Origin of the sequence: Streptomyces sp. NPDC101151 (assembly GCF_044768335.1) — a bacterium.
Classification (GTDB): Bacteria; Actinomycetota; Actinomycetes; order Streptomycetales; family Streptomycetaceae; genus Streptomyces.
In genome coordinates this window covers 1-56379 of sequence record NZ_JBIWPP010000041.1, presented here as the reverse complement: position 1 = coordinate 56379, position 56379 = coordinate 1, and the positions used below count along the sequence as shown (strand labels likewise).

Annotated in this window: 47 protein-coding genes, 1 tRNA gene and 6 pseudogenes; 24 read left to right on the top strand and 30 right to left on the bottom strand. The window is 69.2% G+C overall.

Annotated features, from left to right (window positions below; all coding sequences use genetic code 11):
* Positions 1 to 93: 93 nt before the first annotated feature.
* A complete protein-coding gene (locus tag ACIRU3_RS40500; protein WP_404067865.1) occupies positions 94 to 591 on the top strand; it encodes a MarR family winged helix-turn-helix transcriptional regulator in 498 nt (165 codons plus the stop codon).
* A 441-nt stretch (positions 592 to 1032) separates the two neighbouring features.
* Here ACIRU3_RS40500 and ACIRU3_RS40495 read toward each other — a convergent pair whose 3' ends face one another.
* Complete coding sequence (locus ACIRU3_RS40495; RefSeq protein ID WP_404067862.1) at positions 1033 to 1914, bottom strand: NAD(P)H-binding protein; 882 nt, start codon at positions 1912 to 1914, stop codon at positions 1033 to 1035.
* 44 nt (positions 1915 to 1958) lie between these two features.
* Here ACIRU3_RS40495 and ACIRU3_RS40490 point away from each other — a divergent pair, with 44 nt between their 5' ends.
* Positions 1959 to 2333 (top strand): MerR family transcriptional regulator, encoded by a 375-nt coding sequence (locus ACIRU3_RS40490; RefSeq protein ID WP_404067859.1) that lies wholly within the window; start codon positions 1959 to 1961, stop codon positions 2331 to 2333.
* 261 nt (positions 2334 to 2594) lie between these two features.
* Here the strand turns inward: ACIRU3_RS40490 and ACIRU3_RS40485 are convergent, their stop codons facing one another.
* The 3 genes from ACIRU3_RS40485 to ACIRU3_RS40475 form a co-directional block, all read right to left on the bottom strand.
* Positions 2595 to 3413, bottom strand: a complete 819-nt coding sequence (locus ACIRU3_RS40485) for a tyrosinase family protein (protein WP_404067857.1) — start codon at positions 3411 to 3413, stop codon at positions 2595 to 2597.
* 44 nt (positions 3414 to 3457) lie between these two features.
* Positions 3458 to 3889: a tyrosinase family oxidase copper chaperone gene (locus ACIRU3_RS40480; protein ID WP_404067906.1), complete on the bottom strand. Its 432-nt coding sequence runs from the start codon at positions 3887 to 3889 to the stop codon at positions 3458 to 3460.
* An 840-nt stretch (positions 3890 to 4729) separates the two neighbouring features.
* Positions 4730 to 4981: a hypothetical protein gene (locus tag ACIRU3_RS40475; protein WP_404067854.1), complete on the bottom strand. Its 252-nt coding sequence runs from the start codon at positions 4979 to 4981 to the stop codon at positions 4730 to 4732.
* Positions 4982 to 5422: 441 nt separating this feature from the next.
* On the opposite strand from ACIRU3_RS40475, the gene ACIRU3_RS40470 reads away from it, so the two are divergent.
* The gene (locus ACIRU3_RS40470) at positions 5423 to 5866 is read left to right on the top strand and encodes a hypothetical protein (protein ID WP_404067851.1); all 444 of its coding nucleotides are present in this window, start codon (positions 5423 to 5425) and stop codon (positions 5864 to 5866) included.
* Between the two features lie 113 nt (positions 5867 to 5979).
* Positions 5980 to 6432: a hypothetical protein gene (locus ACIRU3_RS40465; protein WP_404067848.1), complete on the top strand. Its 453-nt coding sequence runs from the start codon at positions 5980 to 5982 to the stop codon at positions 6430 to 6432.
* A 741-nt stretch (positions 6433 to 7173) separates the two neighbouring features.
* Here ACIRU3_RS40465 and ACIRU3_RS40460 read toward each other — a convergent pair.
* From ACIRU3_RS40460 to ACIRU3_RS40450, 3 genes are all read right to left on the bottom strand, one after another.
* Positions 7174 to 8754 carry a cation acetate symporter gene (locus ACIRU3_RS40460; RefSeq protein WP_404067845.1) on the bottom strand — a complete coding sequence of 527 codons (1581 nt, stop codon included), beginning with the start codon at positions 8752 to 8754 and terminating at the stop codon, positions 7174 to 7176.
* Positions 8751 to 9119 carry a DUF485 domain-containing protein gene (locus ACIRU3_RS40455; RefSeq protein WP_404067904.1) on the bottom strand — a complete coding sequence of 123 codons (369 nt, stop codon included), beginning with the start codon at positions 9117 to 9119 and terminating at the stop codon, positions 8751 to 8753. Before ACIRU3_RS40455 ends, ACIRU3_RS40460 begins: the two co-directional genes overlap by 4 nt.
* A gap of 988 nt (positions 9120 to 10107) precedes the next feature.
* Positions 10108 to 11034, bottom strand: coding sequence for a DUF5937 family protein (locus tag ACIRU3_RS40450; protein ID WP_404067902.1), 927 nt, complete (start codon positions 11032 to 11034; stop codon positions 10108 to 10110).
* 133 nt (positions 11035 to 11167) lie between these two features.
* Between ACIRU3_RS40450 and ACIRU3_RS40445 the strand changes: the two genes are divergently transcribed.
* The 3 genes from ACIRU3_RS40445 to ACIRU3_RS40435 all read left to right on the top strand — a co-directional run bounded on the left by ACIRU3_RS40445 (position 11168) and on the right by ACIRU3_RS40435 (position 15278).
* Positions 11168 to 12082: an aldo/keto reductase gene (locus ACIRU3_RS40445; RefSeq protein WP_404067842.1), complete on the top strand. Its 915-nt coding sequence runs from the start codon at positions 11168 to 11170 to the stop codon at positions 12080 to 12082.
* A gap of 155 nt (positions 12083 to 12237) precedes the next feature.
* The gene (locus ACIRU3_RS40440) at positions 12238 to 13191 is read left to right on the top strand and encodes a LysR family transcriptional regulator (protein WP_404067839.1); all 954 of its coding nucleotides are present in this window, start codon (positions 12238 to 12240) and stop codon (positions 13189 to 13191) included.
* 149 nt (positions 13192 to 13340) lie between these two features.
* Positions 13341 to 15278, top strand: a complete 1938-nt coding sequence (locus ACIRU3_RS40435; RefSeq protein WP_404067836.1) for a collagenase — start codon at positions 13341 to 13343, stop codon at positions 15276 to 15278.
* A 197-nt stretch (positions 15279 to 15475) separates the two neighbouring features.
* On the opposite strand, the gene ACIRU3_RS40430 is transcribed toward ACIRU3_RS40435, so the two are convergent.
* The 4 genes from ACIRU3_RS40430 to ACIRU3_RS40415 all read right to left on the bottom strand — a co-directional run bounded on the left by ACIRU3_RS40430 (position 15476) and on the right by ACIRU3_RS40415 (position 18866).
* Positions 15476 to 15772 carry a hypothetical protein gene (locus ACIRU3_RS40430; protein ID WP_404067834.1) on the bottom strand — a complete coding sequence of 99 codons (297 nt, stop codon included), beginning with the start codon at positions 15770 to 15772 and terminating at the stop codon, positions 15476 to 15478.
* A gap of 33 nt (positions 15773 to 15805) precedes the next feature.
* On the bottom strand, positions 15806 to 16447 hold the full coding sequence (locus ACIRU3_RS40425) for a hypothetical protein (protein WP_404067832.1): 642 nt from the start codon (positions 16445 to 16447) through the stop codon (positions 15806 to 15808).
* A gap of 228 nt (positions 16448 to 16675) precedes the next feature.
* Entirely contained in the window at positions 16676 to 16816 is a 141-nt protein-coding gene (locus tag ACIRU3_RS40420) for a hypothetical protein (RefSeq protein ID WP_404067829.1), read from the bottom strand.
* A gap of 595 nt (positions 16817 to 17411) precedes the next feature.
* Entirely contained in the window at positions 17412 to 18866 is a 1455-nt protein-coding gene (locus ACIRU3_RS40415; RefSeq protein WP_404067826.1) for a glyceraldehyde-3-phosphate dehydrogenase, read from the bottom strand.
* 233 nt (positions 18867 to 19099) lie between these two features.
* Between ACIRU3_RS40415 and ACIRU3_RS40410 the strand changes: the two genes are divergently transcribed.
* The 7 genes and pseudogenes from ACIRU3_RS40410 to ACIRU3_RS40380 all read left to right on the top strand — a co-directional run.
* Positions 19100 to 20242, top strand: coding sequence for a hypothetical protein (locus ACIRU3_RS40410; protein WP_404067825.1), 1143 nt, complete (start codon positions 19100 to 19102; stop codon positions 20240 to 20242).
* Between the two features lie 99 nt (positions 20243 to 20341).
* The gene (locus ACIRU3_RS40405) at positions 20342 to 21034 is read left to right on the top strand and encodes an alpha/beta fold hydrolase (RefSeq protein ID WP_404067822.1); all 693 of its coding nucleotides are present in this window, start codon (positions 20342 to 20344) and stop codon (positions 21032 to 21034) included.
* 248 nt (positions 21035 to 21282) lie between these two features.
* Positions 21283 to 21603, top strand: a complete 321-nt coding sequence (locus ACIRU3_RS40400) for a hypothetical protein (RefSeq protein ID WP_404067820.1) — start codon at positions 21283 to 21285, stop codon at positions 21601 to 21603.
* Positions 21604 to 21741: 138 nt separating this feature from the next.
* Positions 21742 to 22572 carry a PP2C family protein-serine/threonine phosphatase gene (locus ACIRU3_RS40395; protein WP_404067817.1) on the top strand — a complete coding sequence of 277 codons (831 nt, stop codon included), beginning with the start codon at positions 21742 to 21744 and terminating at the stop codon, positions 22570 to 22572.
* A 107-nt stretch (positions 22573 to 22679) separates the two neighbouring features.
* Positions 22680 to 23693, top strand: a complete 1014-nt coding sequence (locus ACIRU3_RS40390) for an MASE1 domain-containing protein (RefSeq protein ID WP_404067815.1) — start codon at positions 22680 to 22682, stop codon at positions 23691 to 23693.
* A 588-nt stretch (positions 23694 to 24281) separates the two neighbouring features.
* Positions 24282 to 25736: an L-seryl-tRNA(Sec) selenium transferase gene (gene selA / locus ACIRU3_RS40385; RefSeq protein WP_404067813.1), complete on the top strand. Its 1455-nt coding sequence runs from the start codon at positions 24282 to 24284 to the stop codon at positions 25734 to 25736.
* A 7-nt stretch (positions 25737 to 25743) separates the two neighbouring features.
* Positions 25744 to 27435 (top strand): annotated as a pseudogene (locus tag ACIRU3_RS40380) (GTP-binding protein); the annotation flags it as partial.
* 83 nt (positions 27436 to 27518) lie between these two features.
* On the opposite strand, the gene ACIRU3_RS40375 reads toward ACIRU3_RS40380, so the two are convergent.
* Positions 27519 to 27611 (bottom strand) — tRNA-Sec (locus ACIRU3_RS40375).
* Between the two features lie 34 nt (positions 27612 to 27645).
* Here ACIRU3_RS40375 and selD point away from each other — a divergent pair.
* Entirely contained in the window at positions 27646 to 28659 is a 1014-nt protein-coding gene (gene selD / locus ACIRU3_RS40370) for a selenide, water dikinase SelD (protein WP_404067810.1), read from the top strand.
* Between the two features lie 6 nt (positions 28660 to 28665).
* On the opposite strand, the gene fdh is transcribed toward selD, so the two are convergent.
* The 4 genes from fdh to ACIRU3_RS40350 all read right to left on the bottom strand — a co-directional run bounded on the left by fdh (position 28666) and on the right by ACIRU3_RS40350 (position 34441).
* The gene (gene fdh / locus ACIRU3_RS40365) at positions 28666 to 31926 is read right to left on the bottom strand and encodes a formate dehydrogenase (RefSeq protein WP_404067807.1); all 3261 of its coding nucleotides are present in this window, start codon (positions 31924 to 31926) and stop codon (positions 28666 to 28668) included.
* A 72-nt stretch (positions 31927 to 31998) separates the two neighbouring features.
* Complete coding sequence (gene nrfD, locus ACIRU3_RS40360; RefSeq protein ID WP_404067804.1) at positions 31999 to 33021, bottom strand: NrfD/PsrC family molybdoenzyme membrane anchor subunit; 1023 nt, start codon at positions 33019 to 33021, stop codon at positions 31999 to 32001.
* Positions 33018 to 34064 (bottom strand): 4Fe-4S dicluster domain-containing protein, encoded by a 1047-nt coding sequence (locus ACIRU3_RS40355; RefSeq protein WP_404067801.1) that lies wholly within the window; start codon positions 34062 to 34064, stop codon positions 33018 to 33020. Before ACIRU3_RS40355 ends, nrfD begins: the two co-directional genes overlap by 4 nt.
* 203 nt (positions 34065 to 34267) lie before the next feature.
* Positions 34268 to 34441 carry a CsbD family protein gene (locus tag ACIRU3_RS40350; protein WP_404067799.1) on the bottom strand — a complete coding sequence of 58 codons (174 nt, stop codon included), beginning with the start codon at positions 34439 to 34441 and terminating at the stop codon, positions 34268 to 34270.
* 114 nt (positions 34442 to 34555) lie between these two features.
* Here ACIRU3_RS40350 and ACIRU3_RS40345 point away from each other — a divergent pair, with 114 nt between their 5' ends.
* Both ACIRU3_RS40345 and ACIRU3_RS40340 read left to right on the top strand, forming a co-directional pair.
* Positions 34556 to 34999 carry a MarR family winged helix-turn-helix transcriptional regulator gene (locus ACIRU3_RS40345; protein ID WP_404067795.1) on the top strand — a complete coding sequence of 148 codons (444 nt, stop codon included), beginning with the start codon at positions 34556 to 34558 and terminating at the stop codon, positions 34997 to 34999.
* Positions 35000 to 35154: 155 nt separating this feature from the next.
* Positions 35155 to 36792 (top strand): MFS transporter, encoded by a 1638-nt coding sequence (locus ACIRU3_RS40340; protein WP_404067899.1) that lies wholly within the window; start codon positions 35155 to 35157, stop codon positions 36790 to 36792.
* On the opposite strand, the pseudogene sph reads toward ACIRU3_RS40340, so the two are convergent.
* From sph to ACIRU3_RS40300, 8 genes and pseudogenes are all read right to left on the bottom strand, one after another.
* A pseudogene (sph, locus tag ACIRU3_RS40335) lies at positions 36765 to 37613 on the bottom strand (sphingomyelin phosphodiesterase); the annotation flags it as partial. The gene ACIRU3_RS40340 and the pseudogene sph sit on opposite strands and share 28 nt — an antisense overlap.
* 242 nt (positions 37614 to 37855) lie before the next feature.
* Positions 37856 to 38113, bottom strand: a complete 258-nt coding sequence (locus ACIRU3_RS40330) for a hypothetical protein (protein WP_404067792.1) — start codon at positions 38111 to 38113, stop codon at positions 37856 to 37858.
* 303 nt (positions 38114 to 38416) lie between these two features.
* Complete coding sequence (locus ACIRU3_RS40325) at positions 38417 to 39265, bottom strand: helix-turn-helix domain-containing protein (protein ID WP_404067789.1); 849 nt, start codon at positions 39263 to 39265, stop codon at positions 38417 to 38419.
* A gap of 15 nt (positions 39266 to 39280) precedes the next feature.
* Positions 39281 to 39805, bottom strand: coding sequence for a DUF6879 family protein (locus ACIRU3_RS40320; RefSeq protein WP_404067786.1), 525 nt, complete (start codon positions 39803 to 39805; stop codon positions 39281 to 39283).
* On the bottom strand, positions 39777 to 40019 hold the full coding sequence (locus ACIRU3_RS40315; RefSeq protein ID WP_404067783.1) for a hypothetical protein: 243 nt from the start codon (positions 40017 to 40019) through the stop codon (positions 39777 to 39779). Before ACIRU3_RS40315 ends, ACIRU3_RS40320 begins: the two co-directional genes overlap by 29 nt.
* A 347-nt stretch (positions 40020 to 40366) precedes the next feature.
* Positions 40367 to 42880 (bottom strand): transglycosylase SLT domain-containing protein, encoded by a 2514-nt coding sequence (locus ACIRU3_RS40310; protein WP_404067781.1) that lies wholly within the window; start codon positions 42878 to 42880, stop codon positions 40367 to 40369.
* 33 nt (positions 42881 to 42913) lie between these two features.
* Positions 42914 to 43501: a hypothetical protein gene (locus tag ACIRU3_RS40305; protein WP_404067779.1), complete on the bottom strand. Its 588-nt coding sequence runs from the start codon at positions 43499 to 43501 to the stop codon at positions 42914 to 42916.
* Positions 43502 to 43908: 407 nt separating this feature from the next.
* Positions 43909 to 44415, bottom strand: coding sequence for a hypothetical protein (locus tag ACIRU3_RS40300; protein WP_404067776.1), 507 nt, complete (start codon positions 44413 to 44415; stop codon positions 43909 to 43911).
* Between the two features lie 496 nt (positions 44416 to 44911).
* Between ACIRU3_RS40300 and ACIRU3_RS40295 the strand changes: the two genes are divergently transcribed.
* Together ACIRU3_RS40295 and ACIRU3_RS40290 are read left to right on the top strand one after the other, a co-directional pair.
* On the top strand, positions 44912 to 45568 hold the full coding sequence (locus tag ACIRU3_RS40295; RefSeq protein WP_404067774.1) for a pirin family protein: 657 nt from the start codon (positions 44912 to 44914) through the stop codon (positions 45566 to 45568).
* A gap of 186 nt (positions 45569 to 45754) precedes the next feature.
* Positions 45755 to 45960 (top strand): annotated as a pseudogene (locus ACIRU3_RS40290) (IS630 family transposase); the annotation flags it as partial.
* 87 nt (positions 45961 to 46047) lie between these two features.
* On the opposite strand, the gene ACIRU3_RS40285 reads toward ACIRU3_RS40290, so the two are convergent.
* Positions 46048 to 47304: a YcaO-like family protein gene (locus ACIRU3_RS40285; protein WP_404067771.1), complete on the bottom strand. Its 1257-nt coding sequence runs from the start codon at positions 47302 to 47304 to the stop codon at positions 46048 to 46050.
* Positions 47305 to 47812: 508 nt separating this feature from the next.
* Positions 47813 to 49012 (bottom strand): RNA-guided endonuclease InsQ/TnpB family protein, encoded by a 1200-nt coding sequence (locus tag ACIRU3_RS40280; protein WP_404067769.1) that lies wholly within the window; start codon positions 49010 to 49012, stop codon positions 47813 to 47815.
* A gap of 872 nt (positions 49013 to 49884) precedes the next feature.
* Here ACIRU3_RS40280 and ACIRU3_RS40275 point away from each other — a divergent pair.
* The 5 genes and pseudogenes from ACIRU3_RS40275 (at position 49885) to ACIRU3_RS40255 (ending at position 53809) form a co-directional block, all read left to right on the top strand.
* Entirely contained in the window at positions 49885 to 50358 is a 474-nt protein-coding gene (locus ACIRU3_RS40275; RefSeq protein ID WP_404067766.1) for a GNAT family N-acetyltransferase, read from the top strand.
* 82 nt (positions 50359 to 50440) lie between these two features.
* Positions 50441 to 51220: pseudogene (locus ACIRU3_RS40270) on the top strand (IS256 family transposase); the annotation flags it as partial.
* Between the two features lie 106 nt (positions 51221 to 51326).
* Positions 51327 to 51692 (top strand): annotated as a pseudogene (locus ACIRU3_RS40265) (ISAzo13 family transposase); the annotation flags it as partial.
* A gap of 194 nt (positions 51693 to 51886) precedes the next feature.
* Positions 51887 to 52882, top strand: a complete 996-nt coding sequence (locus ACIRU3_RS40260) for a zinc-binding dehydrogenase (RefSeq protein ID WP_404067897.1) — start codon at positions 51887 to 51889, stop codon at positions 52880 to 52882.
* 249 nt (positions 52883 to 53131) lie between these two features.
* Positions 53132 to 53809, top strand: a complete 678-nt coding sequence (locus ACIRU3_RS40255; protein WP_404067894.1) for an MBL fold metallo-hydrolase — start codon at positions 53132 to 53134, stop codon at positions 53807 to 53809.
* On the opposite strand, the pseudogene ACIRU3_RS40250 reads toward ACIRU3_RS40255, so the two are convergent.
* The 4 genes and pseudogenes from ACIRU3_RS40250 to mgrA form a co-directional block, all read right to left on the bottom strand.
* Positions 53697 to 54020 (bottom strand): annotated as a pseudogene (locus ACIRU3_RS40250) (cation:proton antiporter); the annotation flags it as partial. The gene ACIRU3_RS40255 and the pseudogene ACIRU3_RS40250 sit on opposite strands and share 113 nt — an antisense overlap.
* Before the next feature lie 5 nt (positions 54021 to 54025).
* Positions 54026 to 54511: a TrkA C-terminal domain-containing protein gene (locus ACIRU3_RS40245; RefSeq protein ID WP_404067764.1), complete on the bottom strand. Its 486-nt coding sequence runs from the start codon at positions 54509 to 54511 to the stop codon at positions 54026 to 54028.
* A 109-nt stretch (positions 54512 to 54620) separates the two neighbouring features.
* On the bottom strand, positions 54621 to 54806 hold the full coding sequence (locus tag ACIRU3_RS40240; protein WP_404067758.1) for a hypothetical protein: 186 nt from the start codon (positions 54804 to 54806) through the stop codon (positions 54621 to 54623).
* Positions 54807 to 54907: 101 nt separating this feature from the next.
* Entirely contained in the window at positions 54908 to 55951 is a 1044-nt protein-coding gene (gene mgrA / locus ACIRU3_RS40235) for an L-glyceraldehyde 3-phosphate reductase (protein WP_404067756.1), read from the bottom strand.
* Between the last annotated feature and the right edge of the window lie 428 nt (positions 55952 to 56379).

The window sequence follows — 56379 nt, the reverse complement described above, 5'->3', positions numbered from 1 at the left end:
TCTGGAAGGTGGACGGTCAGATGCGGCATAGTGGACCTCATTCCCTTTGAACCCAAAGGCTTTGAGCTTAAAGATAACTGGAAGGGGTCGCCGATGTCCACGGAATCGGACGGTCCAGCCGTCGACGAGGCCGTCCGCACCCTGCTGTTGCTCATGCCACGGCTCGTCGGCCGCGCCAAGCGCCTGCCCATCCCTCCGGCGCTCCAGGGCCTGGACCTGGCACCGCGACATCTCGCGCTCCTGGCCCACCTGGAGTACGACGGTCCCACGAGCGTCAACGAGCTGGCCGCCCGGCTGGAGGTGGCCCCGACGACCGTCAGCCTCATGGTCAGCGAGCTGTCACGGCCGGGCGTCCTGCAGCGCACTGCCGATCCCGCCGACCGTCGCCGCCGCATCATCGCCATCGCCCCCGCCTACACCGCACCGATCGGCGAATGGCTTTCCGGCAGCGCCTCTGCCTGGGAATGCGTCATGCGCCGTCTCGACCCGGCGGAACGCGCCACGGTCATCACCGCCCTGCACGCCTACGAGGCCGCCTTGGAGCAGGCGGGCCACCAGCATCGGAACGCAAAGCCGCGCCAGAGGCCCTGACGAAGGCGTCGAAGGTGCCGGTGAGTGGTCGGACACGCGGCGAGGCCAAGGAAATGCCTCGTGCAAGTCGTCGCGTTGCTCCCAGCGGATCCGCAGGCGACGGAGGCCGCGCAGCCAGGCGATCGTTCTCTCTGCCACCCAGCGGAAGATGCCCGGACCAGAGCCGTGTTGCTGGTCCCGCTCGACGATGAGCGATGACCGGACGAATGCCCCGAGCCCACAGCAGGCGCCGGTACTTGTCGTGGTCGTAGCCGCGGTCCGCGAGCAAGCATCCGGCCGATGCCCGGGCCGGCCGACCGCACCGGCAACAGAGGGGACTTGCCGGGCCGCGGCAGCAGCTGGGTGACGTCGTAGCGGTTGTCGTCGGTCAACGTCATCCGACGCCCATGCAGGTCATCGAGCACCTCCGTAATTGTCGGGCGGAGCGTGCCGCAGTTTTCGTCAGCTGAACTCGGCCGCGTGGTCGATGGCCCACCTCGCGAAGGTGCCGGCCGGTCGGCCCGTAAGGCGCTCAACGTGATCGGTGGTGCAGTGTGACTGCGGCCGCCACACCGAGGCAGCGATCAGTGCTTCCACCAGCGGCTCGGGACGACCGTCTGCGAGCATTCGTGATCGCGCGAGGTCAGCGGGAAGCGCCTGGAAGCGCAGACGGCGTCGGAGAGCAGCACCGAGGTGAGCGACCTGGTCGGCGCGACTGAGCACCTCGGGACCCGTCAACACGTACAAGTTCTTGTCCAGTTGGTCGGGATGGGCGAGCAGCACAGCTACGGCCGCCTCGGCGACGTCGCGCTCGTCGACGACGGCTGTGCGCGCCACGTCCGGGCCTGACACCACGTCGCCCGCCCGCAACTGTGCTGCCCAGCCACGGGAGTTGGAAGCCAGTGTGTCGCTACGCAGCACCAGGGGCCGCAGACCGGCATCGTGGAGCAGGGCTTCCATGTCCGCGTGCACCTGAACGATGGGATCACTCTGGCGGGCGGCTTCGTCGTCCATGGCGGCCGTGGACAGGTAGACGACACGGGGCGCCGCAGCGACGAGTTCCGCAACCACGGTGTGGGCAGGGGCGGAGTCGAGCAGTGGCCAGATGAGAAAGACAGCGTCGATGCCCACGAGGGCCTCGCGGACAACAGTGGGGTCCGTGAGGTCGCCGGCCACCGACTCGGCTCCGGGGCGCGGACCTGTCTGATGGCGCACGAGGCTTCGCACACGCGCGCCGTGTGCTCGGAGACGGGTGACGACCTCACGGCCGAGGTTGCCGGCCGCGCCGGTGACCAGGATCGATGAACGGTGACGGGCGTCCGCGGAGCGAGTGGTATCAGGCATGATCGAGACGCTAAGGGTTCAGGTCGACATGAAGGCAAGGGCGTGTGGTGAAGACGATCGGGGAAGTAGCCGCAGAACTCGGAATCGAAGCTCACGTGCTGCGGCACTGGGAAGATGTTGGGGCACTCACCGTTCGTCGCGATGGGAACGGCTACCGCGTCTACGACGACAATGCTCTGGAGCAGGCCCGTACCGTGCTGAAGCTGCGGCGAGTCGGGCTCTCGTTGTCCGAGATCACCGCCGCCATGTCGCCGACGAAGTCGGCGGCACAGGCGGTCGTGAGGGCGAAGATCGCGGCACTCGAAAGTGACGTCGTTCAGAAACAGCAGGCAATTACCTTCCTGCAACACACCGTTGAGTGCCGGCATCGATATCTCGACGACTGTCCGGACTGTGCGACTTTCGTCCGTGAAACCTGAGCCGCCCTTCGGCTGGGCAGCCCGAGCGGCTGGATCCTGCCGGCCATCGGTGCCTACTGCTCACGGGTGGTCGAACCCCTGCGCGCGGCAGCCCTGGCTCCGGCATAGGCGATGCCGCTGGGAGTGCTGAAGGGAACGACCGCCTGGTCAGTCGCCGCTGCTGCGGGGCGCCTCGGTCGGTTGCCACCCTTCGGGAGTCGCAGGGAGCTTGCTGAACTCAGCAAGAAGGGGGGAGTCGCACGATGGCCCACCCCTTGGCAGTCAGCGGTAGGTGTAGAACTTCGTGTGGTCGAGCATGTCCTGGGGCGTCACGTCGTTCCACGGCTTCATCGTGTCACGCAGGCCTATGACACCCTCAGGCGCGGTGACGGGGACGTAGCCGGAAGAGGGGTGCTCGGCCTGCCAGTCTGCCCAGAGTTTGTCAATGAAGCAGTGGTGGAGCCAGAAGACGGGGTCATTCGGTGAGGCGCCGCTGAGCATCTGGCCGCCGACCCAGACGTGAACCCGGTTGTGGAGGTTGGGGCCCTGCCAACCCTCGAGATAGTTGCGGAAGCTTTCAGACTCGCTGTTCCACGGAGGGGCGTCATAGGTCGACATGGCCAGGACGGTGTCCACCTCCTGGCGGGTGGGCAGCGCACGAACGTTGGCGCCGAGGCCGCGTCGTAAGAAGGTCCGACCGTCGACACGCACGTTCACCGGCCAGCCGCCTTGCGTGAAGGCGAATGGTCCGGAGGTCACCTGGTCGTCACCGCTGCGGCCGTTGCCGCCGAGGAAATTGTCCGACCACAGTGAGCTGTTGGGCGATCGGTCCTGGGTCCAGTCCCAGTAGGGCAGGTTGACCGAGGGAGTGATGCTCTGCAACGCCTGTTCGAACTGCAGCAGGAAGCGGCGGTGCCAGGGCAGGAACGAGGGAGACCGGTGGCCGGTTCGTTCCCCGTCGTCCGTGTCACTCATGATGAATGCATTGTGTGTCGTCACGAACTCGTCGTACCGCCCCTGCCGCTTGAGCTCGAGGATGGCGTTGACGAAGTTGCGCCTCTCGGTGACCGACAGGTCGGCCTGGTTCCTGCGTTCTCCCATGGTGGTGTTCCTTCAGCGTGTGGTGGTGGGTTTGCGGGGGCCTGTCAGACCATGAGGGGTACGAGTGAGGCGCCGTCCAGGTCTCGTACGGCCGCGCGGGCGACCTCTAGAGGAGTGCGCTGTTTTTGGTAGTGATTGACGACACTGAGCCAGGTTCCGTCCATGCTCTGCATGACGTGAAGGTCCTTGTCGTCGATGCGCACCACGAACTCCATGAGAGGGGACTCACCGTTGCCCGGGCGACTGCTTCGGCTGCCGCGGTGGTTGCCGTGGTGTGAGGCGTGCTCGTCACGGGCGGGCCTGCCTTGGATGTGTCGGCCCAGATAGATTTCGTCGAACGCTTCCGGCTCATCCATGGTGCTGCCCTTGGCTGCACCGGCCGGCCCCGCATCAGGCGCCCTGCCCGTGCCATGCCGTTCAGGGTTTGCCGTTGCTATGTCCGTCCGACTCGCAAGGGCGGCACCGGCGACCGCCATCGTGCCTGTGAACAGTGCTTTACGACGAGTGGGGTGTTTCACCGAAGGTCCTCTCACCCGGCCGCTGCGGTGTGAGGACCACAGCGGGAACGTTTGTGTTGGCAACGGGAACAGCGGGGCGCCCGTTGCCGCCACATGGTGGCAGCGGTGCGTGCAGTAGAGGAGGTGTGTTGACTGCGATCCCGTGTGAAAGAGACAACCTGACCTGGACGTACACCGTTCAACAGCGGAAGATCTTCTTCCTCTTCGTCGGTCGAGGGCCCAGGACTGAAAGAACAAGCCCAGCCGGGAGTTCGCCCGGGAAAAGTTTCGGTTTGCTCGGCCCGGCGGTGGTGATACGCGTGCCGATGATTCGACTGGAATGCATGGACTGCATCCGTGGACGGGGTAGTCGGCGCAGTTTGACCCTGCCTGAGCCGGACGGGTGTCTATCCGGTGCGGCGGTCGTCGCAGCCTGCCTTCTCCGGACGGGACGGCTGGCGCATGACGTTCGCGGTGAAAGCCGAGCGAGCACGCCCCGGGCATGTGCCCGCGCACTCCCACGCCTTGATCGGCTACACCACGACAAGGGGCGTGATCGACATGTGCTGAGGAAGCGGAAGGCCCCGGGAGCGCGGTGGTGGACCGCGCCGACCCGGGACAGCTCCACCGTCCGGTGCTCGGTGGAGAGTTCGCCCGTCCAGCCGCGTCCCCGGTTGATCCTGCCGGCCAGGGTGAGCCGCTGCGGGAAGCCGACGGTGTCCATGCGGAACACCTCGACTCCGAGCTCCACCAGCTCGACCACGACCCGGCCCGCCGGCCGATCGTCATCGGCGGCGATGATGAGGACGGGCGCGATCATCAGTCCTTGGGCCCCTCGTCCGGCCGTGGCGGATTCGTCGTCGAACCGTCCGGCACCGTCGGGTCGTGCGTGTTCGCCATGCACGTCAACAGGCTCAACTGGCCGCCGTCATAGGTCATGCCGACCTGGCGGACGTCGTCGTACGCATGCGCCGCAACACGAGTGGCCTTGGTGGAATCCGGCATGTGGGCGAACCGCAACGGGCTGGACGCTTCCGGGCAGTGCCGTACGGAGGCGGCCGCATACACCATCGCTGTTGTCCTGGGTGTCGGACACCCCGTAACTCCATTGTGCGCAATTGAATTGCGCCAAATCATGTGATGGTTTTGCCCCTTTCGCGTAAGTCTTCTGATGTGATGTCAGCCTCGTTCGGGAGCCGACGACCAGTACGAAGGGTGCCTGTGCGCGTGGGATCGAGTTTTGGCGCGCACGCGGGACAGGGGCACCCGGCGGTCTCGCCGAGCGGAAAGCGCCTGCCGTGCGGACGCCGGGGCCGCCGCACCGGGGAGGCTGTTGGCTTTGGCGGGGGAGGTGCGAGCCGCAGCCCTGCGGAGAGCGCGGGCCGGGCTCCCCGGCCCGGGCGTCGCGGCGGAGATTGGCTGCATCCGAGCCGCTGGATTGCGCTGGAGCGACGGTGCCGGGGGATTGTGGGGGCCGCGGAAGATCTCCGCAGCCCACAGAATGAGGTGTCCGTGCGTACCACGTACAAGGCCATGACCATTCTCGCCGCCGCCGCTGCGGCCACCGGCGTCCTCGGTCTCCAAACCGCGCAGGCGGTACCGACCAGCAAGCGCTCGTGCGTCGTCCAGCCACAGCAGAGCACCACCACCGCCGATCACTACGCTCTGACCGGTGTCCGCGCCGTCTACCGGACCGACGCGCCCCAGACCAATGCCTTCGCCTTCTACACGCTTCCCGGCGAACCGCAGGGGTGCGCAGACGGAGAGTTCTTCGTCCTCGACGTCCTCACCGGCCGCGTCATGCCGATGACGAGCGGCGCGACGAGCGCCCAGGACTGGCGCGACGTCGCCTTCACGCTGCCGTCCGGACAGCGCTTCGTTCAGGTCATGCACGGCGACCCCGGCAGCCCCTGGGACGCCGCCTTCGTCGGATCGGTCAGCAAACTCCTCTCCTGACTCGACCTGCGCCCTCGAATCCTGAATTCGCTTTCCGGCTGGTCACGGACCCGCCATGCGCTCCAAAGAATTCAGAGCCCCCTACCTGCCAACGCAACCGAAAGGCGCCTGAAATGACCATCTCCAAGCGATACATCATGACGGCAGTGGCCGCTGCAATCGTCGTGGGCGGAATATCCGCTCCGGCCGCCCTCGCCGCTCCGGATGTCGCTCCCGCCTCCTCTCCCGCAGCCGCCCAGAGCATGATGGGTGCGGAGTTGGAGAATCTGCGCTGGACCCCCGTGCGCACCATGAGCGGCGGCACCACCTGGATGCTCCGTGTCAGCAGTGATCCGAATGTCGAGCCTGGCGGGGTCTACTTCCTCTACGACCCCGACGAGTCGTCTGTCTCCGGCTCGTTCTCCGTCGGCGACGACGTCCGTGTCCGCACGGTGCGCGACTGGCGCGCCGCCATCTTCGCTCCCACCTTGGACGTCCGCCGCACCGAGGTGCGCTACGGCAGCCTCCAGGACCCCGGCACAGCTCAGGTCATCGCCAGCGTCACCAACGGCTGGATCAGCCAATGACGTGCTCCCTGGCCTAAAGTCCAGGGATTCCGGCCTGGGTCGTCCGACCCTTCCGGGGGCTTCCTGCTGCAACCCGCTGTGCGGGCACGTGTGCTCGTCCTACCGGCACTCCACAGGCGTTTGAGTCCTGGGGGCGTGGAGGGGGTGACTTCGAGGAGCTTGCCGCGGTCGCCGGGGCGCGGGTCGAAGATGCTGTGCACACCGGAGGGCACTCCTCGGGGGCGGTTGCTTCGTTACTGAGGACTTCGGGTTGTCGTCGTTCATGACCCCTGCGGTATGTCGTTGATGCGTCATACCGCAGGGGCCTGACTGCTGAGCGTCGGGCTTTCGTGAACGGGTCCGGCTTGAGGCCGGTGGGCGGCTTGCGGTGGGTGAGAAGTCCGCGGTGATCGCGGAGTCACCGCAGGCGAGTGTGCGGTCGGTGGAACCCCGGCGTCGCGCCTGGCGTGAGGGCGGGACGAAGGCCTTGCACTCCTGCAGGTCCGGCGAACTCCCCGACGGTCACCGATGCCCAGTTCGCCGTGTTCGAGGAGGAACTGGGCAAGGGCCCGGCCGAGCACGGCTTTGGAAGTTGAGGGGTGGACCCTGGTCCGGGTCCAGGCCGTGATTCGCCGCCGTTTCCGGCCGAGTCTGTCACCGGCGACGGGTGGCGGCTGCCCAAGCGGCACGGTGGTCGTGGCAGGCACCGGCCCGCAGGGCCCTGAAGCGTGACGAGCACGCGATGGTCCTGCGCCGGCCGCGTCACGACGGCAGCACCGCCCGATCCCCGGTGTTCCGGCCCTCGGCTCCCTCCGCGACCTGCCTTCGCCGGTCCATGACGGATCCCAGCCAACCCGCCAGGAATCCCACCGGGACGGTGATGAGTCCGGGATTGCGCATCGGGAAGATCGTGAAGTCGGCGTCCGGCAGCAGCGCACCCGAATTCCCCGAGACTGCCGGCGACAGCGCTACGAGCACAAGCGTGCACAACAGGCCGCTGTAGACGCTGCAGGTCGCCCCCCGGGTCGTGAAGTGCCGCCACCACAGCGAGTAGAGGAGGGCGGGCAGCACCGCGGATGCCGCGAGGGTGAAGCAAAGTGCCACCAGGAACGAGATGTTGAGGTTCTGGACGAACAGGGACAGGGCGATGGCTGTGACGCCGACCAGAACCACCGCCAGCCGCGCCACGCCAAGTTCCGCCTTCTCCGTCGCGGTGCCCCGTTTGATCGTCATCCCGTAGATGTCGTGTGCCAAGGTCGTCGCCGCGGTGAGCGTGAGACCGGCCACGACGGCCACGATCGTCGCGAATGCGAGGCAGGAGATGGCGGTGAGCAGCACCGGGCCACCGAGGGAGTCGGAGAGCAGGAGCATGGCGGTAACCCCGGAGGAACTGTCCGAAGTGATGGTCTTGTTGCCGAACACACCGGCCGCACCGAGCCCGATCACCACGGCCACCGCGGAGAAACCGAGGATCAGCACAGTGGCGAACTGCACCGATCGCCGCGCTTCCCGGGCGGTCGCCACGGTGCCTAGCCGCATCAGCACATGGGGCAGCCCCGCGATTCCCAGCAGCCTCGTCAACTCCAGGCTCAGCGCGTCCAGTTTGCCGATGCCCTCCTCGGAACGGACACCGGGCCGCAGGAAGTCGTCACCGTAGGCGCTGCGATCGGCGGCGGCATGCAGCAGGGCCGCCGGACTCATGTCGAAGTGCCACAGCACCGCGAGCGCCAGGAGCCCCCCACCGGCCAGGAGCAGAACCGCTTTGACGCCCTGAATCATGGTCGCCGCCCGCATGCCCCCACCGACGACGGAAAGAATCATCAGGACTCCGAGACAGGCCACCACGGCGCGCTGGGCACCGGGCCCGTCCAAGCCGAGGATGGGCGCGGCGAGCGTCCCGGCACCGACGAGCTGCGCGATCAGATAGAGCAGCGAGATGATCAGGGTCGCCACGCCGGCGGCCGTATGAGCCGGACGCGGGTTCAGTCGTCGAGCCAGAACGTCGCCGATGGTGAACCGTGCGGAGCCGTGGTACGTCTCGGTGATCAGGATCAGGAGAACGATCCATCCGGCGGTGGAGGTCAGTACGTACAGGACACCGTCGAAGCCCGTAAGAGACACCAGCCCTGGATTGCTCAGCATTCCGGCTGCGGACATGAAGCAGCCGAAGATCGCCAGCCCGTTGCCGGCCCACGACAGCTTGCGGTGGCCGAGATAGTAGTTGCTCAGGCTGTCCAGGCCGACGGCGGCGACGGAGATGAACAGCGTGCAGGTGACGAAGACGGCGAAAACCGTGAAGACTGGGAAGTTGTCTCCGGAGCCGACGGCGAGCACGGTGTTCACCGCTGGCCCTCCGGGTGCGGGAGGGAGGACTCGCGGTCCTCGGTCAGCGGGTCGATCGCGGCCCTGGCGTAACGCCCGTACCAGACGGCGACCCCGGCGGTCATGCACAGTTGCGCCAGGAGCAGCCCGAGACCGACGTTGAACGGGCCTGCCAGGGGCTGGGCCAGCACGGCTCGGGCGGGTGCGGCGAGAAGCACGATGACCGCATGGACGGCGAGAAGCAAGAGGGTGATCCGCACGGGCAGTCGACGCGCCGCACGCAACTGCCGTGCGGCGCGGTCCGGTTGCGGTTGCGGTTGCGGTGAGGGGGGCTGATGGTCCCAGGGGAAGGAAGCATCCGCGAAAGGCGGGTTGTCGGCGGGCATGCCGAAGGCGGGCACGGTGTACCTCCTGGCGGGCGGCAACACGGGGACGGGAGAAGCGACCGTGTGGGTACGGTCGGGGCACAGTGCCCGCGCAATGGTGAGATCGTTGTCGGCCGGGGCTCTGGAAGGTGTTGGATCCCGGAATGGCCGTGGTGGATGAATCGAGGGGATCGGATCTGGCAGCAACAGACGGTCGGGCCCAGCTGCACCCGGGGCGACAGAAAGGTCGCGACGGGCCCGATGCGGGGCACTCACGGGGGAGGAGCACACCACGAGGACCCGTCGCAGGCGCAGTCAATCTCATTGAAGGGGCCCTGAGCCATAACGATCTCGAATGCCACTCATGAGAAGGCGTCACTGACATCGGTTCGGAAGGGGTGACGTTGGCTGAGTCTGCTGACGCTGGGCGGGTGGTGGCAGTGTTCCGTGGCGGTCCCGAGCGCAACGACCGCGTGGCTCTGTGGTTCGGCCTCCGGAGCGGGCAGAGAACCTCCAAGATCCGTGTGTGACGACAGACCTGAACACCCTGCTGACCGCACTCCAACGTGAAGATCGACGACGAAATTGGAGGAACCCGGTGCCTCGGTAGACCGCCGCTGCTCAGTGACTCCGAACTCGCCTGTCCTGCTGTGGCCCAGGCCTTGCTTGGATACCACTCGCAGGCCCGGTGGCTGTGCTGCGCGGACAAGCACCTGACCGACATGTTTCGGTACCTGCCCCAACGGCTTGGCCATCACAAGCGGTTGAAGGCCGCGCTGCCGCTGCTCACGCGCATGGTCCGAGAGTTCGCCATGGACAGTGACTTGTGGACCGACACGGTTTGGATCGCCGACTACACCCCGGTGCCATGCGGCATGTCGCGCCCGACCGTCCAGCGTTCGAACATGGCGGGCCGGGCCGGGCCGGGCCGGTTACGGCTACTGCGCGTGAACGGGGCGCCGGCCCAGCCCGGCGCGGGGCCGCCGACGTCCCGGCGTGCGCTTGCGCCTCAGCGACACCCCGCGCCCAGCAGCGTCTCCCCGGCCGGTGTCCGCGCGTACAGCACCGAGCGGCCGGCCCGGTGGGCGCTGACCAGGCCGGCGTCCCGCAGGGCCGTCAGATTCTGGGAGACGCCCGCCGCGGACAGCCCGGTCCGGCCGGCCAGTTGGGTGGTGGAGGCCGGGCTGTCCAGTTCGGTCAGCAGCAGAGTCCGGGAGCGCCCGAGTACGGCGGCCAGGGCATCGGTCCGGGTGCGCCGCCCGGGCGCCCACAGCGAGCCGATCCCCCGGGCGGGATAGGCGAGTTGGGGCGGGTCGGGCGGCGTCATCCGGGTGAGCGGGAGCGGGCCGGTGAACACCGAGGGGATGAGCAGCAGCCCCGGTCCCGCGGCGGTCCGGGACAGCGCCCCGTGCCGGCGCAGCAACTGCAGTGTGTCGTCGTCCCAGCGCACCGAGGCGTGCAGGTCGTTGAGGAGACGGGCCGCCCCGTGTTCAGCGACCTGGCGGGCCCGGTGGGACACGTCGGCGTCCAGGACGGTCCTGATGCGCGCCCAGTAGGGGGCGCAGGCCAACTCCCAGTAGGACTCGATCTCCTCGACGACCCGGGGGAGCCGGGCCTCCGGCTGGGCGTACAGAGCGCTTGCCCGGGGCCCGAGGCCGCCCTGTTCGCGCCGGAGGCGGTCGAGATCGTCCCGTACCCGGCCGGCCGGCGCGGCCGCGATGCCGTCCAGCTCGGACGCCAGGGTGGGAGCGGGCCCGCTGGGTGTCGGGTTGAGGAAGTCGGGGACGTATCCGGACGGCGGGATCAGCTCGGCCAGCCAACCCCGGTCCAGCCCGGCGGCGCAGACCCGCGGCCGTACCTGCTCCAGCCAGGTCCGGTGGACGGGGTGCGCACCTGCCGCACGCAGCAGCCGGAAACCCGGCCCGACCTCCCACATCGGGGACGCGGCGAACCGGGTGTGCGCCAGGTCCCGCGCCGAGAACAGCAGGTCCGCCACGCCGCGCCCCCCATGGATTCATATATGCCTGAATCAATGGCCTTGATCCTAGAGGCCGAAGGATCCTTCCGGCATGACTTCGAGAACGATCACCGCGGCGGCATCGGGCACCTGGAAGCTGGGGGACCTGGAAGTCCGCCGCATCGGTTTCGGGGCGATGCGGCTGCCGCAGACCGGCCCCGCGCTCGTCCCCGGCGCCGTACCCCGCGACCGCGATCAGGCGGTCGCCGTACTGCGCCGTGCGGTCGAGCTGGGTGTGAACCACATCGACACCGCCGCCTTCTACTTCTCGCCGCTGCGCTCCGCCAACGAACTGATCAACCGGGCCCTCGCGCCCTACCCGGACGACCTCGTCATCACCACCAAGGTCGGCCCCGGCCGCGACCTCTCGGGCCGCTGGCTGCCCCACGCCGGCCCCGGCGGGCTGCGCGCCCAGGTCGAGGAGAACCTGCGCCAGCTCGGCCGCGACCACCTGGACGTGGTCAATCTGCGTATCGTCGGCACGGACTCCCTCGCCGACCGCTTCGGAGCCCTCGCCGAACTGTGCGAGGCCGGTCTCGTCCGGCACCTCGGCCTGTCCAACATCACGCCCGCACACCTGGCCGAGGCACGCGCCATCGCCCCCGTGGTGTGCGTCCAGAACATGTACGGCATCGGAGTCCGGGCCGACCAGGACGACTTCGTCCGCTCCTGCGGCGAGCAGGGCATCGCCTTCGTGCCGTTCTACTCGATCGCCGCCGACGGGCGTCAGGGCGGAGCGGACGGCCCCGACGCACCCGGGATCCGGACGGTCGCCCAGGCTCACGGCGTGGACACGGCACAGGTCCGCATCGCCTGGACGCTGCGGCGAGGCCCGCACGTCCTCGCCATCCCGGGCACCGGCGACCCGGCCCACCTGGAAGCCAACGTGGCAGCCGGCTCTTTGCGCCTCACCTCGGAGGACCTGGCCCTGCTCGACTCCGTGCACCGGGGGGCGGACGGAGCGTAACGAACCGGGACCCGCGACTTGTGCGCCCGGCGGAGCGATGGAACGCTTCCGTCCGCCGGCCGCGACCACGGCCGGCGGTGGCTGTGAGCACCGGTTTTCCGGGAGAACGGACGATCTCCCGGGGCCGGCCGTGGGACGAAACGGGGAGTGGACCGATGGAACTGGAGCTTCGGCACCTGCGTGTGCTGTGCGCGATCGCCGACGCGGGCAGTGTGGGCAGCGCCGCCGCGCACCTCGGATACTCGCAGCCCGCGGTGAGCACCCAGCTCCGGCGCATCGAGCGCCACCTGGGCGAGCCGCTCTTCGAACGCAGCCCGAGCGGAGTACGGCCCACCCGGTACGGCGCCGAGGTCGTCGCCCAGGCCCGCGACGTCCTGGCCCGCGCCGACGCCATCGGCCACCGCCCCGCCTCCGCCCGCCCGCGCCGTACCCTGCGCGTGGCCGCGACCAATTCACCCATGCTCTCGGGCACGGTGTCCCGCGTCCGCACCCGGCTGCCGGAACTGTCCCTCACCGTGACCAGCGTCTACGCCTCCTCGCGGATCGTCGAACTGCTGGAGGAGGGCGCGGTGGACGCGGCGATCGCCGCCGACTACCCGGGCATGGAACTGCGCCACTCGAGCGCCGTGAAACACCGCGGGATCGTCACCGAGCCGACGTTCGTCGCCCTGCCCTCGCGTCACCGTCTGCGCCAGTGCGCCCAGGTGCAGCTGGCCGACCTGGCCGAGGACGACTGGTTCGTGACCCCGGACGACGGCGCCGGCTGGCCCGGGGTGTTCTACGACGCCTGCGAGGCGGCCGGCTTCACCCCGGTCGCCGTCCACGAGTTCCTCGGCGACCAGACACAGCTGCAGAGCATGATCGCCGACGGCCTCGGGGTGTCCCTGGTCCAGCCGACGCTGCGGCCGATCCCGCACGTCGAGGTCAAGCCGCTGGCCGGCTCGCCGCTGTGGTGCCGCTATGTGCTGGCCTGGCGGCCCGAGACCGTCACCGACGACGTCGTGGAGACGCTCTTCCAGTCGGCCGTCGGCGCTTATCGCGATCTGGTCGCCCAGGCACCGCACTTGAGGACATGGGCGTCGCGCACCTGGAGCATCGCCGGGGCGTAAGAGCTGCGGGCCGGAGCATGCCGCGATGTTATGGGCCCGCAGTGCCATGTGCTATGTCACACGCCATTGTTGACGCGGTGGCGCGCTGAGACGCTGCCTCACACGCCTCAACACCCCACCGAGGCACATCCCTTCGTGGAGGAATCCAAGTGCGCTATCGCTTCGCGCTGCCCAGACGTGTGGCCGGCGCCGCCGCCGTCTGCGTCTCCGTGGCCGGCCTGCTGTCGACCCCGGCGCTGGCGGCACCCCAGCCGCACGCCGCTCCGGCCGCCCACACGCCCGGGAAGCACACCCCCGCACCACCCCCCACCGGCCCGAGCACCGGTGCCACCGAGCGTCCCGCGCCCCAGACGACACGGCTCAGTCCAGCCCAACTCCCGCCTCGGACACCGCCGTTCACCCGCAGTATGGAGCGCTCCCCGCGTGCTGCGGCAAGGGCGGCCTCCTGCACCCCGGCCGACTTCGGCAGTCGCAGCGGATCCGCCCTCGTCTCGTTCGTGAAGGCCTCCTCGGCCGACTGCGTGAACACCCTCTTCTCGGTCACCGGCCAGAACGCGCACGACGTCTTCCGCGAAGCGCAGATGCTGACCGTCGCCAACGCCTACACGCGGACGGCGGCGCAGTACCAGGGCGACAACTCCGCCGGCCTTCTGCAACTGGTCCTGTTCCTGCGCGCCGGCTACTACGTGCAGTTCAACCACCCCAATGACGTGGGTGCGTACACCTCGCGCCTCACCACCGCCACCATCGGCGGCCTGGACGCCTTCTTCGCCCGGCGCCACTCCCGGGACGTCACCGCGGCCAACGGCGACATCCTCGGCGAGACCGTCATCCTCACCGACAGCGCCGACCAGCAGGGCCGCTACCTCGGTGTCTACCGCCGGATGCTGAACGCCTACGACAGCTCGTACGACGCGATCGACAGCATGGTCAGGGCCGTCAACGACGTCTACACGCCCCTGTGGCGCGGCAACTGGAACACGGCCTACGTGAACGCGGTCGTCGCCGACCCCCGCATCACCGACACCCTGCACGACTTCGCGCTGGACCACACGGATCTGCTCGGCACCGACCAGGCCTACCTGGACTCCAACGCCGGTATGAACCTGGCCCGTTACGTCGAGCACACCCAGCTGCAGGCGACCGTACGGCCCCTGACCAAGGACCTGCTGGACGAGTCGGAGATGACCGGACCCACCGCCGGACTCTGGGTGGCCGTGGCCACGCAGGCGAACTACTACGACGGCACCGACTGCGCGTACTACGACGTCTGCGACCTGCCCGCCAAGCTGACCGAGGCCGCCCTGCCCATCACCCACCAGTGCGACGCGGCGCACACCATCCGCGCCCAGTCCCTGCCCGCCGACGACCTCGCCGCCGCGTGCGCCAGCGTGCTGAACCAGGACTCCTACTTCCGCGGCATCGTCAAGGCCGGCGGCGCGATACCCGGCCAGTACGCCTCGACCATCCACCTGGTCGTCTTCGCCAGCCGCGCCGACTACCAGACGTACGCGGGCGCGATCTACGGCGTCAGCACCGACAACGGCGGCATCACCCTGGGCGGAGACCCTTCCGACCCCGACAACCAGCCGACGTCGATCATGTACCAGAAGGACTACGACGACGGCTTCGTGGCCCGGATCTGGAACCTCAACCACGAGTACACGCACTTCCTCGACGCCCGGGACGACATGAAGGGCGACTTCGCCCAGCAGATCTCGGTGCCGGACGTGTGGTGGATCGAGGGCCTCGCGGAGTACGTCTCCTACAGCTACCGCGGTCTCGCCGACGACCAGGCGATCCAGGAGGCCGGCAAGCACACCTACAAGCTGAGCACCCTGTTCGAGAGCACCTACGAGAACAGCGATGTGACCCGCACCTACCCGTGGGGCTACCTGGCCGTGCGCTACATGGTCGAGAGGCATCCCGACGACATCCAGCGCATGCTCGCGCGCTTCCGCGTCGGTGACTACGCCGGCGGATACGCCGTCTACCACGACGGCATCGGCACCCGCTACGACGCCGACTTCGACCAGTGGCTCACGGCGTGCGCCACTGGCGCCTGCGCCAAGCCGGCCGCGGCCTGACCGCACGCGCCCGAGCACAACGGCCGCCGACCGGGATCCCGGTCGGCGGCCACACGTGTCACGCGGTTTCCGGCGTCAGACCGCCGTGCAACAGGACGGATTCCGCGGCGACGACACGGCGGTCCCGGACGGCGAGGCAGCCGCAAGATGACGGCCCCGCCCGGGTCATCCGGGACCGGGGCCGCTGCACACCTGGACTACGGCGTCTCGGTCACCGAGTCCAGCATCTTGGTCTCATCGAATTCCCCGTTCTCATCCGTCCACCCCAGATGATCCATCGCCGCCTCCAGGACGAGCGCGTCGTAGTCGTCGACCTTCACATCCCCGCACGCGGCCGGCTTACCCTTCCGGTCCGTCTTGTACTGCGCGGCGAGTGCCTGCTGGCAGCACTGCACCACATCGTCGTAGGACGGGCGCACGAGCAGCCATACAGTGAGAGCCGCGGCAGCCGCGATGGCGAAGGCGGCGACGATGGTGATTTTCCGGCGCTGCATGATGCCCCCAAAGGGTCGAGCCGGTGTGGTGCGTCAGTTCCAGCCGCCGAGCAGGCCGGAACTCAGCTGCGCGTCACAGATGTTGTAGCCGCCGGACGCGTGGCCCTTCTTCGTGTGGCCGTCGACGGTGACCGAACAGTTGATGTCCCCGGAGCCCTGCAGCTGCGCGTTCACCGTGTAGTACATCGCGTCCTTGGCCAGCGGCAGCGTGGCCTCGAACGTGCCGTTCTTGAAGGTGCCTTTACGGGTGTCCGTGTCCGATCCGTAGCCGATGTCCAGGGGGCCGAGCGCGCCGGCGGGGGCTGTGCCCCAGACCTTGAAGGTGACGACCTTCTTCTCGGGCTCGGTGTCGGTGTTCTTCTTGTCGTCGCTTCCGCCGTTGGCGTCTACAGCCGGCTTCTCGGCCTGGGGTGCGGAGTTCGTGTCTTTGGAGCCGTTGGACTCGTTGGACTTCGAGCCGCTGCCGCCCGCGGCGGCGATGACGCCGACCAGGACGAGCACGGCGACGAAGCCGAGGCAGCCGAACCCGAGAATCTTCCCTGCGCTGGACTTCTTCGGCGGCTGCGGTGCGCCCCAGCCCTGCTGCGGGCCTCCCCAGCCGGGCTGAGGCTGTCCGGGCTGCTGCGGGTGGTTCCAGCCGGGCTGCTGAGGCTGCTGCGGGTGGTGCTGGTTCATGAGTCCCCCCGAGGGATCGACTGTGTTCTGAAGGTGTGCGACTTGTAAATGCAATGTGCGGTTGCGGCGAAGTGGGGGGATTGACCCGAACATGTCCAAGTTGGACATGCGTTCGGTAGTGGCCGGGTCGGACCGCGGCCCACGAGGCGCCGCGCCAACCGCGCAACTCGCCGGCGATGTCGTCGTGGAGGGCACCGGCATCGTGGGCTCGTCCCCTCGCTTCCACCGTCACGCCGGACCGGTCGAGGGCCTTCGTACGGCGTCCCGGGTGATGCCCAGGTCCTGGGCGAGGACGGCGATGTGGGTGTGGGGAGTGACAACAGCGGTGGGTGACGCCTTGGACAACGGGATGCGAGGCAGGACCGCCATGGATGCCTGGCTGGACTGACCGAGGCGTGCCCAGGGGTCCCGCGGTCGTGGACCTGCGGGCGGCTGCGCCTGTGGCCTACGCCGAGTCCAGTCCTCTGACGCTGCCGGCCGACCGCGTAGGGGAGCCGGCCGAGTTCGTCTTGGCGGGGGCTCGCTATGGGGGGCCTGGGCTGCAGGGGTGCCGGTTTCCGCAGATGCCCCGCTGCTCGGTGCGATCCGGACCGGTCGCGGTGACGGGGATACTGCGCCGGCGGCCGGCGGCCGGCGTGGGGTGGGGTGGAGGAGACGTGTGGACGCATCGGGCGTGCCGGGGCTCAGGTGCTGCATCCGGGCGGTGAGTTCCCGGAGGCGGTGAGCCGTATCAGGTGCTCGGGCGGCTGCGGATCGTGCCTCTCGCGGGCGGCATGCGCACTTTTGCGGAACCCCCTGAGAACTCCCTGGGCCGGTAGACGACCACTGAGGGCCGCCACCCGGAAGTCGGGTGACGGCCCTCGGTTCGTCTGCTGGTCGGGTCTGCCTGCGCGGGTCAGGAGTGATCCTCAGGAGCCCTGAGGCAGCTCCGACTGCACCTTCGCGGCCGGGATGTGTGCCCTCGTCAGACCGCCGTTGCCGGGTACGTCGGGTACTCGACGCCCGAGACGTGCTGGACGACCCGGACGACCTGGCAGGAGTAGCCGAACTCGTTGTCGTACCAGAGGTAGAGGATCGCGTTGTCCCCCTCGACCTTGAGAGCGCCGGCGTCCACGATCGAGGCGTGGCGCGAGCCGATGAAGTCGCTGGAGACCGCGTCGGGGGCCGTGGTGAAGTCGATCTGGCGCTTGAGCGGAGAGGTCAGCGACACGTCCCGCAGGTAGTCGTGGACGTCCTCGCGGGTGGTCTCGCGGGCCAGCTGGAGGTTGAGGATCGCGATCGAGACGTCCGGGACAGGGACGCGGATCGAGCTGCCGGTGATCTTCGCCTTGAGGTCCGGCAGGGCCTTCGCCACGGCGGAGGCGGCACCGGTCTCGGTGATCACCATGTTGAGCGGCGCGGAGCGGCCACGGCGCTCGGACTTGTGGTAGTTGTCCAGCAGATTCTGGTCGTTGGTGAACGAGTGGACGGTCTCCACGTGGCCGCGCAGCACGCCGTACTCGTCGTCCATCGCCTTCAGCGGCGGGACGATCGCGTTGGTGGTGCAGGAGGCGCAGGACAGGATCTGCTCGTCCGGCTTGATGGTGTCGTGGTTGACGCCGTGCACGATGTTCGGGACGTCGCCCTTGCCCGGCGCGGTCAGGACGACCTTCTCGACGCCCGGGCGCAGGTGCTTGGACAGGCCCTCGCGGTCGCGCCACTTGCCGGTGTTGTCGATGAGGATGGCGTCCCGGATGCCGTACTCGGTGTAGTCCACGGACGACGGATCGTCGGCGTAGATCACCTTGATCGCGTTGCCGTTGGCCACGATCGTGCTGCTGTCCTCGTCCACCGTGATCGTGCCGTGGAACTGGCCGTGGATGGAGTCGCGGCGCAGCAGCGAGGCACGCTTGACGAGATCCTCGTCGGCCCGCCCGCCGCTGCCGCGCACGACGATGGCGCGTAGCCGCAGGCCGTTGCCGGAGCCGGCCTTCTCGATCAGGAGGCGGGCGACGAGTCGGCCGATGCGGCCGAAGCCGTAGAGGACGACGTCGCGCGGCTCGCGGCGCTCGATCTTGTTGGCGCCCGTGGCACCGGCGACGGCCTCGGCGGTGAACTCCGCCACGCTCAGGCCGCGGTCGTCCGCCTTGTAGGTGGCGGCGAGCATGCCCAGGTCGATCTGGGAGGGACCGAGGTCGAGGGCCGTCAGGGCCTGCAGGAACGGCATGGTCTCGGTGACCGAGAGCTCCTCGCCGGCGATCTGCCGGGCGAAGCGGTGCGTCTTCAGGATGCTGACCACCGACTTGTTCACCAAGGAGCGGCTGTGCAGCAGGACGGTCACGTCCTGCTCGCGGTGCAGCTTCCCGATGATCGGGATCATCGACTCCGCGATCTCCTCGCGGTTCTTCCAGTTGGTGAACGAGTCGTCGTTGACAGTCACAGGTCCATCTTTCGAGCTAGGCAGCGCTCATATGGTAACCGCACCCTGTTCTGATCTTCATGGGGGTCTGCCGTTGGTCCCCTGTTGTTCCTGAATCAGGGTGGAAGACCGTAAGAAAGCCGGGTCGCGGATTGCACGCCGGCACCGGCGTGATCAAGGTCTGAGGGTGAGCACGTCCTCCGTACCCCGGCCCGAGCCGGACGCCCCGTCCCCTCCCCTCCGGCCGCTCCGCGGTGCCCCGGAACGTCCGGCACCGGATCCCCGAAGGCGCCCTGCCGGCCCTCGCGCTGTTCGCCGCGATCCGGATCGCCGGAGTCGTCGTCGTGATGGTCGCCAACCACCTCACCGAACACCCGCCGGCCAAGAGCCTCGCCCACTCCTGGGACTCCCGCTGGTACCTGCACATCGCGACCCACGGCTACGGGCACCTCATCTGGATCACCCCCAGCGGCGGGGTGCAGACCGACTGGGCCTTCTTCCCGCTCTACCCGGGACTCATCCGGGCCCTGACCGTGATCCTCCCGCTCACCCCGGGCCAGGCCGGGCTACTGGTCGCCTGGGCCGCCGCGGCGGTGGCCGCGTACGGTCTCTACGTCCTCGGCCACCACCTGCACGGGCGCGCCGTCGCCACCGCGCTGGTCGGTCTGTGGGCCGTGCTGCCGCACGCCGTAGAGCTGACCATTGCCTACACCGAGTCCCTCTTCGCCGCCCTCGCCGTCTGGTCCCTGTACTGCGTGCTCAAGGGCCGCTGGCTGTGGGCCGGTTCGCTGGCCGCGCTGGCGGGCCTGTCCCGGCCGACCGGATTCGCGGTGGCCGCCGCCGTCGGCATCGCCGCCGCGCAGCAGGTGCTGCGGCAGCGCGGCCGCGTACCGGCGACGCTGTGGATCGGCGCCCTCCTGGCCCCGCTGGGCTGGCTCGGCTATGTGCTCTGGGTCGGGCAGCAGACCGGCGACCTGCCGGGGGGCTACTTCAAGATCCAGAGCGCCTGGGACTCGCGCTTCGACTTCGGCGCCGGTGCCGTGAGCTTCCTCAGGGCGCTGTTCCTGCACGGCGGCGGCATCGTCTACCCGGCGGCCCTGATGATCGTCGTGGTGAGCGTGGTGCTCTTCGGGCTGCTCTGCCTGGACCGCGCCCCGCTGGCCCTGGTGGTCTTCGCGGGGGTGTTGGTGCTGCTCGTGGTCGGCTGCTCCGGCTCGTTCTCGTCCAAACCGCGCTTCCTGCTGCCCGACTTCCCGCTGCTGATCCCCCCGGCGCGCGCCTTCGCCCGCACCTGGCGGGTGCGCCCGGCCCAGGCGCTGTTCGTCGGCGGCGCCCTGGCCGTCGTGTCCCTGCTGTACGGCGCCTATGTGACGGTGGTGGCCCACTCCCCGCTGTGAGCCACCGCGGCACCCGGACGACCGGAGGCCGGCGCCTGGACCTCCGGACCCAAGGTCGGTGAAAAGATCGTCCGGAGTCCGGACGAGAGAGGCGCGTCGATGAAGCTGCACACCCGCGAGTGGGGGACCGGAGACCGGGTTGCCGTCCTGGTGCACGGGATCATGTCCGACCACCGGACCTGGCGCCGGGTCGCCCCGGCCCTGGCGGACAAGGGATACCGGGTCATCGGCGTGGACCTGCGCGGACACGGTGCGAGCGGGCGCGGGGAGTACGGCGCCGAGATCTGGGCCGACGATCTGGCGGAAACCCTGCCCCAGGGCGTCGAGTTGACGATCGGCCACTCGCTCGGCGCGATGGCCCTGGCCCTCGCCGTCGAGCGGCTGGCACCGGAACGGGCCGTCTACTGCGACCCGGCCTGGGACCTGGATGAGAACGTCACGGCGGCCGCGTCCGCCTTCGCGTACTTCAAGCGCGCGCCCCGCGCGATGATCAAGGCCTTCAACCCGCGGTGGGAAGAGGCCGACGTGGACGTGGAGTTGGCCACGCTCGCGGCCTGGGACCCGGCAACCGTCCAGGTGCTCCCCGACACCTACGCGGTCAGCCGCACCCCGGCGCACCCGGTGGTGCCCTCGCTGGTGGTGCTGGCCGACTCCAGTGACCTCGTGTCCCCCGACCTGGAGGGAGAGTTGAAGAAGCGGGGTTTCGAGGTGCGCACCGTCCCGGGGGTCGGGCACACCCTCTACCGGGACGACTTCGAGGGGTTCATGACGGCGCTGGACGGATGGATCTGAGCTGGACGGACGGGTCGGAGAGGTACCCGCCCCGCGCGACCGGCCCACGCATCACGCCCACGGACGTGCACGGCAACCAGCACGTTCTGGGCACCCTACTGATCATGGGGCAGGCAACCTCGGCCCGCTCCCCGTGGGAGCGGGCCCGGACCTGCCGGGGGTTTCCTGCCCCGCGGCCCGGCCGCGCGGGGCGCTGTGCGAAGGCCGTGAATCGGGGTAGGCGGGGAACGCGCGACGAAAGGATCGTCATGACGACCTACGTCATCACCGTGCCCGGCACCTTCACCACGGGAGTGGAGGCCGACGCCCGAGCGAGGCTGAGCCGTGCGCTCGGTCCGGCGGATCCGCACACCACGCGGATGGGCAGTACCGAGGACCTGGACGTGCTCAACGTCAACGAGGACAACACCTTCACCCTCCGCCTGACCGTCGAGGCGGACACCGGCCCGCACGCCGAGCAGGAGGCCCGTCGGCTCGCGGACTCCGCTCTGCGCGGCGCGGGGCTCGACGAGAAGGCGGCACCGCTGGGACCCGCGGTGATCACCGGCATCGATTCGGAGATCGGCTGACCAGGCCTGTGACCAGGTCCGTGACCAGGTCCGTGGCCAGGCATGTCGGCGCAGACTCTCACCTGGGGCAGGATCCTCCTATAAAGGTAAAATCTAGGCGTTTGCCCTGACGGGCCACCGCCCAGCCGGAAGTGACCGATGCCTCGCAAGCGCTCCACGGACGACGGTGACGAGCTGCTGGCCAGACTCGGTTCGCTCACCGCCCAGGCACGCGAGCGCGCGGAGCTGCAGCGCACCCAGGTGGAGCTGGCCATCGAGCTGCAGCGCGGCATGCTGCCCCGGGACCTGCCGTGCGTCCCGGGCCTGCACCTGGCGGTGCGCTACGCACCCGCCACCTACGGCCTCAACGTGGGCGGTGACTGGTACGACGCCTTCGTCCTGCCCGACGGCCGCATCGGGCTGTCCATCGGCGACGTACAGGGCCACAACATCGAGGCCGCCGCCTTCATGGGCCAGGTCCGCGCCGGACTGCGCGCCCTCGCCTCGGTCACCAGCGAACCGGGCGAACTACTCGCCCGGACCAACGAGCTGCTGCTCTCCCTGGGCAGTGAGCTCTTCGCCACCTGCATCTTCATGCGGCTCGACCCGGCCACCGGCGTCCTGGAGAGCGCGCGGGCCGGACACATCCCCTTCGTGTGGGCCACGGGCGACGGCAAGTCCGGCGTCGTGGACGACGAGGGAGGGCCGCCGCTCGGCATCGAGCCGGGGACGGCGTACCCGGTGACCCGGCACCGGCTCACCACCGGCGGAGTGTTCGTCCTGCTCACCGATGGCGTGGTGGAGGGCCCGTCCCTGAACATCGAGGACGGACTCGACCAGGTCGTGCGGCTCGCGGGTATCGCCGCCGTCGCGGGGCTGGAGGCCCACGCGCTGGCCTCTGCCGTGATCAAGGGCGCGGAGAGCGTGGGGCACGAGGACGACGCCGCCGTCCTCGTCGTCGGCGTCGACGGGCCGGGCATCGAGCCGTAGCGGATGAGGCGCGGTCTTCCGGCCGGCCGGGGCGGCGGTCTCCTGGCCGGCCGGGGAGACGGACGAGGACGCCTCTCGCCTCGCCGACGGCGGGCCATCGGTGTGAGATGGCTGCTGTGGTGGGTTTCGAGGATCTGCGCCGGCCGGGCGGCTACGCCGTCCAGGTGCTGGCCGTCGCCGCGGTCTACTACGGCGCGGCACGCCTCGGACTCCTGCGCCGGCTGGTCGTCGAGGGCGCCGTGGTCACCCCCATCTGGCCGCCCACCGGTGTCGCCGTCGCCGCCCTGCTGATCTTCGGGCTGGGCTGCTGGCCCGGCATCAGCCTGGGCGCCTTCCTCGCCGTCCTGTCCATCAGCCCGCCCCACATCGACGCGCTCGGCATTGTCTTCGGCCAGACCGCCGCACCCCTGTGCGCGGTTCTGCTGCTGCGCCGGGCCCGCTTCCGCACCGACCTGAGCCGGTTACGCGACTGCCTGGCCCTCGTGTTCCTCGCCGCGCTGACCGCCATGGTGATCAGCGCCAGCATCGGCGTGTGCCTCCTCCTGGCCATGGACAAACTGCCCGCGCACAGCTTCTGGGCCGTGTGGCTGGCCTGGTGGGTGGGCGACGCGATGGGCGTCCTCATCGTCACCCCGTTGCTGCTGATCCTGCACCGGGCCCGCTGGCCCCCGTCCCTGGCGCGCTGGAAGGAAGCCGCCGCGCTGACCGTCGCGGCCTGCTCCCTGGTGCCGCTGGCCGTCTACAGCTCGCTCAGCCTGCTCTTCCTCGTCTATCCGCTCATCATCTGTGCCGCGCTGCGCTTCGAGCTGGTGGGCAGCATGTTCTGCGCGCTGTTCACGTCCGTGCTGGCCACCATCGCCGCGACGGACGGCGTCGGGGCCTTCGCGCAGCTGACCCGGATCGAGGTGATGGCGAAACTCCAGGCCTTCAACGGCACCATGGCCCTGACCGCGCTGCTGCTGTCCGCTGTGATCACCGAGCAGCGCCACACCCGGAGCTCCGTCGAGCAGGCCTGCCAGGAACTGGTGGAGGTCCTGGAACACCTCACCGCGGGCGAGCCGCCGCCTCCCCGCCCGGCCTCGGACCCCGAAGACCGGCCACGGCCGGGCGCAGCCCCGTGACGAGACCCTGCCGACGCAAGGAGGGGGCGGAGGAAGGACGGGCCGAGGCGGGTCACGGCGTGTCGAACGGGCGGGCAGGGGCACTGGGGGACGATGAGCGATGCCCCAGCGGGTACTGGGTCGGGCCGGAGGGACTGCGACGGCATGGAACAGCGGGTGGCACCGGGTGAGAAGGGCCGGGAGGCGGAGACGGCCGGCCCCGGTTCCGACGGTCCGGCGGGGTGCCCGGACGGCAGCGGCACAGCGGCGTTCGGGCGGATCGAGTCCGGTTGCGGCGGTCCCGCAGGGCGCTCGGACGGCAGTGGCGCACCGGAGGGCCGGCTGGCTGATTCCGGCTTCGGCGGTGGTGCACCGGGGAACCGGCCGACTGATTCCGGCTTCGGCGATTCCGCACGGCACCTGCACGCCGGCGGCTCAGTGGGGGCCCGGCCGGCTGAGTCCGGTTCCGCCGGTCCCGTACAGCACCCGGACGGCAGCGGCGCAGCGGCGTTCGGGCTGACCGATCCCGGGTCCGGCGGTCCGGCTGGGCGACCGGACGGCGGCGGCGCAGCGGCGAGCCGGCCGACCGAGTCCGATTCCGGCCGGCCCATGAAGTACCCGGACGGCAGCGGCGCACCGGCGATGGGGCCGACCGAGTCCGGCTCCGGCGGTCCCGTGGGGTACGCGCACGGCAGCGGCCCACCGGCGATCGGGCCGACCGAATCCGGCTCCGGCGGTGCTGTACGGCGCCCGGACGGCGGTGCCGACGCACGTCGCCGTGTCCCGCGCACCGACGCGCTCCTGCGCCATCCGAAGCTGGCCGCCGCCGTGGACCGGCTCGGGCAGAGTGTCGTGAAGTCCGCGATCCGGCAGGCGCAGGAGCAGGCACGCGCCGGGACCGTTCCCCCCGAGCGGGTCGCGGACACCGCCGTCGCGCTGCTGCCCGGCACGGCCGGCGGGCTCCGGCCGGTGATCAACGCCACCGGAGTGCTGCTGCACACCAACCTCGGCCGGGCGCCACTGTCGGCGGCGGCCCGGCAGGCCGTGGCGGCGGCCGCCGGACCCACGGACGTCGAGCTCGACCTGGCCACCGGCGTACGGGCCCGTCGCGGCCGCACCGCCCTGGCCGCACTGCGCGCCCGTGTGCCGGCGGCGGGTGGCGTGCACATCGTCAACAACGGGGCCGCCGCGCTCGTCCTGGCCGCCACCGCGCTCGCGGCCGGCAAGGAGATCGTCATCAGCCGCGGGGAGATGGTGGAGATCGGGGACGGCTTCCGCCTGCCCGACCTGCTCGTCTCCACGGGCGCCCGGCTCCGCGAGGTCGGCACGACCAACCGGACCACCACCGCCGACTACGCCGAAGCGATCGGCGGTCAGACGGGCTTCGTGCTGAAGGTGCACCCGTCCAACTTCCGCATCACCGGTTTCACCCGTGCCGCCGAGGTCGGCGAACTGGCCGGGCTGGGCGTCCCGGTCGTCGTCGACATCGGCTCCGGACTGCTCGCGCCAGATCCGGCGCTGCCCGGAGAACCGGACGCCGACACCCCACTGCGTGCCGGTGCCGCGCTCGTCACCGCGAGCGGCGACAAGCTGCTCGGCGGCCCCCAGTGCGGGCTCATGCTGGGCCGGGCGGACCTGATCCGCACCCTGGCCCGGCATCCGCTGGCCCGCGCCCTGCGCGTCGACAAACTCACCCTGGCCGCCCTGGAGGCCACGCTCACCGGACCGCCCACGCCGACCGACACCGCCCTCACCACCGACCCGGCCCGGCTCGGACGCCGGGCCGCGCGCCTCGCCACCGCCCTGGACGCCGAGGGCATCGACGTACGCGCGGTCGAGAGCGCCGCCACGGTCGGCGGCGGAGGCGCACCCGGCGTCACCCTGCCCAGCGCCGCACTGTCCCTGCCGGAGTCCTACGCCACCGCACTGCGCACCGGCCGGATCCCCGTGGTCGGTCGGCTGGAGGCGGGGCGCTGCCTGCTCGACCTGCGGGCGGTCCCGCCGGAGGACGACGAGCGGCTGGCCGAGGCCGTACGGGCGGCCCGCCCGGCCGCCGGGAGGTAGGCCGAACATGCAGGTCCTCGCCACCGCCGGCCATGTCGACCACGGCAAGTCCGCGCTGGTGCGGGCGCTCACGGGCATGGAGCCCGACCGCTACGAGGAGGAGCGCCGCCGGGGCCTGACCCTCGACCTCGGCTTCGTGTGGACGAGGCTCGGCCCGGACGGCGAACACCTCGCTTTCGTGGACGTACCGGGGCACGAGCGGTTCGTCGCCACCATGCTGGCCGGTGTCGGGCCCGTGCCCGCCGTGCTGTTCGTGGTCGCCGCCGACCAGGGCTGGCAGGCCCAGTCCCAGGAACATCTGACGATCCTCGACGCGCTCGACGTCCGGCACGCCGTCCTGGCCGTGACCCGCAGCGACCTCGCGGACCCGGAGCCCGTGCGCGCGGACGCCGTCGAGCGTCTGACCGCCACCTCGCTGGGCAAGGTGCCGTCCGTCGCGGTGAGCGCGGTCACCGGCGCTGGACTGGCCCAGCTGCGTGGTGAACTGGCCCGGCTGGGCAATGGGTTGCCCGCCCCCGCCGTCGATGCCGACGTACGCCTGTGGCTGGACCGGGCGTTCACCGTGCGCGGCCACGGCACCGTGGTGACGGGCACGCTCGGCGCGGGCACCCTGCGCGTCGGCGACCGGCTGGTCACGGGGGACGGGCGCGTCCTGCGGGTGCGCGGGCTGCAGAGTGTGCACGAGGAGCGGACGGAGGTCAGTGGTGTGGCCCGGGTGGCCGTCAATGTGCACGGGCCGGCGGACGGCTCACTGCGGCGCGGGCAGGTGCTGCTGACGCCGGACCGCTGGCTGCTCACCGACGTGCTCGACGTCCGGATCGGCGGAGAGCCGGTCGCCGACCTGCCTCGCTCGGTCACCCTGCATTTCGGCACGGCCGCCGTCCCGGTGACCGTCCGCCCGCTGGGCGAGGACACCGCCCGGCTCACCCTGAACCGGGCGCTGCCCCTGCGGATCGGCGACCGCGCCGTGCTGCGGGAGCCGGGCGGCAGCCGCGCGCCCTGCGGTGTCACCGTCCTTGACGTGCGCCCGCCCCGGCTGGCCCGGCGTGGCGCCGGCCGGGCCCGCGCCGCCGAGCTGGCCGGCCTGACCGGCCGCCCCGACGGCGCCGCCGAACTGCGCCGCCGCAGGCTGATCCGGAGGGCCGACCTGCTGGCCATGGGCGCACCGCCCCCGGCCGAGCCCGTGACCGGAGAGTGGCTGGCCGACGAGAGGTACTGGACGGCCCTGCGGGGCCGCCTGTCGGCCGAGGTCGACCGGCACGCCCGTGCGCACCCGCTGGAGCCCGGCCTGCCGGCCGAGGCGGCCCGCCGCCTGCTCGGCCTGCCGGAGCGCACGCTGGTGGACGCTCTCGCCCGGGACATGCCCCAACTCCGCAGTCGCCAGGGCCGGTTGTACGCCGTCGACACGCTGCGGCACACCCTGCCCCCACCGGTCCAGGCGGCGGTGGACGCCGTGCGCCGGGACCTGGCCCGTACGCCGTTCCGGGCGCCCGAGGCCTACCGGCTGGCGGAACTGGGGCTCACCCGCAAAGCGTTGGCCGCCGCGGTGTCGGCGGGTGAACTGCTGCGCATCGCCGACGGTATCGTGCTGCTGCCCGGCGCGGACACGGAGGCGGTTGCCGCACTGCGCCGGCTGCCACAGCCGTTCACGCCGAGCGAGGCACGGCGGGCGCTGGACACCACGCGCCGGGTGGCCGTGCCCCTGCTCGAGCACCTGGACGCCCATGGGTACACGGAACGCGTCGACGATCAGCGCCGACGCTGCGGGCCCGATCCGGGGAGCGGAGGCGGACGGGAATCGAACCCGCCTGCCCGAGATCCTCGGGCACCTCGGTTTTGAAGACCGGGAGGGCCACCAGGCACCCACACGCCTCCACCGGCCGCCAGGCTAGTACCCGAGGAGACAGGTATGACCCCGACCCGCCAAGCCGCCGTCCGCCTCACGCAGTTCGCCCGTGGCGGCGGCTGCGCCTGCAAGATCCCGCCCGGTGAGCTGGAGGAGATGGTCGGCGGCCTGGGCGCAGTGCTGCCCGGCGGCGACACTCCGCTCCTGATCGGGCCGGACACCGGTGACGACGCGGCCGTCGTCGGGCTCGCCTCCCACGGGGGCACGGCCATGGTGTGCACCGCGGACTTCTTCACCCCGGTCGTCGACGACCCGTACGACTGGGGGCGCATCGCCGCGGCCAACGCCCTGTCGGACGTGTACGCGATGGGCGGCCGGCCCGTCCTCGCGGTCAACCTCCTCGCCTGGCCCCGCGACCTGCTCCCCCTCGAGCTGGCCCGCGAGGTGCTGCGCGGCGGTCTCGACGTCGCCACGGAGGCGGGCTGCCACGTCGGCGGCGGCCACAGCGTCGACGACCCGGAACCGAAGTACGGCATGGCCGTCACCGGCCTCGCCGACCCCGCACGGCTGCTGCGCAACGACGCGGGCCGGCCCGGAATGCCGCTGTCGCTGACCAAACCGCTCGGCCTGGGGGTACTGAACAACCGTCACAAGGCCACGGGCGAGCGGTTCGAGCAGGCCGTCGCCACGATGACCGCTCTCAACCGGGACGCCTCCGCCGCGGCAATGGCCGCCGGGGCCACCTGTGCCACCGATGTCACCGGCTTCGGCCTCCTGGGCCATCTGCACAAGCTCGCCCGGGCCTCGGACGTGACCGCCGTGATCGACACCGCCGCCGTGCCCTACCTGGACGGCGCCCGGGAGGCCGTACGGGACGGCTACGTCAGCGGTGGCACCCGGCGCAATCTGGAGTGGGTCACGCCGTTCACCGACTTCCGGGACACGGACGCGGACACACGGCTGCTGCTGGCCGACGCCCAGACGTCCGGCGGGCTCCTCGTGGCCGGGGAGGTGCCCGGGGCGCCGGTGGTGGGGGAGCTGGTGGCGCGCGGGGCCCATTCGATCGTGCTCGAATAGGCCGGGTCAGGGTTCGGTACCGGTGTGCTCGTCGATGCCGGCCCTGGCCCGGTACGCCCGCACCAGCTCCACCGACGCCGGGCCCCGGGGCCGGCGCCCCGGGCGGATGTCGACGGCGAACGCCTTCGTCTCCTGGATGTGGGTGTTCGGGTCCAGGGACAGGTGCACCAGCTCGTTGGCCGCGTCACCGGTGGTGTAGCCGTTCGGGCCCCAGTGGTAGGGCAGGCCGACCTGGTGCAGGGTCCGCCCGTGCACCCTCAGTGGTGCCATCCGGTCGGTGACCAGCACGCGTGCCTCGATCACCGCGCGGGCGCTGACGATCGTCGCCCAGCCCGTGTGCTCAAGGCCCCGCTCGGCGGCCAGCTCCGGTGACACCTCGCAGAAGAACTCCGGCTGCAGTTCAGCGAGGTACGGCTGCCAGCGGGACATTCCGCCCGCGGTGTGGTGCTCGGTGAGCCGGTAGGTGGTGGCGACGTACGGGAACACCTCCGAGCCGGGCTCGTCGCCGCTCGGCTGGTAGCGGTTGTCGGGGTGCGCGGGCAGCACCTGTCGCACCGGGTTGCGCTGCTGCTCGTACAGCAGGTTCGGGAACGGGGAGTCCTGCGGCTCGTAGTGCACCGGCAGCGGCCCGTCCGTGAGCCCGGACGGCACATACAGCCAGGCCTTCCCGTCGGCCTGCATGATGAACGGATCCCGGCCGGACAGCGCCGCCGGACCGGTCGCGCCCTCGGGCGGCCGGTGATCGGGCGCCTTGTCCTTCTTGAAGTCGGGGACGTCGTGCCCGCACCACTCGCCCTTGTCCGGGTCCCACCACACCAGCGCCTTCCGCTCGCTCCACGGCCTGCCCTCCGGGTCGGCCGAGGCCCGGTTGTAGAGGATGCGGCGGTTGGCCGGCCAGGCCCATGCCCACTCGGCCGCCACCCAGTCCTGCTCCTGGCCGGGTTTGCGGCGGGCGGCCTGGTTGACGCCGTCGGCGTGGACACCGCAGTAGATCCAGCAGCCGCAGGCCGTGGAGCCGTCGGCTCTCAGCTGGTCGTAGGAGGAGAGCGGGTTGCCGTCGGCGTCATGGCCGTTGATCTCGGCGAGCACGGCCTCCGCGTCCGGCTCGGCCAGTGCGCCCTTCGTCGGGTAGTCCCAGACCAGGTCGAGCAGCGGACGGTCCGACTCGTCGGTGGACCCGGCCAGCTTCTCCCTGATGATCCGCCCGAGATGGTAGGTGAACCACAGGTCGCTGCGCGCCTCGCCGGGCGGCTCGACCGCCTGGTGGTGCCACTGCAGCAGCCGCTGGGTGTTGGTGAAGCTGCCGTCCTTCTCGGTGTGCGCGGCGGCCGGCAGGAAGAACACCTCGGTGCGGTTGTCCTCGGTGCGCAGCTCCCCGGTCTCCGTCTCGGGGCCGTCCTTCCACCAGGTCGTCGACTCGATGAGCGAGAAGTCGCGTACGACCAGCCAGTCCAGATTGGCCATGCCGAGGCGCATGAGCTTGGAGTTGGCGTTGCCGACCGCGGGGTTCTGCCCGAAGAGGAAGTAGCCCTTGCAGGTGCCTTCCAGCTGGGCCATGGTCGTCTCGTAGGTGGAGTGGGAGCCGGTCAGCCGCGGCAGGTAGTCGAAGCAGAAGTCGTTCGCGTCGGTCGCCGCATCGCCCCAGTAGGCCTTGAGCAGGCTCACCAGATACGCGCGCATGTTGGCCCAGTAGCCCTTGCCGGCCGCCTCGGCCCGCACGAAGGCGTCGAGGTCCTGGTTCTGGTGGGCGTGCGGCATCGGGATGTAGCCGGGCAGCAGGTTGAACAGTGTGGGGATGTCCGTCGACCCCTGGATGGAGGCGTGTCCACGCAGCGCCAGGATGCCGCCGCCGGGGCGGCCGATGTTGCCGAGCAGCGTCTGCAGCACGGAGGCCGCTCGGATGTACTGCACGCCCACCGTGTGCTGCGTCCAGCCGACCGCGTAGGCGAACGCCGTCGTCCGGTCGCGTCCGGAGTTCTCCGTCACCAGCTCGCACACCTGCCGGAACAGGTCCTGCGGCACTCCGCAGATCTGCTCGACCACCTCGGGCGTGTAGCGGGCGTAGTGCCGCTTCAGCACCTGGAAGACGCAGCGCGGGTTGCTGAGTGTCTCGTCCCGCTCGGGCTCGCCCTCACCGATGTCGGCGCCGCCCGCCCCGTGGGCCTCGCCGCGGGCGGCCTCGGCCACCGACCTGCCCCCGTCGGAGTGCGCCGGGTACTCCTGGTCCCGCTCGCCCGAGAGCGAGCGCATCTCGGTTCCCTCGTACTGCCAGCTGCTGTCGTCGTACATGCGGGCGCCGGCGTCCAGGCCGGAGAAGACGCCGTCCAGGTCCTCGGTGTCGCGGAAGTCCTCCCGCAGGATGACGGGCGCGTTGCTGTACGCCACCACGTAGTCGCGGAAGTACTTCTCCTGCTGGAGCACGTGGTTGACGATCCCGCCGAGGAACGCGATGTCGGAGCCCGCGCGCAGCGGTACGTGCAGGTCCGCGAGGGCACTGGTGCGGGTGAAGCGAGGGTCGACGTGAATGACCTTCGCGCCACGCGCCTTCGCCTCCATCACCCACTGGAACCCGACCGGATGGCATTCGGCCATGTTCGAGCCCTGGATGACGATGCAGTCGGCGTTCTGCAGGTCCTGCTGGAAGGTGGTCGCGCCGCCGCGTCCGAACGAGGTTCCCAGACCGGGAACGGTGGAGGAGTGTCAAACACGCGCCTGGTTCTCGATCTGGATCGCTCCCAGCGCGGTGAACAGCTTCTTGATCAGGTAGTTCTCTTCGTTGTCGAGCGTGGCCCCGCCCAGGCTCGCGATACCGAGCGTGCGCCGGGTGCGGGTCTCGTCGACCTCCCACTCCCAGCCGGCCCGGCGCGCCCGGATCACCCGGTCGGCGATCATGTCCATCGCGCTGTCCAGGTCCAGGTGCTCCCACTCGGTGCCGTACGGCCGCCGGTACAGGACCTGGTGCTCGCGGGCGTCCCCGGTGGTCAGCTGGAGGCTCGCCGCGCCCTTGGGACACAGGCGGCCGCGCGAGACGGGTGAGTCGGGGTCGCCCTCGATCTGGGTGACCCTGCCCTCCTGGACGTACACGTTCTGTCCGCAGCCCACCGCGCAGTACGGACAGACGGACTTCACCACCCGGTCGGCGGTGGCGACCCGGGGTTCTAGCCGCGCGGTGCGCCCGCTCTTGGCGGCGGCTCCCCGTCCCAGCGGGTCCGTCCCGGTGAGCTGGCGGTAGACCGGCCAGGAGTCGATCCAGGTGCGTACGCCCACGCCTCGCTCCTTCCGCTCGGCTCCTCGATCTTCCCGCAGCCGTCCGCTCACGGCATCCCGCGCCCGGATGCGTCAGGGTCCGCGCGCCGCCAGCCGTTCCCGCTGCGGTACGACCGTGTACTTCGGATCCTCGGCGGAGGCCACACCGGCGTGGAACACGCCGAACCGCAGGGCCGCCGAGCCGGAGAGCAGGGCGGCACCGGCCCCCAGGGCCACGCGCCGCTCGCGCACGCGCCCGGACAGGAGGGCGAGGAAGGCGCCGGACGCCGTCAGGCTCTCGGCCGCGCGCAGCAGCGTGTGCGGCCTGCCCTGTTCGTAGGGTTCGGCGGGCAGGCCCATGCGGTGCTTCATCAGCTGGAAGGCGCCCAGTTCCAGCGCGGTGCCGAGTACGGCCATGCGGCGCGCCGGGCCCGCCTGGCCGGGCGGAGCGGCGGCCAGCGCCAGGCCGGCGGCCGCGGTGGCCGCCGATCCCGCGAAGACGAACGGAAGGTACCGGTACCCCTCGTGCCAGGAGGGCACCGCCGTGTCAGAGAGGAGGACCGCCGTGTACGTCGCCACCGCCGGGCCGAGGAATGCGGCGCCCGCGGTGGCGGCCGAGCCCACGAGCCGGTAGCGGCCCGCGACGTCGGTGGCCGCTGCGGCCAGCACCAGCGGGGCGTACCCGGCCAGCAGCCACGAGCCCACGCTCATCGGCGAGGTGGGCTTGAGGACCCGGAGCATGTTCAGGAAGCGGGCCGGGCGGCCCAGGTCGTGGACCAGCGCGGCCAGGGAGAGGGAGATGGCCCCGGCCGCGCCCAGCTTCGCCGGGCGGGCAAGGCCCGGCCGTCCGGTGCGGCCGGCTCCGGCCGCCAGCAGCGAGGACGCCCCCGCCAGACCGCCGAGATACAGGTATCCGGCGATGTCCAGGGGCCGCCAAGTCGGCCTGTTGAGGACCGGTTTGCCGTAGTACGACGAGAACTCGGCGTCCGGGACCATCGGTTGCTCGCCATGGCCGCGGCGGCCCCGGCCGCGCCGACGGCGCCCGGCACCACTCCCGGTCAGCGCCTCCCGGCCCGCCCCCTGTACGCCGTCGCCGGTGGCGTCCGGTCCGCTCATCGCGGCCTCCTCACGAAGCTCGCCACGGCGACGGCGCCGAGCGTGGCGGCGGCCAGTGCCGCGTGCCGCCACATGCCGGGCAGGTCCCGGGTGGTGACCACCGGGTCCGGCGGCAGGCCGTACACCTCCGGCTCGTCCAGCAGCAGGAAGAACGCCCCGTCCCCGCCGACCCCGTCGTCCGGGCTCTCGCCGTACAGCCGGGCGTCGGTCACCCCGGCCGCGTGCAGCTGTCCCACCCGGGCCGCCGCCCGCTCCCGCAGCTCTTCCAGCGGGCCGAACTGGATCGAGTCGGTCGGGCAGGACTTGGCGCAGGCCGGCTCCATGCCGACACCCAGCCGGTCGTAGCACAGGGTGCACTTCCACGCCCGTCCGTCGGACCTGCGCTGGTCGATGACGCCGTACGGGCAGGCGGGCACACAGTAGCCGCAGCCGTTGCAGACGTCCTGCTGGACGACGACCGTGCCGAACTCCGTGCGGAACAGCGCGCCCGTGGGGCACACGTCGAGGCAGGCCGCGTGTGTGCAGTGTTTGCACACGTCCGAGGCCATCAGCCAGCGCAGCTCGGTGCGGCCGTCGGGCGCCACCGGGGAGATCTCCCCGGCCGGGGCGCCCGCGGGGGCGGCGTCCGGTGGCGAAGCGGTGGCTCCGCGGCCGGGTGAGGCCGCGTCGGTGCCGAGCCGGGAGGCGGCGGCGAAGACATCGGTGTCCTCGAGGTTCTCGTGCCTGCCGCCGGGCTCCTGCCCGCCCGGCGGCTTGTGCTGCTCGATGAAGGCCACGTGCCGCCAGGTGTCGGCGCCGAGCGCCTGCGTGTTGTCGTAGGACATGCCGGTCAGCTCCAGGCCGTCCTCCGGAATGGCGTTCCACTCCTTGCAGGCCACCTCGCACGCCTTGCAGCCGATGCAGATGGAGGTGTCGGTGAAGAAGCCCATCCGCGGCGGGGCGTCGGGATAGCCCGCGGCGCCGGCCACGTCCGGCTGGGGGCCGTAGAGCTGGTGGCCGCGTACGGCGTCCCTGCCCGCGTTGGTGTCGTCGTCCCGGGTCATGCCGTAGCCCACTGCGTGCCCGCCTTCCGCCCGGTGCCGGGCCCCCACGCTCGGTGCTCTGCTTCGAGCCTGGCACGGGTGCCCCGGCTCCGCGCGTCCGAAACGGCCCGACACGGGGCCGCCGGAAGGGTTCAGGAGGCGCTGCAGGCCCGGGAATCCGATCGCGAGGATGTCCCGGGCCTGCCTCGTCACGTTCTCCGAATTCAGTGCTTGAAGACGTCCTTCGTCTTCTCCTTGGCCTGCCGGGCGTCGCCGCGCGCGCCCTCCATGCGGCCCTCGGCCTCCAGACTCTCATTGCCCACGGCGCGGCCCGTGGTCTCCTTGATCTTCCCCTTGGCCTGCTCCGCCTTGGCCTTCGCCTTCTGGTTGCGAGCCATCGGGTTTCACATCCCCACGTCTCTCGGTGTGTGGTCCCCATCCGACTTGCCGTTGTGCGGCGGTCCAAACGCGGGGTTGAACAGTCCAGACTGATAAACCTATTGTTAGTAACCATGGGTATGGAGAACGGGACCGAGGACACCGCGGCGCTCGCCGTCGCGCTGCGGCTCGCCATGGGCCGGACAGTCCGCCGGCTGCGCCAGGCACACGCGGTGGGGGACGTGACCCTCTCCGGCGTGTCGGTACTGGCCCGGCTGGCCGGCGCCGGACCGGAGTCACCCGGCGCGCTCGCCGAGCTGGAGCGCGTCCGCCCCCAGGCGATGGCCGGCACGCTCGCCGGACTCGAACAGCGCGGTCTGGTCAGCCGCAGCCCCGACGCCGCCGACGGCCGACGGGCCATCGTGTCGATCACGGACGCGGGCCGGACGATCCTGGAGGAGCGCCGCTCCGAGTCCGTGGGCCGGCTGGCTCGCGCCCTGGACGAGTTCACCCCGCAGGAGCGTGCGACAGTCCGTGCCGCGCTGCCCCTCCTCGACCGGCTGGCGGAACAGCTGTGAGCGGGCAGGGACCGGGCAGCGTCCCGGGCGGGCCCGCCGGAGGCCTGCGCAGCCGTCTGCTCGCCCGCGCGGCCCGCAACCGGGACACGCCCCCGGGCCCCGGCTACAAGTGGGTCGCCCTGTCCAACACCACGCTCGGCGTCCTGATCGCCACGATGGACGCCTCCATCGTGATCATCTCCCTGCCGGCGATCTTCCGCGGCATCGGCCTCGACCCGCTCGCCGCGGGCAACATCGGCTATCTGCTGTGGATGATCCTCGGCTATCTGCTGGTCTCGGCCGTGCTGGTCGTCGTCCTCGGCCGGCTCGGCGACATGTTCGGCCGCGTCCGCATCTACAACCTCGGCTTCCTGGTCTTCGCCTGCGCCTCCGTCGCACTGTCCCTCGACCCGTTCCGGGCCGGCGCGGGCGCCCTGTGGCTGATCCTGTGGCGGATCGTGCAGGCCTTCGGCGGCTCCATGCTCACCGCCAATTCGGCCGCCATACTCACCGACGCCTTCCCGGCCCGGCAGCGCGGGATGGCCCTCGGCATCAACCAGATCACCGCGCTCGCCGGGCAGTTCCTCGGCCTTCTCGCCGGCGGCCTGCTCGCCGCGGTCGACTGGCGGGCGGTGTTCTGGGTGAGTGTTCCGGTCAGCGTGACCGGCACCGTCTGGTCGTATCTCAGCCTGCGCGAGACCGCGGCCGGCGGACGCGGCCGCATCGACTGGCTCGGCAACATCACTTTCGCCACCGGCGCCGGAATCCTGCTCGCCGGCATCACCTACGGCATCCAGCCCTACGGCGGCCACCCCACGGGATGGACGAACCCCTGGGTGCTCGCGGGCCTGATCGGCGGAGTCCTCCTCCTGCTGGTGTTCTGCGTGGTCGAGACGCGGGTCGCCGAGCCCATGTTCCGGCTGTCCCTGTTCCGGGTGCGGGCCTTCGCCGCGGGCAACCTGGCCGCCCTGCTGACCGCGATCGCCCGCGGCGGCCTGCAGTTCATGCTCATCATCTGGCTGCAGGGCATCTGGCTGCCGCTGCACGGCTACGACTTCGAGGACACCCCGCTGTGGGCCGGCATCTTCATGCTGCCGCTCACCCTCGGCTTCCTGATCGCCGGGCCCGTCTCCGGCTACCTCTCGGACCGGTTCGGCGCCCGTCTGTTCTCCACAGCCGGCCTGATCGTGGTCGCGGGCTCCTTCCTCGGCCTGCTGGCGCTCCCCGTGAACTTCGAGTACGGCATGTTCTCCGCGCTGCTGTTCCTCAACGGTTTCGGCCAGGGCATGTTCTCCGCACCCAACACCTCGTCCGTGATGGGCAGCGTCCCGGCCCGCTACCGAGGCGCGGCCTCCGGGATGCGTTCCACCTTCCAGAACTCGGGCACGGCCCTGTCCATCGGCGTCTTCTTCTCGCTGATGGTCTCCGGGCTGGCCTCGTCCCTGCCGTCGACCCTCGGCAGCGGACTCCAGGCGAACGGTGTGCCCGCGGGCACCGCCCACGAGGTGGCCTCCCTGCCACCCGTCAGCACCCTGTTCGCCACCTTCCTGGGCAACAACCCCATCGGTCACCTCCTCGGTTCCGGCGACACGCTGGACCACCTGACGGCGGCCCAGCGCGCCACCCTGACCGGCCACACCTTCTTTCCCCAGCTGGTGTCCGGCCCCTTCCACCACGGCCTGACCATCGTCTTCGGTGTCGCCGCCGCCATGGCCCTGGTCTCGGCCCTCGCCTCAGCGCTGCGCGGGGGCCACGAGCCCGCCGGCGACGACAGTCCGAAGGGCTCTCATCCGGTGTACGCGCGCAAGGGGTAGTGGTCCGAGAGGTTCGTGTACGTGTACGAGGTGCCCCAGCTCGTCACCGTCCAGGGCTCCGACTGCTCCTTGACGACCTCGTTGCGCCAGTTCTCCGGGCGGGCGTGACCGGCGCGGCCGAGGACGTAGTCGAGGTCCTCGCGCGGATCGTCCGGGTAGCGGTCGTGGGCTATGGAGTTCTCCTGCGTGTCGAAGGAGTACGGGTGCCCGGTGCGCGCGTCGGCGCCCACCAGGCCGGCGTCGCTGAGCAGCGACGCGTACTCGCCGCTGCGCGAGTCGACGTTGAGGTCGCCCGCGACCAGCACCTCCTCGTCGGCGGCGATGTTCTTGGCGTCCAGGAACGCGTCGATGGCCTTGAACTGCCGGCTGCGCATCGCCGCCGCCTCACCCGCGCCGCACCCCGGATCCGTGGACTGCGCGTGCGTGCCGACCACGTGCACGCGGGCGCCGTTCACGTTCAGGACGACGTACGCGAAGCCCTTGTTGGACCACCAGTCCGCCCCGCACGCGTCCTTGTACACGTACTGCTCCTTGTGCACGATCGGCCACTTGCTCAGCACGGTGACCCCGCCGTCCTCGGGCGTGGTGGCCGAGTACGCCCCGCCGGTCGCGTCCCAGCCGTCCCGGCTGCGGCCCACCACCGGTGTCTGGTACGGGTATTCGGCCGCGGCGGCGCTCTTCAGCGCGTTCGACGAGGAGTTGTCGAACGCCTCCTGCAGGACGACCAGATCGTTGCCGTGGAAGAAGGACGCCTTCGGGATCTCCGCGGCCCGGTGGTCCTGGCGCCAGTTCGGGTACAGGTTCTTGCTCATCGGCAAGACAGCCTAACTGTAGTCAGCGTGGGCACAACAAAGCCCCCTCCACCTCGGGGGAAGTGGAGGGGGCCCCGCCCTCATACCCGCGGCGGGTGCGGGTTGCCGTCGGGCGGTCCTCACCCCAGGAAGGCGCTAGCCAACAGGGGGCGAGGAGCTTCGGACGCTGGCGGGGAGAGGAGATTTTGCCGACCTCACCCACCCCGCCGCGCCCTCCGCGGGCCGGGCACACAGGCGCCCAGCACGCGGGTCTAGGGGGTGGGTGCGAGGCCGTCAGCGAGCCGCGGAGTGAAGCGCCAGCCTGTCTGCCGAACGACGCGGAAGCGGTCATGGGCCAGATTCTTTGCGTGGTGCTTCCTGGCCCACGCCTCCGCCTCGCTGACGTGCTCGATATCCAGGCCCTCCACGCATGAGGCGCATTCGACCCACCGTCGGGCGGGGAGGTCGTCGACGACGAGCCGCTCGTCCCCGACCTCTGTATAGGCATAGCTCTTCACGCTGGCGGTCATGACAATGCCTCCCCTGCGTGGTGCCGCGCCATCTCGACGCGGAGATCCGACGCCCTCGACGGGTCGTAGTCGTCGCAGCGCGGGTCTGTGGCGCGGTCGATCTGAGGCTGAATGGCTGCACACACCTTGCAGCCCGGTCGCGGCTTGGGAGGCGCGTATGTCGTCGGGTCCATGAGCTGAATCGGGACGTCCCGAAGCACTGTTTCCATTGCCATCCCGGCACCTCCGCCACGTCGTCTTAAGGACGACACTAGGAACGTGCGCCACGGCAGTTCCAGGAAGTTCTACAAAGTTCCACGGGCGTCACTCAAGCGCGTCAATCGCGGCCGTGATCCTGGCCCGCGCGCCCGCTCCGTAGACAGCCAACTTGGCGAACTCCCCGAAGGCTTTGAGGTACTGGCCGACTTCTGAGGGGGCAGTCACGTTCACTTGCGCAGTCAGTAGTTCAACCTGCGCTTGCGCCTCGTCGTAGACGCTGAAGGTCTCCACCATCCACATCCGTCGGTCGGCCGAAAAAGGGATGACGCCGAGAGACACGGACGGAAGAGCCATGATCGATAGCAGATAGCCGAGTTGGCCGGCCATCACCTCCGCACCGCCCACACGGTGTCGCAGGACTGCCTCTTCCACGAGCAGCGCAAACCGGTGGTCGCCCGTGCGGATCACCTGCGAACGCTCCATGCGTGCCGCTACGGCCTCTGAGACATCGTCGGGAGCCTCCCGGAAGGCTGAGATGGATCCAAGCAGAGCCCGCGCGTACCCGTCCGTCTGAAGCAGACCCGGCACCACGTTTGAGCAGTAGATGCGGAAGACTCGCGTGCGCTCGAAGAGCGGCACATAGGACTCTTGGAGACGTCGAAGACCCGTGCGTTGAAGGCGGCGCCAATCCACGTACATCGAGTCAGCCGAGCGGGAGGCCGCGATCAGATCCGCGGCCATCCCCTCAGCACCACAGGCCCGACACCATGCGGTGATGTCAGCGTCCGACGGGGGCGTGACGGCGTTCTCCAGCCGAGAAACCTTGGACGTGTACCACCCGGCCCGCGCCGCCACGTCCCGACCCGTCAGGTTGGCGTCCCGCCGGATCTCCCTGAGACGGTCGGCGACGGCCCTGCGCGCTGCCTGGACGCTGGAGGAGGGTGAGTTAGGCATGGCTGGGGCTGCTAGTCAGATCCTGTAGTCCTCGTGTGGCGTGGCCCGGTCCCATACGCCCTCGAAAGCGTCGGCGCAGAGCTTGACCACCGCAGGGTCGTCGGTGACGTCGTCGCCCAAGTAGGTACCCTCCCCAGAGAAGTAGCCGAAGCGGACGAGGCGGCCGTCGAAGACCCAGAAATCATTGCCGGGCAGGGCCAAGTCAGACGCCTTGCGGCGAGGAAGCCATCCGATCTGCTCCCCCGCAGCGACGTTCGTGAACGTCCCGTCGTACAGGTATCGGGTGTACTCGCTGACGGGCTCAGAGACGACCCGGGCACGGCGGATGACGACTCCGCGGGCCACGGTCTCCGCCACCATGTCGAGCCACGGGCGCCACCACGTCGCTCGGTCGGCAGGGTCAGGCCGATACCCGGACTTCCACGCCTGGACGCGTGGTGCCTCGTCGGGGTCGTCGTAGTGGTCGCGCATCTCAAGATGCACAGCCGAATGCCGGCAACCCGACAGCAGCTCACCGAACGGTGGAGCGCTCCGCCACATCACACGCCTCCCTGATGGCGGCCACCATTCGCATGGGAAGCCGCACGACCTCTTCACTGTCGGGGATGGGGCCGGCTGTCAGGCAGTCCGCCCGGGTGCCTTCGTCGGCCCTCCATCCCTGCATGACGATTTCCTGCCGTTCCACGTCCACCCACACCGTCGGGCAGTTCGCACCGTCGGTGTTGGGGTCCTTCGCGATGAAGCGTAGCGACATAGCAGCTCCAACCCTTCTGCGGGTTCTACGGATGTCTATGCACCATCACGCCGACGGGTGCGAGCGTCAAGAGGGCCTAGAGCCAACCCGCGAGACGCATGCGGACTCGCCACGCGCGACCGTGCCCCGGGGAACAAAACTGCTTCACACGCCCTGCGCCTGGTTTCTGCGCGACGTCGGCCCCGCACTGCGGGCACTGGACGGGCTGGCTCTTCGCTGGCTGACCGAACATAGGTGCTCCTCCTAGAAGTCATGGGAACGCCCCGCGGCCCATGTCGGGATCCGCGGGGCGTGGGGATGGGGTGTGTGAGCCGCCCCGTCCGGTGGACGGGGCGGCGAAGTGTGCGTCAGACCCAGCGGCCGGTGTTGATGTCCGCTGCGTTCTGCTGCTCCCGGACGACGATGCGGTGGTCCAGGATGTCTGTGATTTCGTCCGTACCGAGATAGGTGTGATTCTCGACGACGACGTTCGGCGTCGACGACGATCCACGTGCAGCGCGAAGATCGCCCCACTGCTGCGACGTCATGACCGGCTCAGGACGTCCCGTGCCGTTGGCAACAAGGGAGAGGCCCTTCGGCAGGTAACCCCCGTCGTCGTACCACGTCGGCGTCACACGTCCACCCAGGGCGTACCGCTTCGGCGGCAAGTGACTGTTGGCCTGCTGGACATTCGTGATGTTGCCGTACCGGTGCGTGATGTACCGGATAGCCGCCGCGACGTTGGCCACCGGATCGAGGATGTTCCACGACGTCCCGGCAACGTGGTTCGCCTTGAACGTCGGTGGGATTACCTGCGCCAGGCCCTGTGATGGCACGCCGTTGCGAGCGTTGATGTCCGTCCGGTTGATTGCGTTCGGGTTCCAGGCACTCTCGCGCTGAATCAGCGTGTTGAGGCCGGCGAGCCACTGCGCCTCCGTGCCCGGGGGCGGGACGTGGGCGGCAGCCATGGCCTGACTGATGATGCTGCGGCGCTTGCCCGACGGGATCGACCCGCCGATGTCACCGCCTCCGCCGGTCACACCGTCGACGATGGCGTCCCGGAGCCTGTCGGCAATCTTGATGGGGAGCCTGGCCAGCATCTGCCCCATGGGCGACGAGCCGCCACCGTCAGTAACGTGCGAGAGCACGCCCTTCATCAGCCTGTCCCAGGCTTTGCCCGGGTGGAGAGCAACGTCGCCGGCCGTCCTCGTCCAGTCGATGCCCTTGTCTATGGCGCCCTTACCCCAGTCAATGACGCCGCCGACGAGGCCACCGTTCGCGAACCGCGGGATCTCTCCCGTCGCGTTCATGTACGCGAGCTTGTCGAAACCGATCTTCCGGGCACTGCTGCGCTTGATGATGAATTCATCAGCCATCGCCAGGATCGGAATGGAGTCGACGCCAGGGATGCCGCCACTCGTCCGTCCGCCGTTGGCGAACTTCGGAGCTTCGTCGAGGAGCTTTGGAGCCTTCGGGAGTGCGTCGAGTCCGACGAACTTCGCCACTCGATCCCACACGGCCTTGATGCCGTTCGTGTAAACCGCGTCGACGATGAAGTTCACAGGGCGCGCGGCGATACCTGCGATCTGATCCCACGACCGCTTGATCGCCCTCTTGGCGTCGCCGAAGGCGTCACCGAGGAGGCCCACTGCGGACTTGATGTTGTCGAATGCCGGCTTCAGGCCCTTGTTGTACAGCCACTTCGCACCATCGGCTATGTTGTCGACGGCCGGGGAGACCATGTGGTCGTAGAGCCACTTGAACTTGTCGCCGACCCATTTGATGCCGTCCCATAGGTTCTGGAACGAGGGCTTGATGCCCTTGTCCCACAGCCACTTTGCCTTGTCAGCTATCCAGCCGGCGAAGGGCTTGATGATGTGGTCGTACAGCCACGCGAACTTGTCTCCGATATACTTGACACCGTTCCAGGCACTGGTAAAGAACGGACTCAGCGCCTTTTCCCATAGCCATTTGGCAACCGTGGCCATGTCCTCGAACGCTGGCTTGAAGACGGTTTTCCAGAGCCACGTCAGGACACCTGCGATCAGGTTGAACGCGATGACCAGCGGCGCTACGACCAGCGTCAGGATGACGGCCGCTGCGATCCTGGCAACCGTCGAAATGACGCTCCAGGCTGGCACGAACACGTTCTTCCAGAGCCACACCGCGACGTCGCCGACCACCTTGATTCCGGCCCATATAGCGTCGAACGTCGGCTTCAGGACGTTCGTCCACGCCCACAGAGCAGCCGTCTGGATTCCCTGCCACACAGCCTGTACGAGGTTACGGAACCAGTCCAAGTGCTTGTACGCGTAGATCACTGCTGCGACGAGAGCGACAATTCCCACAAATATCAGCACGATCGGGTTGGCAGCCATGACAAGGTTGAACGCAGCCATCGCGATCGTCCACACCTTCGTTGCAACCCACACCCCGTAGATGAGCTGAATCAACCACGGCAGCGTGTCTGCGACGGAGGCTATGCCGTCAGCCACGGCTCCGATCACGTGAAGCAGCGGGCCAGAAATCGGCGACAGTGCCGCTCCGATGGCCAGGAACGCGCCGGCTATCGAACCCAGTGTCTGAGCGATGAGCGGGCCGTGTTCGTCGGCGTACTTCAGGAAGTTCTCGAACTGGGGCGAGCCCTTCAGCTTCGTCCCCCAGTCTGCGAATTTCCCGGACGACTTGACCATGCGGTCCGCGATATCGTCGATGTGCGGGAGGAAGGCGTCGATGACGCCGGCAGCGCCCTTGATGACGTGGCCGAAGGTGACGCCGAATCCGACGATCGCCGGCTTCACGCTCTTGTCGATATCGCGTTTGAAGCCGCGCCAGAACGGCGTCTTCAGATCCTTCGACGTCTTGTCGAAGAGGATTCCCACGGCGTCCGCTGCTGCCTTGATGTATTTCGAACGTCAGGCCGCGTCACTCCGCAACGACCGCATGCGCTCACGGGACTTCGCCCGATCCAGCGTCTTCGCGCACTCAGTGCTGCAGGTCTTCCGCCACTTGCGGTTCTGGCTCGCCAGCCGACGCTGCTCGAACGGCTCCGTGCACTGTGCGCACGCCCCGCGCCACACCTTGAAAGAGCCTTCGACCGTCACACGGCCTCCGTCGACGGCCCACGACGAGCCCGGCTTGGCCTCCGCCTGGCGGGCGGCGAACTCTGCGACTATCTCCGGGTCCACGCGGACAGTGACCTCACTGGCCGTGGGCGGAATGATGTCCATCTCACGGCCCGATGGACGTCGACGCCGCGGACGGTCCGGATCATCCTCGTCGTGCATCCCGTCGTGCCAGTCCTCCCACTGTCGCTCCCCGAACTCTTCGTCGGGGATGTCGTCGTACGGGTCGTGACCGGACAGTCCCCGCCATGGCCCACGGCCGCGGGAGACGTAGGCGTCGTGATCGGTCTCTAGCTCCAGCGTGAGATAGCGCAACTCCTCCGCGCCGTCTACCAGACGGGTACGCCGGCGGATGGGCGCACCGTTGTTGTCGTACATGCCTCTGCCCCTCGATCGTCGACGAGCCGCGCGGGCGCGACGGCTCACACAGGGGTTATGGGGGAATCGGAGGGCGATGTTTGGGTTGACGGCTCCGAGCTTCGTCGTCCGCCTCCGCCGCGTCCAAACTGGGGGCCAAAGTGCCAAACTAAACGGCATTCTCAAGCCGCCCTAAGACGCGTTAGAGAGAACCCGAGAAGTACCTCTATTTTGACCTTCTGACACTAGAAAGAGGTACTTAGGCTGGTTGACCTGCAGTTTTGCGCCGAACAGGCAGGTGTGGAGTTTGGCCTCAGTCGGGCCAGGTTTGACACTCCAGAGGGGCGGAGGAGGTCGACGAGGCCCTCCGGACACGACGCAGCCCGCTCCAGGGGACCCGGGGCGGGCTATCGAGTCGGGTGGAACGGTCAGGCGGCGACGCGGGGGCGGCTCGTCGACGTCGCGGAGCGCAGCGCCGTCAGGCATCCGGGGTGCAGCGGCACCCACGCGTCACCCTGCGCGACGATCTCCAGGTCTTCCGTGTCGTTCCACTCGCCGCACCACGCGCAGGCGGAGTCCTCGTGGCACTCAGCGCACCACACGTCGCCCCGCTCGTCGACGTGAGGGCGCGTGTAGTGGTGGACCAGTCCGCAGTCACAGGTGACGGCCTCGTCCGCCGTCAGCGGCTCGTGCACCGGGATGTCGGCCAGCATGGCCTCGCCGACGAGGACGAGAGCGGAGGCGTCGCGCAGGGACTCGACGGAGCCCGTCAGGTGCAAGGTACTGAAGTCGGTCACGCGATAGTCGGCGTGCGTGGCATAGGCGGCCGGGGTGCCGAGTTCATAGGCCACGTTCCAGGCCACGTGGCGGAGGTGCTCGACGTCGGAGGGGGAGGCCGTGGGGCCGATGACGAGGACTGCGGGGTGTGCGAGCATGGAGGCTCCTTCATAGGAGACAAGGGGCCCGCTGCTTCCGCCAAGATTCCGCGGGCCCTTTGTCTTGCTTGCGCCCTTGTGGCCACAAAGCTAGACCGGTTGTGGCCACAAGCGCAAGCCCTTGAGCCCTTGAGTTTGTGGCCACAAGGGCGCTACCGTCTGGGCATGGACGTCGAAGAGAGCGAATACGACAAGGCCAGGCGCGTGCGCATGCCCGACGACGAGTGGGAGCCGTTGCTCCAGGCAGCACAGGCCGTGCACCCGGAGGGACGGAGTCCCCGAGGGCGCGTCATCAGAGAGTTCGTGCGTTGGTATCTACGCCGGCCAGGCGCCCGACTCCCAGAGCGACCACCCGCGGGCACATGGAGCACACCCCCGCAGACATGAGAAAGCCCCGCCATGTCGGCGGGGCTCTTTCGTGCGCGACATCGGCTAGTTAGGGCGGGGAGGACGTCAAACAGGCCCTGCTGGTGCCGTTGCGTTTACCATGTAGGTTGTGATTTCTGTTCGGCGCGGCGCAGAGCGCTACCGTGGCGGCAATGCGGCCGTCGGTAGCGAGACACTGTGCGCCTTCTCGTTCGGGCCGTTCCACGACCCCGACAACCTGCGCTTCGGCGCCGTACTCGCCTTCAACGAGGAGAGGCTCGCGCCTGGGACCGGGTTCGACGAACACTCACACAGCCACACCGAGATCGTGACTTGGGTGGTGGAGGGAGAGCTGACGCACCGAGACTCGACCGGGCACGCCACCGTCGTCAGGCCCGGGGACGTCCAGCGGCTCAGCTCGGCCGACGGCGTGCAGCACGCCGAGCTCAACGACGGCGAGGCACCACTGACCTTCATCCAGATGTGGCTGGAACCCAAGGACCCGGGCGGCGAGCCCTCCTACGAGACCGTCCGCGGCATCGCCGACTCCACGCCCTACGCCCTGCCCGCGGCCGGCGCCCTGCTGCACGTGCGGCGGCCCGCACGGGACGAGCGGACCGCCGTCCCGGACGCGCCGTACGTGTACGTCCACGTTGTCCGAGGAGCTGTGCGGCTCGAGGGCGAGGAACTGGGGCCTGGCGACTCCGCGCGGATCACGGACGCGGAGGGGCTGGAGCTGACCGGTGCCGCCGCCAGTGAGGTCCTGCTGTGGGAGATGTCCGTCTGATCAGTGCAAGGCATCTTCGACCGCCACTGCGCCCAGGACCCGCCTCGGTACTACGGGCAGGTGCGGTCGGTGCCCCGTTCGAGATTCGCCCGTTGCCGGCACCCAGGGGTGCCGCCGGCGACGGCTGCGCCGCGTCGGCGTTGCTCATCCCGATGCCGCAGTGAACGCGCCGTCCAACTGGCGACCGAAGTCGACAACTTCTCCCCGCACCTGACTACACGGCGCGACAGCCGGGTCGGTGACTGGGCCACGGCCAATAACGTTGAGATCGCCTGTACGCCAACCAACAGCTCCTGGCTCAACCGCATCGAGGCCCCAGTTCACCGCCCTGCGCTACTTTACTCCTCGACAGCACCGATCAGCCCAGCCACAAAGAGCAGGGCAGCATGGTGATAGAAGCACCCCTACGCGCCGGCCGCGGAAACGTCGAACAGCAGCCTTCAGATACGGCTGAAATCGGCCTCTGCTGCTGCTTGGTTTCACGGGAGTTTGGATGCGGCCAGTCCGCGGTCTCCAGGAGCCAGCGGGTGACCAGCGAGGACGAGCATGAAGTGTTCCAAGCCCGGGATGAGGGCATGGCACGCATAAATGCCAGCCGGCATGCCTTCAGCGATGGCGAGATGGGGGTCGTATCCGTTGTCGGCGAGTGTGTCGATGATCCTGGCGAGATGCCCCCCGGGAGTGCTCGGCGGAACGGTGTCGGTGAACGGTTCCGGAGTGACTCGGCGCAGCAAGTGCGGACCGAGTCGGGCGCACCTTTGGAGCAGAGGGTACTCGCTCAGAGCGTTTAGCTTGACATGGAACTCGGCGACGCTCCCTGGCCTTTCGCGCAGAAGGGCTACCTGCAGCAGCTCGGTGCAGGCGCGAGTGGCGGCGTGGAACATGGACAAGGACGCGCCCGCTCCATAGCGCGGTACGCCTTGTGACGACGGGGTGGTGACCGCCAGGACGGAAGGGACTCCGAGATCGGTGGTGATGTTCACCAGCGTCACCTCACTCCGGAGGCGATCTTCTATTGATCTCAGCAGTTCCTGCAGAGTCGTCGGCAAGCTGTCGCGGGTGAGCACACGAGCGGGGGTAGGGCGTATGACCGAACGAATGAGGAAGAGCGAGAGCGCATCCCGCTCGATGACCTCATTGAGAGCATGAACGGCGGCTTCCTCGAATGCGAGGCCGACTGCGACGCCGTTGGTAGAGGAGTGACGTACGAGGGGAAGGTAGTTGTAGTTGTCGCCCAAACATGCTCGGATCGGGGCAGCGGAGTCCTCCACATACCACGGAGAATGCAGGAAGAGCGGGCCGGGCGACGTTGAGTTGTCGAGGAATGAGGTGTACGTACGCACTGCCATCGGCACGCGCGGCAGGCGAGCGAGAAGATGAATCGCAGCATCCGATGCCAGGGCGGACTTCAGCAGCAACGTCGGCGAACACAGAGCGACATCATTCAAAGCGAATCTGGAAAACGCGTAGTATTCCAGCGCCTCGAAAATCGATCCGACACGCGCGCTGTCACTCGCTCCTTTGCCGAAACCGGTGCCCGTAAGTGTGTCATCCACACGAAGGAGTCGGCATTCCCATGCCGTGGGGTCACCCCCAAAACTGCGCAACTCGGCACGCAACCCGAGAGCTGTAAGGACCTCACCCACGGCAATCTGGCTAGCGGACAGCGGCATGGTGCGCTCAGTCTCACCATCCAGGTCGATATCAACCCTCGGTTTCACCAGGCTACTAGCCATTCTCATCTCATCTTCCCCTGCCTAGGCCGGTCCGGGAGACACTGCTTCCAGACCGGCCTAGCCGAATACACTCGAGGACTACTTTTCAGGATTTACCTTCCCTCGCCCAAGAGCGTCCTTGGCGACCCTCTCGAGGGCCTCCCTCTCCTCCCTGGGGATGGCTTCAGATGTCTTCTTCATTACGCGGGCAGTACCGAACGGACACATAAGATCTCCCTTTTGGCGAAATGAATTGCTGCTGCAGGTGCGTCTCTTTGATGCGGTGCGAATGACCGAAGCCTCTCCGGTATTCTTCATCCCAGTTAGTAAGCCACCCGCTTCGCGGTGCACACCGGCTATAAACATAATGAGGGCGCCTACTCGGAGGCATGCATCCCCCATCCGGTTGAACCGGTATACGAAGACGAGCGGTCGGCTCGGCTGCGTCCCGCATAGGGAAGGCCGGGCGGCGGCGGCCGGTGGCCCAGCAGTTGTGACTCCTCCTCCGGCTGAAGCCGGGGGCTTCTCGCTATGCCGGTTGGGCTTCGCGACGGGCCAGCCCGGCCCGTAGAACGTTCAGGGCGCCCACCGTGTCCGCGTGCGCCCGGTGGCCGCAGCCGATGCAGTGGAAGGTTTCCTGGGTGGGCCGGTTCTCCTTGACGGTGTGCCCGCATTCGGGGCACCGCCGTGAGGTGTTGCGGGGGTCCACGGCGATCACGTCTCGTCCGGCGCTTTCAGCCTTGGCCTGCAGGATCGTCAGGAACACCCCCCATCCGGCATCGGCGATCGAACGGTTGAGCCCGGTCTTGGCGGCGGCCCCGTTGGGCCGGAAGCTGCCCGGCCGGCCAGGGTCGGGCTTGGGGGCCGGGGCCTTGCTCATGTTGCGGATCTTGAGGTCTTCGTGCGCGATGACATCGTGTTCACGCACAAGGCCGAGAGCGGTCTTGTGCGCGTGGTCCAGGCGCTGGCGGCGGACCTTGCGGTGCAGGATGACAACCTTCCGCACGGCTTTGCGGCGGCGTTTGCTGCCGCGCTTGCACCGGGCCAGGGTTCGCTGTGCGGCTTCGAGCCTCGCGGCGGCCTTGCGGCCGTGCCGGGGGTTGGCGATGTGCTCACCGTTGGAGGTGGTGAGGAACGAGGCTATGCCCATGTCGATGCCGACCACACTGCCCGTCTTGGGCAGCGGCTCCGGCTGGGTCTGCTCGGCGGTCAGAACTACGTACCAGCGCTTGCCCTCACGCTTGACACTGACCGTCTTGACCTTGCCGACCACGGCACGATGCTGGTGCACCCGGACATGCCCGACGCCCTGGAGACGCACGCGGGTGACGGCATCGTGCGCAGTGGCATCCCAGCGGCAGCCGTCCCCGTCCTTGGGGAAGTCCACCGTGTCGAACCGGCCAATCCCACGAAAGCGCGGGTAACCCGGCTTGTCCCCGGCCTTGATACGACCAAAGAACGTGGCGAACGCCTTGTCGAGACGGCGAAGCGTGGCCTGCTGGGACGAGAACGACCAGCGCCCTTGCCTTTCGGGGTCGAACGCCCGGATCCCCTTGAGCTGAGCGGACTGCTGCCCGTACCGGACGGTCGTCTTCGAGGCGTGCCGGTAGGCATCGCGGCGTTCCTGCAACGCTCCGTTGTAGAGGGAGCAGTGATCCCGCAGCATCGCACCGAGCGCGACCTGCTGGCCCACGGTGGGCCGCATGAGGAACTTGTACGCACGGATCACCCGACCCACCCCCCTTCGGCCCGTGTGTGCTCAACATAGCGGGGGCCACTGACAACGAAGAGAACCCTGGCGCTTCGCGCCTCCGCGCCAAGGATGCGTTTCCCTCCCCGGCTGAAGCCGGGGATACCCACGCAAGATCAAGGATGGAACTTGACCACTGCGGGCCTGGAGGCGGCGACAGCCGAGTTGGGCCGGCCGGTGAAGGAGATCGGCTGCACTGCCCGGGACGCGGCGAAGCCGTTGCTGCGCACGCGCTCGCGGTGACGGACACGATCGACGGGTTCTGCCAGTCACCGCTGCTGGCGACCAAGCCGATCGCCCACCGTACGAACAGCGTCTCTGCACAGGCGGGGCCGCTGCCGGTTCGGCCGCCAGGGTTGGGGCACCTGCGGAGCTGGGGATCCGAGATCCCCCTTCCCGTCGCCGGCACGTTCGCTGCACCGTCCAAGGGCAGCCTTGCGGGCTGCTGCAGTACTCACTGCGCCGGAGGACGGGGTGCCGGTGCTGTTCGTGGAGGTGGACAGCCACACCGCGGCGAGCCAGAACGCCAGCTCGCTCTCCTTGGCGCGGATGATCTTGCCCCCTCGATTCGTCGGACAGCGTCTCGGTTAGTCGCTGCAGATCGCGGGCCAGGTCGCGTTCGGCCTTCAGGACGGCCCGCTGATCTCCGCGTCGGCGAGTCTGCATGTCCGTGCGCTTCCCGAGCATCTTCTGCTCTACCTCGACGGCGATCACCTCCCCGACCTTGGATCGAGATCCCACGACCGGAGCATCACAGCCGATACCCCGGTTGGAGTTGCACCCCTGGGTCGGCACACCGCAGAAGCCGACGAAATCCCGGGCATGGCGATGATCATATGTACAGTGGCCGCATGGCGAATGACGAGCCTTTCTCTGCTGCAGAAATGCGGATAGTGGAACTGATGCCGGGGGAGGCGCAGGCTGAGGAGGACCTGTACTCGGTACTCGGTCAGCTGCGGCCGGCTCTTACGCCACATGCCTATGGGGAGCTGCTGGCCAAGGGTTCCGCCCAAGGGTTGCGCTACCTTCTTGCTTACGGGAACGACGGCACGCCGCTGGGCGCTGCCGGCTGGCGGGTGCTGACAACCAGCCGCGGTCGCATCCTGATGCTCGAGGACTTGGTGACTGACCAGGCGGCTCGGTCGTCCGGGGTTGGCGCGGCACTGATGACCGCCGTGCGAGACATTGGGCGGAGTGCCAACTGTGTCGCATTGGAACTCGATTCAGGCGTGGGCAACGCTGCGGCTCACCGCTTCTATTTCCGGCACGGGATGAGTGTTCTGTCCTTCCATTTCGCCATGCCGCTCGGCAGCCTTGATCATTGAGCTTCGAGATTGGACGCTGATCGGGTGACAAGGGAGTCCGCCTGACAGGCAAGGCTCCCGGGCGGTTGAGCGAGCCGTCAACAACGACGGAACCACCGAGACCGGATCCCTGATGGACGACATCGTCCGCGAGGGTGCCCGGCGGATGCTCGCCGCGGCCCTGGAGGCCGAAGTCAACCAGTACATAGCCGAGTTGGCCGGTGAGCGGGACGAGGCCGGCCGCCGTCTGGTGGTCCGCAACGGCCATCATCGAGAACGGACGGTGACCACCGCTGCCGGGCCGGTCGCGGTGAAGGCGCCCCGCGTGAACGACAGGCGCGTCGACGTGGAGACCGGTGAGCGCAAGCGGTTCTCGTCGAAGATCCTCGCGCCGTGGTGCCGCAAGTCCCCGAAGATCAGCGAGGTCCTGCCCCTGCTCTACCTCCACGGACTGTCCTCCGGTGATTTCGTGCCCGCGATGGAGCAGTTCCTGGGTTCCTCGGCCGGCCTCTCGCCAGCGACGGTGACGCGGCTGACGAAGCAGTGGACCGATGACCACACCGCCTTCCAGGCCCGCGACCTGTCGGATTCCGACTACGTCTACGTGTGGGCCGACGGCGTCCACCCCAAGGTCCGCCTCGGCCAGGCCCACTCCTGCGTCCTGGTCCTCGTGGGCGTGCGCCCCGACGGCCGCAAGGAACTCATCGCCCTGGCCGAGGGGCTGCGTGAGTCGACCGAGTCGTGGGCGGATCTGCTGCGTGACTGCCGCCGACGCGGCATGCGCGATCCCGCACTCGTGGTCGGTGATGGCGCGATGGGCCTGTGGAAGGCCCTCGCAGACGTGTTTCCGCAGGCCAGGCACCAGAGGTGCTGGGTTCACAGAACCCGCCAAGAATCAAGGTGTGGATTTCGATCTTTGGCTACGGTGCCGTGCTATGGCCCGAAACGATCTCCCTCAAGCCCAACTGGCGCTTCGCTTCGCGGTCTTGATGCCGCACTTGAACGAGCGGCAGCAGCGGCTGGCGGCGGCCACGGAAGCCCGCTTGATCGGGCACGGCGGCATACGGGCCGCCGCACGCGCCGCGGGGATGAGCGAGACCACGGTGCGGCGTGGGGTGACGGAGTTGGAGGCTGGTGACGGCCCACTGCCGGACGGCCGGGTTCGTTCCCCCGGCGGGGGCAGGAAGCGGGTCGAGGCGGTCAGCCCCGAGGTCACGAGCGCGCTGATGGCCCTGGTCGAGCCCGATGAACGCGGCGACCCCGAATCCCCGCTGCGTTGGACGACGAAGTCGCTGCGGCACCTGGCCGAGGAACTGGGCCGGCAGGGCTATCCGGTCTCCGCGCCGACTGTGGGCTGGGTATGTCCCCTGGTGGGGCGGGATCGTTCCTCCGGTAGATCCGCCGGGTGGACGACAGCAGGCCAGGGGGCAGCGCGCTAGGCTGGAGCCGGACATGTAACCGCGTCAACAGCCCGAACACGTCACCCGCCAGCGGCGCAGTTGAAAAGGTTCATTGGGTAAAGGGGAGTGAGGTGCCGGTGAAGGCGGAAATGGAAGCGGCCTACATCACTGGCCCAGGGCCGGCGGAGGCTATTCGCTATGGTCGGCTTCCGGTTCCGGCCGTCAGCCCGACGGATGCCCTGGTGAAGGTTCAGGCATTGGCAGCCAATCCCGTGGATGCCTTCGTACGCTCTGGTGCCTTCCCGACAGCAATGCCCGCCCCGTTTGTCATCGGCCGTGACCTGCTCGGTGAGGTCGTCGTTGGCGGATCAGGAGCAGGATTCGCGCCGGGAGCAAGGGTGTGGTGCAACAGTCTTGGTCATCATGGGCGACAGGGTTCCTTCGCCCAGTACTCCGTAGTGGCTACAGACCGCCTCTACCATGCTCCCTCTGACATAGAACCACTCGCACTGGTTGCGGCGGCACACCCGGCTGCTTCCGCCTGGCTGGCTCTCTTCAGGCACGGTCGGCTGCGGTACGGCGAGCGCATCTGCGTCAGCGGCGCTGGCGGGAACGTTGGCTCAGCCGTTGTCGCCTTCGCCGCCGCTGCTGGGGCGAAGGTGGTGGCCACCGCTCGGCCCGAGGACCACGCCCGGCTGCGGACCTTGGGAGCCGCCGAGGTATTCGACTACCGTGCACACGACCTCCACCAGCACCTGCACGACGCAGCGCTTGGCGGCTACGACCTGTACCTGGATACCTCCGGCCGCGACGACACAGCCGCAGCGATCGATCTGCTCACTCACGGTGGCCGACTAGTTATCATGGCCGGCTTGAATCGCGCCCCTCAGCTTCCGCTTGGTCGCCTCTACACCCGCGATGCAAGCCTCATCGGCTTCGCCATCACCAACGCCACCACGGCTGACCTCGCGGATGCGGCAGCAGGCGTTGTGGGGCTGCTGCGCACCACTGAGTGGCGTCCCCGCATCATCCAGCGTCTGCCTCTCTCGCAGGCCGCACATGCGCATAGCCTGTTGGAGAGCGGATCTTTTCGCGGCCGAATCGTTCTCGAGCCGGATAGCGGCCACCCGATCGGGGAGGCCTGAAAGTAACTGATCGTTTCGGAATGAGGTGTGGAGTCGTCTGAAGCCGATGATGCTGCAGGCGAGTTGGAGGAGTAATAGTCAAGAGTTGTGGATCAGCAGAAGTGCTTGGCGCCTGTTTCTGAGCCTTCCATGACATGACGTGGTTGCGAAGTCGGGAGTGTTGAGATAGGCGCCTGGAGCACGTATGGGAAAGTGTGGCCCGTGGCTGCGAGATTGCGAGTGACAACCGTGGACGCGGGGCCCTTCACGATGCCGAAGGAAGGTCTCTTGCACGGGGCGAGCGGCATGATCTCTGTGCCTTCGACAGTGGCGGTCATCGAGCACGCCGTGCACGGACTGATCCTCTTCGATACAGGTATCAACCATCGTGTGGCTGACCCGGAGGCCGCGGACAGCTACTGGGGCGTCGGGCTGCGGGCAGCGTATGGTGCCCAGGCATTCACCCGGGAGCATGCCATCGACGCACAGCTGGATCGCCTCGGATACCGCCTGTCCGACGTCAAGTACGTGATCTACTCCCACCTGCATCTCGACCATGCCGGCGGAATGAGCTACTTCCCGGAGGCCGTGCATGTGGTCCAGCACGATGAACTGCGCCACGCCTGGTGGCCGGACCGCTGGACGGCCCGGGGCTACGCGTTCAACGACTACCGGGACACGCGGTCCTATAACTTCCTCGAACTGGCCGGTGACACCGACCTGTTCCTGGACGGCACCGTGACCGTGGTCCGCACGGCAGGCCATACGCCCGGCCACCAGGGAATCATCCTCAACCTCGCACACCAGGAACGGATCGCCTTCATGGGCGACGCCGCGCCGTGGCGGCGCCGGGCAGCGCGTTCAGGGCGGCGTCGACGAGCCCGGCCGGGTACTGCGTCCTTGGGTTGGAGACGAGATCGCCGGCGGTGTATTCGAGGCCGAGCATGAGCAGCAGCAGGATCACGCCGATCTCGGCGCCGATCGCCACGAACTCCTCGCTGGCGCCCAGCGGCAGCAGCCCGCCCTCGCCGAAGGCCAGTCCGGCCAGCAGATACAGCGGGATCGGGGAGAAGCTCAGTCGGGCGGCGAGCCGGCCCAGCAGGCCGAGGCCGAGGATGATCGCGCCGAACTCGGTCAGGAAGACCGCGGAGGAATGCATCCGCCTCAGTCCCGGCCGAGTATGCCGACGGCCGTGTCGACGCCCTCGCGGGTGCCGATCACGATCAGGGTGTCTCCGCCGGCCAGCCGGAAGCCGGGTCCGGGGGAGGGGATCGCGTCGGCGCGGCGCAGCACGGCCACGATCGACACGCCGGTCTCCGTGCGCATCCGGGTGTCGCCGAGCAGCCGCCCGTTCCAGTGGGACGTCGCGGACAGCGCGACCCGCTCGGCCACCAGGCCCAGCTCGGTGGTGGACAGCAGGTTCGGGCTGTGGTGCGTCGGCTTCAGCGCCTCGGTCAGCGCCTCCGCCTCCTGGCCGGTGAGCCGGACGGACAGGGCGCACGCGTCGGGATCGTCACCGCGGTAGGCGCTCAGCGTCCTCGACCCGTCGTGGTGGGCCACCACGGACAGGCGGTGCCGCTCCCGGGTCGAGAGGTCGTACCGGACACCGATGCCCGGCAATGGGGTACTGCTCGTGCGTGCGGCGCCCATGGCTGCCCCCGTGCCCGACTTGACGGTTTCTTGGCGAAACCATTACCGGAAGCCTAACCTGGCCGCTAAGGGCCGTACGAGGAACTCCGGTTGGGCAGGGGGGTGGTGCTCAATAGACGGAGCCGAGGTAGCCCTCGCCGTCGGTCGGGTCGGGCTGGCAGGTCCGGCACAGTTCGTGATCCCCGTCGCGGGTGACGACGGTTCCCCAGCCGAGGCACTGCGTGCAGTTGCGTGCGAGGTCCAGGTCGGGGTGGGGCGACGGGAAGGGGCTGTGGCGAGGGGCTCCGTAAGCCATGCGGGAAGCGGCTCCTTGACATTGCGGGATCGCTGGCCGGATGACTTCCATTATGTCCTATTTTTCCTTTATGTCAGTGACGTGCGTCACTGCGTGCCATCTCAGCCCAGATTTCCCATCCGGGCGTCCTGCCACAGGTCCACCCCGCCGTCGGTCGCGTGCTTGTCGATCTCGGCCAGTTCGTCGGCGCTGAAGTCGAGGTTCTGCAGCGCGGCCACGTTCTGCTCCAGCTGCTCGGTGCGGGAGGCGCCGATGACCAGCGAGGTGACCCGCTCGTCCCGCAGGGCCCAGGCCAGGGCCATCTGGGCCAGGGTCTGCCCACGCCGGCCGGCGATGTCGTTCAGGGACCGCAGCCGGTGCCGCATGTCGTCGGTCAGCCACGCCGGGTCGAACGACGTGCCCTGCGCGGCCCGCGAGTCCTGGGGCACGCCGTCGAGGTAGCGGCCGGTCAGCAGTCCCTGGGCGAGTGCCGTGAAGCCGATGACGCCGAAGCCCTCCTCCTGGGCCGTGTCCAGCAGGCCGTCGGTCTCGATCCAGCGGTTGAGCATGCTGTACGACGGCTGGTGGATCAGTAGCGGGGTGCCCAGGTCGCGGAGGATGGCGGCCGCCTGCCGGGTGCGCTCGGCGTCGTAGGAGGAGATGCCGACGTACAGCGCCTTGCCCTGGCGGACGGCGGTGTCGAGGGCGCCCATCGTCTCCTCGAGGGGCGTGCTCGCGTCCAGCCGGTGGGAGTAGAAGATGTCCACGTAGTCCAGGCCCGTGCGGCGCAGGGACTGGTCCAGTGAGGCCAGCACGTACTTGCGGGAGCCGCCGCCCTGCCCGTAGGGGCCGGGCCACATGTCCCAGCCCGCCTTGGTGGAGACCACCAGCTCGTCCCGGTAGGGCGCGAGGTCCTGCTGCATGAGCCGGCCGAAGTTGATCTCCGCCGCCCCGTACGGCGGACCGTAGTTGTTGGCCAGGTCGTGGTGGGTGATCCCGAGGTCGAAGGCGCGCAGGGCGATCTCGCGCTGCGTCTCGAAGGGGCGGTCGTCGCCGAAGTTGTGCCAGTAGCCCAGGGACAGGAGCGGGAGGTCCAGTCCCGAGCGGCCGGTGCGCCGGTAGCGCATGGTTCCGTCGTAGCGATCGGGGTCCGCGACGTGGTTCATCGGGTCGTCTCCGGGTGGTGCCGTAGGGGGTGCCCGTCGTGTGCGAGGGGCTCGTCCACCCTGCGCCTTCATGATTGGTAAGTCCAACCGCTGCCCCTCATGGCATTGAGCGGTCCGGTTTCTGAATCGGGTGGCGGTAAGGCATCCGGGTGACCGGCGCGACCCGTGTGCGCGTTTGCGAGTGTGACCGGTGCGGAGCCGGGAACGCGGAGGGCACACCCGGCCGGCCGGCCGGGTGTGCCCTCAGGCGACGCGGTGCGCCGGCGGTGGGAAAGGAGGAGCCCGTGAGCGGGGCGATGCCCGGCGGGGAACGGCAGGTCGGGACGCGGCCGGGGACTCCGGAGGCCGTGGCGGGGCGGCCCCCGCCGGTGCGGGGGGCTGAGACCCCCACGCACCGCCCCCCCCCGCGGGCCCGCCGCCACGCCCAC

Coding starts and splice junctions, on each gene's coding strand:
- mgrA (WP_404067756.1), bottom strand. CDS start 55,951: ATGAACCACGTCGCGGACCCCGATCGCTACGACGGAACCATGCGCTAC.
- ACIRU3_RS40445 (WP_404067842.1), top strand. CDS start 11,168: ATGACTTCGAGAACGATCACCGCGGCGGCATCGGGCACCTGGAAGCTG.
- ACIRU3_RS40395 (WP_404067817.1), top strand. CDS start 21,742: ATGCCTCGCAAGCGCTCCACGGACGACGGTGACGAGCTGCTGGCCAGA.
- ACIRU3_RS40465 (WP_404067848.1), top strand. CDS start 5,980: ATGACCATCTCCAAGCGATACATCATGACGGCAGTGGCCGCTGCAATC.
- ACIRU3_RS40245 (WP_404067764.1), bottom strand. CDS start 54,511: ATGGGCGCCGCACGCACGAGCAGTACCCCATTGCCGGGCATCGGTGTC.
- ACIRU3_RS40455 (WP_404067904.1), bottom strand. CDS start 9,119: ATGCCCGCCGACAACCCGCCTTTCGCGGATGCTTCCTTCCCCTGGGAC.
- ACIRU3_RS40330 (WP_404067792.1), bottom strand. CDS start 38,113: ATGACCGCCAGCGTGAAGAGCTATGCCTATACAGAGGTCGGGGACGAG.
- nrfD (WP_404067804.1), bottom strand. CDS start 33,021: ATGAGCGGACCGGACGCCACCGGCGACGGCGTACAGGGGGCGGGCCGG.
- ACIRU3_RS40340 (WP_404067899.1), top strand. CDS start 35,155: ATGGACGCCTCCATCGTGATCATCTCCCTGCCGGCGATCTTCCGCGGC.
- ACIRU3_RS40320 (WP_404067786.1), bottom strand. CDS start 39,805: ATGTGGCGGAGCGCTCCACCGTTCGGTGAGCTGCTGTCGGGTTGCCGG.
- ACIRU3_RS40440 (WP_404067839.1), top strand. CDS start 12,238: ATGGAACTGGAGCTTCGGCACCTGCGTGTGCTGTGCGCGATCGCCGAC.
- ACIRU3_RS40275 (WP_404067766.1), top strand. CDS start 49,885: ATGGCGAATGACGAGCCTTTCTCTGCTGCAGAAATGCGGATAGTGGAA.
- ACIRU3_RS40390 (WP_404067815.1), top strand. CDS start 22,680: ATGGCTGCTGTGGTGGGTTTCGAGGATCTGCGCCGGCCGGGCGGCTAC.
- ACIRU3_RS40485 (WP_404067857.1), bottom strand. CDS start 3,413: ATGGGAGAACGCAGGAACCAGGCCGACCTGTCGGTCACCGAGAGGCGC.
- ACIRU3_RS40285 (WP_404067771.1), bottom strand. CDS start 47,304: ATGGCTAGTAGCCTGGTGAAACCGAGGGTTGATATCGACCTGGATGGT.
- ACIRU3_RS40300 (WP_404067776.1), bottom strand. CDS start 44,415: ATGCTCGCACACCCCGCAGTCCTCGTCATCGGCCCCACGGCCTCCCCC.
- selA (WP_404067813.1), top strand. CDS start 24,282: ATGAAGTACCCGGACGGCAGCGGCGCACCGGCGATGGGGCCGACCGAG.
- ACIRU3_RS40345 (WP_404067795.1), top strand. CDS start 34,556: ATGGGTATGGAGAACGGGACCGAGGACACCGCGGCGCTCGCCGTCGCG.
- ACIRU3_RS40475 (WP_404067854.1), bottom strand. CDS start 4,981: ATGGTGTATGCGGCCGCCTCCGTACGGCACTGCCCGGAAGCGTCCAGC.
- ACIRU3_RS40315 (WP_404067783.1), bottom strand. CDS start 40,019: ATGTCGCTACGCTTCATCGCGAAGGACCCCAACACCGACGGTGCGAAC.
- ACIRU3_RS40500 (WP_404067865.1), top strand. CDS start 94: ATGTCCACGGAATCGGACGGTCCAGCCGTCGACGAGGCCGTCCGCACC.
- ACIRU3_RS40325 (WP_404067789.1), bottom strand. CDS start 39,265: ATGCCTAACTCACCCTCCTCCAGCGTCCAGGCAGCGCGCAGGGCCGTC.
- ACIRU3_RS40480 (WP_404067906.1), bottom strand. CDS start 3,889: ATGGCGGTCGCCGGTGCCGCCCTTGCGAGTCGGACGGACATAGCAACG.
- ACIRU3_RS40430 (WP_404067834.1), bottom strand. CDS start 15,772: ATGCAGCGCCGGAAAATCACCATCGTCGCCGCCTTCGCCATCGCGGCT.
- ACIRU3_RS40450 (WP_404067902.1), bottom strand. CDS start 11,034: ATGTGGGAGGTCGGGCCGGGTTTCCGGCTGCTGCGTGCGGCAGGTGCG.
- selD (WP_404067810.1), top strand. CDS start 27,646: ATGACCCCGACCCGCCAAGCCGCCGTCCGCCTCACGCAGTTCGCCCGT.
- ACIRU3_RS40405 (WP_404067822.1), top strand. CDS start 20,342: ATGAAGCTGCACACCCGCGAGTGGGGGACCGGAGACCGGGTTGCCGTC.
- ACIRU3_RS40350 (WP_404067799.1), bottom strand. CDS start 34,441: ATGGCTCGCAACCAGAAGGCGAAGGCCAAGGCGGAGCAGGCCAAGGGG.
- ACIRU3_RS40355 (WP_404067801.1), bottom strand. CDS start 34,064: ATGACCCGGGACGACGACACCAACGCGGGCAGGGACGCCGTACGCGGC.
- ACIRU3_RS40400 (WP_404067820.1), top strand. CDS start 21,283: ATGACGACCTACGTCATCACCGTGCCCGGCACCTTCACCACGGGAGTG.
- ACIRU3_RS40260 (WP_404067897.1), top strand. CDS start 51,887: ATGGAAGCGGCCTACATCACTGGCCCAGGGCCGGCGGAGGCTATTCGC.
- ACIRU3_RS40495 (WP_404067862.1), bottom strand. CDS start 1,914: ATGCCTGATACCACTCGCTCCGCGGACGCCCGTCACCGTTCATCGATC.
- ACIRU3_RS40305 (WP_404067779.1), bottom strand. CDS start 43,501: ATGTACGACAACAACGGTGCGCCCATCCGCCGGCGTACCCGTCTGGTA.
- ACIRU3_RS40240 (WP_404067758.1), bottom strand. CDS start 54,806: ATGGCTTACGGAGCCCCTCGCCACAGCCCCTTCCCGTCGCCCCACCCC.
- ACIRU3_RS40425 (WP_404067832.1), bottom strand. CDS start 16,447: ATGAACCAGCACCACCCGCAGCAGCCTCAGCAGCCCGGCTGGAACCAC.
- ACIRU3_RS40255 (WP_404067894.1), top strand. CDS start 53,132: ATGCCGAAGGAAGGTCTCTTGCACGGGGCGAGCGGCATGATCTCTGTG.
- ACIRU3_RS40420 (WP_404067829.1), bottom strand. CDS start 16,816: ATGGCGGTCCTGCCTCGCATCCCGTTGTCCAAGGCGTCACCCACCGCT.